Source organism: Billgrantia gudaonensis (assembly GCF_900100195.1).
Taxonomy (GTDB): Bacteria; Pseudomonadota; Gammaproteobacteria; order Pseudomonadales; family Halomonadaceae; genus Halomonas; species Halomonas gudaonensis.
In genome coordinates this window covers 99,209-153,937 of sequence record NZ_FNES01000004.1, presented here as the reverse complement: position 1 = coordinate 153,937, position 54,729 = coordinate 99,209, and the positions used below count along the sequence as shown (strand labels likewise).

The following is a 54,729-nucleotide window of genomic DNA, read 5'->3' as shown; positions in this document are numbered from 1 at the left end:
TAGGCACGGCTTACTTCCAGTAGCGTATAGGTGCCGACGATGTTGGTTTGGATGAAAGCCGATGGGCCATCGATCGAGCGATCCACGTGGCTTTCGGCTGCCAGGTGCATCACTGCGTCTGGCTGATGCTGGTGGAATACCCGTTCAAGCTCGTCGCGGACACAGATGTCGACGCGCTCGAAGGCATAGCGTGGGCTGTCGCTGACTTCTGCCAGGGGTTCCAGGTTGCCGGCATAGGTCAGTTTGTCGACGTTGACGACATGGTCGTCAGTATTGGCGATGAGATGCCGTATGACGGCGGAGCCGATGAACCCGGCCCCACCGGTGATGAGAAGTTTCATTCCCATTTGCCTTGTCGTTTGCGCACGCTACCGCTGGGCTTGAGTGCGTAAGCAGTCATTCCTGAAGGTGATTATGTCAGATGGCGTATGGTTGCAATCCGGTAAGTAGAGGCCTGCTCGGTGTGGTAATGGACGGATTGCAGTTGGATGGACGAAGCGGCACCGCCCGCGGCAGCCAGCGTGCTGGCTTGGTGCGACTCACTGCCGCTTCAACCCTTGATGCCCTTCGATGCCACGGCACAGCTCTCCAACGCCATTCCTCTCGCCTTCGAGGAGTATCTGGAGTTGGTCGAGACCACCGGCCGCTGCCAGCGCCCCGACAAGCGCGGCGCCATGCGCGAGCGGGTACCCAAGCTGCTGGAGCGTCTGAACATCGAGCCTGAGACCTTCATCGCCGCCTCCACCACGCTGCTCAAGCGCTTTGGCAGCGCCGTGGGTACGCCGGCCAGCCTCACCGCTCGCTGCGCTGCCCGCCAGGCGCGGCATTTGAGAGGCATGCGAGCGGCGCGGGAGGTGTTCGAGCGGCGGGTGGCGTGAGCCGGTTGGCCCGAACAGCTTCTTGGTGTCAACGCGGCCGGAACGTGTGACTTCGTGTTGCTTTGTGTGCGTCAATGACGTACCTTTGAGGCATGTACCCCATCGCCGAAACCGAAATATTCACCAAGGACGCCGACGCTCTCTGGGATGAGGACGAACGAGGCGAGTTTTATGAATGGCTGGCGATGAACCCTGAGGCGGGTCCTGTGATTCCTGGCTCTGGTGGTTGCCGCAAGGTGCGTTGGCAGCGGGAGAATAGCGGTAAGCGCGGCGGTGTACGAGTGATTCACTATAACCGCTTGGCGAATGGGAAGATCTGGCTGCTGGTGATCTATGCCAAGTCCGTCCGGGGCGATATCCCGGCCCCTATCCTCAGGCAGATCAAGGAGGCGCTCGACGATGCGTGACGCCGATGTCATGACCGGTGAAGAGCTGGGTAACAAGTTGCTGGAGTCAGTACGCCAGATGAAGCGTGGCGAAGCGGCTCGCGTGACTCAGGTAGAGGTGCCGAAAGCGGCTGAGGTGCGCCATCGAATGGGGCTTTCGCAAAAGGAGTTCGCTGACTTGCTGGATGTAAGCCTTGGTACGCTGCGTGGCTGGGAGCAGGGTCGCCGCGAGCCCACTGGTACCGCACGTACTTTGCTTCGAGTGGCTGAAAAGCACCCTGAAGCACTGCGTGATCTGGCATAAAGCGCACTCTCCACCCTTGGTGAGCACACCCGCCAGTCTCACCGCCCGCTGCGCTGCCCGCCAGGCGCGGCATCTGAGAGGCATGCGAGCGGCGCGGAAGGTGTTCGAGCGGCGGGTGGCTTGATATTGGCTTGCCTTGCGTCTTTGTAGTTTAAAAACTACACTTGGGCCATGCTTGATATCAAACAAACGGATACCTACCGAAAATGGGAGCGCAAGCTGCGTGATCAGCGTGCCAAGGCCCTGATTGCGGCCTGTGTTTTCCGGTTGGCTAACGGATTGCCAGGTGATGTGAAGCCCGTAGGGCAAGGCGTTAGCGAGCTACGCATACATCACGGTCCAGGGTATCGCGTTTACTTCAAGCAGCGCGGCGACGAGATCCTCATCCTCCCCTGTGTGGTGGCGATAAAAGCACCCAGCACAGCGATATCGAGACTGCACAGCGCCTGGCAGCACAGTGGGAGGTATCATGAACGATAAGATTTACGACTACGATCCGGCAGCAGCGCTGGAGAGTGAGCAAGCCATTGCCGTGTTCCTTGCCGATGCGCTGGAAACCGGAGATTCTGCCTACATTGCCAGGGCAATGGGCGTGGTGGCTCGTGCCAAAGGTATGACGGAGTTAGCTCGCGAAACCGGACTCTCCCGTGAGCAGCTTTATCGTTCGTTCAGCGAGCAAGGCAATCCGACGCTAAAAACCATGCTTGCGGTGATGCGTGCGTTGGGCGTGGATTTGACAGCGCGCCCACACGAAGAGCCCGCTGCATGATGACAGGGGGGGGGGTACCATGGCCAGGTCGCCCACGAACCCGTGAAGGGTGCCATGAGCCGCATCCGCGAACTTAGTGCGGACGAGGAAGCCCGTCGACTGGTCTTCGTGCTGCGGGATGAGGTTTCGCTGCCCAAGCGCTTCGGCAGTGCCGTGGGTACGTCCGCCAGCCTTACTTCTATGCTTCACCATCCACGAGGCACGTCACCTGAGAGGCATGCAGGCGGCGCGGGATGTCTTTGAGCGGCGGGTGGCGTAAGGCTAGGCGGCGAGCGGGTGTATGCCTACGTAGCGCCCTTTGCGCTCGCCCGCTTCAGGTCGCAGACACCGGCAGCCGCAGCTGAAGGCGGGCTGCCTCCAGCTGCGCAAGCCATCAGGCGTTAACCACATCGGAAACCGCATCGGAGATACGCTCTTCGATCTCTTCGATAACGATGGGAGCGGTGCCGTCGCCTTTGGTGTAGTAGGTCGCCTCGATGTCGGCCTGGGTGCCGTCTCGGTAGGGGTAGACGTCCACCTTCAGGCGCACGTCGGCGCCTTCCACTTCGGTGAAGTAGACGTTGCGGAAGGTGCGTTCATCGCCGTTGCTGCGGAAGCGACCATAGGCTTCCCGGTCCATCAAGCGCCGGAAATTGGCGTTGATCGCTTCGGCGGGGAAGGGGGATTCTGCCGTGACCTGCAGCGTGCCCTTGATGGTGGAGAGAAACGTTGCGACGTCCTGTGGGCTGAATTCAGGTACCGGGATGGGCAGGACCAGGCCGTCCTGGTGGGTGCGGCTCTCGGTAGGCGTCAGTGTCACCGTTTCACCTTCGATCTGGTAGGCAACCCGATACTCGTTGATCGAACGAGAGAGGCGCATTCCCGCGGACGAGATGTTCTGTTCGTAGGCAGTGACCGTTAGTTGATCGGCTTCAGGAGCGTCTTCGACCTTGATGCCCAGGGCGCGGCGATTGGATTGGGAACCCTGAAGCCGTTCGATGGATTCGAGGCCTAGCCGCTCGATATCCTCAATGGCGTTGGGGAGTTGGTAGGTAACGGTGGGGGCATGATCCAGCGCTGCGAATTCGTTGCGCTCGGGGACTAGATTGGTGCCCATCATGGTGGCTGAACAGCCGCTGAGCAGCAGGCATGAAGCGCTGATACCCGCCAGTTTGGTTCGCGATAGCATGCGATGTCCTTATGAGATGCGTTTCCTGTTACGTCGGCCGCATGACCGTGGGTCGTACACCGTGCCCAAGGTCTACCGCGGCCGGAAATGCTATCGGCAGGGCATGCCGTTTCTTGAGAGCCAGTGGCGGTCTAATGGGGGATAGGGCAGCGCTTCCGGTCCGAGGGGGGAGCGTGACAGACGCCGGCACTCCTTGCGCGCACACCAAAACCGCCGCTCGGCATGACCCGTAAGCGGCGGTTTTTCATGATTTTGGTCGGAGCGACAGGATTCGAACCTGCGACCTTTGCAACCCCATTGCAACGCGCTACCAAGCTGCGCCACGCTCCGACGTCTCCCGCTGATACCTCGCCCAACCTCCGCTGGGCCGCGAGAACGAGGCGTATACTAGCGCCTTCGCAGGCAAATGAAAAGCCCCGGTTGCGTATTGCCTTCAAGAGGTTGCGTTTTCGGCCATGGCGGTGGTCCGGCCTCGAGGCAATCGCGTCGTGAAGGGCGGTGTCGGCTGCTTTATCATGGTTTGGAGCGTGGGGCGAAAGGCCTCCATGGAGTCGAGCGGGGCAGGGAGGGTGCCGTGCCATTGATCATGGGGATGAGCGTGCTGTTGGCCTGTCAGTTCGCCGGCGAGCTGCTGGCACGCGGTTTGGCGATGCCGGTCCCAGGGCCGGTGCTGGGCATGGTCATCCTGCTGGTGGGGTTGATCGTGCGTGGCCAGGTGCCGGCGAGCCTGAGGCAGACCGGAGAGGGGTTGCTGCGCTACCTGACCTTGCTATTCGTGCCGGCTGGCGTTGGGCTGATGGTCCATGCACGCTTGATCGGCATGGACTTGGTGCCCATCGGGGTGACCCTGGTCGGCTCCACGGCACTGACGCTGGCAGTGACGGGCTGGGTGTTGCAGCGTTCGCAGCGTCGCCGCAGCGCGAGAGGTGAACCATGAATGTGGTGCCGCTGGACCAGCTGTGGGTCTATCTCTCCGGTCATCCGCTGCTTTCGCTACTGGTCACGTTACTCGCCTTCCTCGTGGCGGTGCGCATCAATCGCGCCCTGGGCGGCACGCCGCTGGTGCACCCCGTCACGCTGGCCATCGCACTGCTGATCGGCTTCCTGCTACTGGCAGACATTGAGTACGCTACCTACTTCGAAGGGGCGCAGTTCATCCACTTTTTGCTGGGGCCGGCGACCGTGGCATTGGCGATTCCGCTGTATGATCATCGCGAGCGGATTCGGCGTCTACTGTGGCCGCTGCTACTGGCCTGTGGGGTGGGCATCGTGACGGCCGTGGGCTCCACTCTAGGGCTGGCCATGCTGATGGGCGCGCAGCCGGAAACCCTGCTGACGCTGGCGCCGCGCTCGGTCACCTCGCCGATTGCCATGGGCATCGCCGAGCAGATTGGAGGAATTCCATCACTGGCAGCGGGGCTGGTTCTGTTGACGGGATCCATCGGCTGTGCACTGGGGCCAGGCATCTTTCGGCTGCTGGGCATTCGTGACCCCGCCGTTCAGGGCTTCACGCTGGGATTGGCTGCCCATGGCTTCGGCACGGCGCACGCCTTTGCTCGCATCGGTGCCGTAGCCGGTGCGTTTTCGGGATTGGCCATGGGGGTGACGGGCTTGCTCACCGCTTTCCTGCTGCCGCTGATCGTGACGTTGTTCGGGCTATAGAGAGGCGGGCGGCGACGCAGCGAGACACTCGATGCGTCGCCGAAGGGGGTCAGATTTCTTCCCAAATGCGACGCCGGAAGTCGTTGGGCATCTCGGCTACCGTTTTCATGCGCTCCATGTGGTGGTCGCCGATCTCGCTGGCGATGCTGCGGTAGCACTCGCCCATTTTCTCCGGGTCGCCGGCATGGGTGTCGTAGCACTCGGCCAGCCGGCGACTGGCATCGGCCATGGCCATGAGGAAACGGGCTTCTTGTTGCATCACCTCGGATACGCTCTGCATCCAGGCCAGTTGGATGCGTGCCATGGGATTGACGCCCTGGACCCACTGCTGGGTCCACCATTCCATCATCGGGCCGGACAACTCCATGCCCAGCGCATCGCCGGATTCGGACTTGCGGTTGCTCATCTCGGGCTCCTGGGCCTCCTCGTGAGTACGAGCGGCGGTTGAGGGGTCGGCAATCACCCTGAGTATAGGACAGCTAGCGACCTTGGCTGCCGGTGTCGAGCCGTTTTCGGCGCTGGCGTTGACGAGACGCAAGGTTCACGGGTGTCGTGGTTTGGATTTCTCTGTGGCATGCTGTCGCAGTATTACCGTTGAGGGGTAAGCGGCCCATGTGGGATGTGATCAAGTCGGTGCTGGCCGCCTTTTTCGGCGTTCAGAAGGAGAGCCAGCGGCGCCAGGATTTCGAGCAGGGCAGGCCGGGGCTTTTCATCGCCGTGGGATTGGCGATGGCGCTGCTGCTCGTTGGGCTGGTGGCGCTGGTCGCTGCGTTGGTGGCGCGTTGATCCCTCGCATGCCGGGGCTCGATCGTTGATCGGCCCGTTGGTCAGCGTGCCGAGGGTTGACGACTGGTCCGCATTCCCCTTCTATAATCGATAAAGCAGTGGCTAATGTTTCCCCGAGCTTGGGGAAACCCCGTTCCCTGACACGCGGGGCCGCTGACAACGACAATGACATGATCGGGAGGCGTCGATGCGCACTCTGCTCGTCTGGCTGGCAGGGGGAGGACTCTTTGCCGGCTCACTCCAGACGGCTCTGGCCAACGGTTGGAACATGCCGGTGGGTGTCACCGAACTCAGCGGTGACATCTATTCCCTGCACATGATCATCTTCTGGATCTGCGTGGCGATCGGTGTGGTCGTGTTCGGGGTGATGTTCTATTCGCTCTTCCGCTATCGCCACTCCAAGGGCGCCAAGGCGGCCAACTTTCACGAGCATACGCTGGTCGAAGTGGTATGGACGGCAATCCCGTTACTCATCCTCATCGGCATGGCGGTGCCCGCCACGGCGACCCTGAAGAAAATGTACGACGCCTCCGACGCCGATCTCGATGTCATGGTCACCGGTCAGCAGTGGCGCTGGCGCTACGAATACCTCGGCGAAGACGTGGCCATGACCTCCAACCTGGCCACTCCCCGCACGCAGATTCGCGGTGAAGAGCCCATCGATGAGAGCGCCAATTACCTACTGGAGGTCGACGAGCCTCTGGTGCTCCCGGTCGGCCAGAAGGTGCGCTTCCTATTCACCTCCGACGACGTGATCCACTCCTGGTGGGTGCCGGACCTGGCCATCAAACAGGATACCGTACCGGGCTTCATCAACGAGAACTGGGTGCGCATCGAAGAGCCCGGCATTTATCGCGGTCAGTGCGCCGAGTTGTGCGGCGTCGACCATGCCTTCATGCCCATCGTGGTGCATGCCATGGAGGAGGAGGAGTTCGAGACCTGGCTCGCCGATCGCCGCGAGGCGGCCGAGCAGGAAGCCATGGGCATCGACCGCGAATGGGAAATGGACGAGCTGATGACCCGCGGCGAAGAGGTTTACAACGCGGTTTGCGTGTCTTGCCACCAGCAGGATGGCTCCGGCAACGAGCCCGCCTTCCCGGCGCTGGCCGGCAACCAGGAGATGCTGGATGATCGCGACTGGCATATCGATACCGTGGTCAACGGGGTCTCCGGAGCGGCCATGCCGGCGTTCAGCAACACGCTGAACCCCGTGGAGATCGCTGCCGTCATCACTTACGAACGCAACGCCTGGGGCAACGACAGCGGCGACACCGTGCAACCGTCGGAAATCGCCGAGCTGCTGTCCGACTGAGCAGTGCCTTACGTTCCCCTCATGCGATAGAACAATCAGGAGTTTCCCGATGGCGCCCAAGGTACCTCCCCAGCCCACCCTGGAGCAGAGCACGACGGCAGCGGCCGGTCACGGCCATGCCCACGAGGCTCCTCCCAAGGGCCTGATGCGTTGGCTGCTGACCACCAACCACAAGGAGATCGGCACGCTGTACCTGATCTTCTCGCTGACGATGTTCTTCGTCGGTGGCATCTTCGCCATGGTGGTTCGCGCCGAGCTGTTCCAGCCAGGGCTGCAGCTCGTGCAGCCCGAGTTCTTCAATCAGATGACCACCATGCACGGCCTGATCATGGTGTTCGCGGCCGTGATGCCGGCCTTTACCGGGCTGGCCAACTGGATGATTCCGTTGCAGATCGGCGCGCCGGACATGGCGCTGCCGCGGCTCAACAACTTCAGTTTCTGGCTGTTGCCGGTGGCCTTCACGCTGCTGCTGTCGACGCTGTTCATGCCGGGCGGTGCCCCGAACTTCGGCTGGACCTTCTACGCGCCGCTTTCCACCACCTATGGGCCGCCGTCCACTACCTTCTTCATCCTGTCGCTGCACATTGCCGGCATCAGTTCGATCCTGGGCGCGATCAACATCATCGCCACCATCCTCAACATGCGGGCGCCGGGCATGCGCATGATGGACATGCCGCTGTTCGTGTGGACCTGGCTGATCACCGCCTTCCTGCTCATCGCCGTCATGCCGGTGCTGGCGGGGGTGATCACCATGATGCTGATGGACATCAACTTCGGTACCAGCTTCTTCGATGCCGCTGGCGGCGGCGATCCGGTGCTCTTCCAGCATCTGTTCTGGTTCTTCGGGCACCCGGAGGTGTACATCATGATCCTGCCGGCGTTCGGCATCGTGTCGGCGATCATCCCCACCTTCGCCCGCAAGCGCCTGTTCGGTTATGCCTCCATGGTGTATGCCACCGCAGCCATTGCGATCCTCTCCTTCCTGGTATGGGCGCACCACATGTTCGTGGTGGGGTTGCCGTTGGTCGCCGAGCTGTTCTTCATGTACTGCACCATGTTGATCGCCGTGCCGACCGGGGTAAAAGTCTTCAACTGGATCACTACGCTGTTTCGTGGCTCGATCAGCTTCGAGCCACCGATGCTCTTCGCCCTGGCCTTCGTGGTGCTGTTCACCATTGGCGGTTTCTCGGGGCTGATGCTGGCCATCGCACCGGCGGACTTCCAGTATCACGACACCTACTTCGTCGTGGCGCATTTCCACTACGTGCTGGTGCCGGGGGCGGTGTTCGCCATCATGGCTGGCGTCTATTACTGGTTGCCCAAGTGGACCGGCCACTATCCCAACGAGCGGTTGGCGCAGTGGCATTTCTGGTTGTCGGTGATCGGGGTCAACCTGACCTTCTTCCCCATGCACTTCTCGGGGCTGGCCGGCATGCCGCGTCGCATTCCCGACTACGCGCTGCAGTTCGCCGACTTCAATCTGGTCGCGAGCCTGGGGGCCTTCATGTTCGGCGCCTCTCAACTGCTCTTCGTGGCCGTGGTGGTGCTTTGCGTGCGTGGCGGCCGCAAGGCGCCGGGTCGGGCCTGGGAACACGCCGAGGATCTCGAGTGGAGCGTGCCCAGTCCGGCGCCCTTGCACACCTTCGATACGCCACCCAAGTTCGAGCGTTCGTCGCACTGAAGGGGGCGTAGAGGATGAGCCATGACGACTCCGCAATCATCTGACGATCCACGCAAGGGCGTGCGCCGCACGGTATGGCGAAGCGTGGCGGCATTGCTGGGGATGTTCGCCTTCGCCTTCGCTCTGGTGCCGCTCTATGACGTCTTCTGCGAGGTCACCGGCCTGAACGGCAAGACCAATAACTCGGCCCAGGCGGTGATGCACGATGGTGTGGACGAGACCCGCTTGGTCACCGTGCAGTTCATCACGCGCAGTGGCTCGGGGCTGAACTGGGGGCTGGATGTGGAGACGCGCCAGCTGCGAGTGCATCCCGGTCAGCCCACTGAGGTGAGCTTCACCTTCGACAATCATGGTGACGGTGAAAGCTGGGGGCGAGCGGTACCCAGCGTGTCGCCCTCGAAGGCCTCACTGCATCTACGCAAGATCAGCTGCTTCTGCTTCCAGGAGCAGCGGCTAGGGGCCGGTGAGCGGCGGGAGATTCCGCTGGTGTTCCAGCTGTCGCGTGATCTTCCCGATGACGTCAACACCGTCACCCTGGTTTACACCCTCTACCCGGTGGAGGATCGCGACGCGCCGCAGCAGGCGAGTGCACAGAGCCTGGAAGGAGAACAATCATGAGTGGCAGTTACTACGTACCGGCGTCCAGCAAGTGGCCGGCGCTTGGATCGCTGGCAGTGGGCGTGCTGATGGCGGGCACGGGCATGCTGCTGGTGCATGGCTCGGGCAGCCCGGTCATGGTCATCGGTCTGGCCGGTGTTCTGGCCGTCATGGCGCTATGGTTCCGCGATGTGGTGCGCGAGTCCCGCCAAGGGCTCTACGACGCCCAGATGGATCGCTCGTTCCGCTGGGGCATGGGCTGGTTCATCTTCTCTGAGGTGATGTTCTTCGCCGCCTTCTTCGGCGCGCTGTTCTACGTGCGCAACTTCGCCGTGCCGTGGCTGGGAGGCGAAGGCGAGAAGGGCGTGGCGGCACTGCTGTGGCCGGAATTCACCGCACATTGGCCGTTGCTGAATCCGCCGGGCGACGTTGCCGGTCCGCGTGAGGTACTCAGCCCCTGGCAGCTACCGCTGGTCAATACCCTGATACTGGTTTCTTCCAGCATCACCCTCACCGTGGCCCACGAAGCGCTCAAGGAGGGGTATCGCGCGACCTGCCGCAACTGGCTGGCGGGTACGGTCTTGCTGGGGCTGTGCTTCATCGTCATTCAGGGGGTCGAGTACTACGAGGCCTATGCTCACTATGGCATCACCCTGGAAGCGGGTATCTATGGTGCGACCTTCTTCATACTCACCGGCTTCCACGGCCTGCACGTGATCATCGGTACGGTGATTCTGGCGACGATGCTGGCGCGCATCCATCGTCAGCACTTTTCGCCCGATCACCATTTCGGTTTCGAGGCATCCGCCTGGTACTGGCACTTCGTGGATGTGGTGTGGATCGGCTTGTTTCTGTTCGTCTACGTTTTCTAACCCAGCTCGCCGAGCAGAAAGCCATACAGCAGCAGAGCCAGCAGGACGAGGGTCAAGACGATTCTCACCTTGAGCGACACCAGCAGGCGGCGGGAGCGGGTGTCGTCGGTCAGCAGAAAGCCGGCACCGGCGGCGATGCTGGCAACGATGGCGATGAAAGCAGCGGCAATCAGGGCTTTAAGCAGCATGTCAATCTCCATGAGAGGGTCGAGGGAGGGGGAAACGACGCAAAATCGCCGCGGCGGTACGCGTCGGTGGCTGTGGCACGGCTTCTGGTTGCTGGTGATCGTGCTCGGGCTTCTGCTGGGACTATGGCAGTGGGAGCGTGCAGCCGACAAGCGTGCCTACCTCGAGCGCCTGGATGCTGCGCCGCATCTCGAATCGCCTGCGTCGACGCCACCCGATGGTGCTCGGGTCACCCTGCATGGCGAGTACCTCGCCGATCATACTCTGTTTCTCGATAACCGCACTCGAGACGGGGAACTGGGAGTCGCCGTGCTCACTCCTCTGCGCGATGACTCAGGCCGACTGTGGCTGGTGCAACGGGGCTTTCTGGCCACCGGACCGAGTCGCGAAACGCCCGAGGCGGAGACGCCATCGGGACGTGTCAGCGTCGAAGGGCGGTGGCAATCGGCGGGAGAGTCGGCGCCGGTGTATGGGCCCAACCGGGAAGGTCGGCGCGTGCAGCGCATCGACCTTGACGCGTGGCCTGACCGGGAGGGGTTCGCCTACGAGGGATGGCTGCACCTGACTGGGGGGGATGGCGCTTACCCCGAGTGGTGGCAGCCCAGCGTGATGCCCCCCAGCCGTCACCTCGGCTATGCCGTGCAGTGGTGGGGGCTGGCTCTGGCGGCCCTGGTAGTGATGATCGTGGGCGGCCGGCGTAGAGGTCGCGGTCACAGGCGCGATCCGGAGGCGATGGAGCGCGGTTCAGTGAAGGAGGAAGACAACGCATGGCACAGTCGTTGAATCCGCGCCGTCAGCGCCTAAAGTTGCTGGCGTTGATTGCCATCTTCGCGGCACCGATGGTGGTAGCGTGGGGGATGGTGGAGTGGCGCGTGGGCATTCCCGAAGAGCGAACCGCCCACGGGGAGCTGGATCCCGACATGCCTGCACTTGCCCAGTGGCCGCTGACCGAGAGCGTGAGCCATGACGACGACGACTGGTTGTTGGCCTACGACTGCTCGGATGACTGCGAGCGCTTGGCCGATCAGTGGTGGCGCCTGCATCGGGCATTGGGGCGCGAGGCGCCACGGGTGAGCCGCCTGCGGGTCGGCGGTGAGGGCGAGCCGTTGCCGGGCGAAAGTGTCGTGCAGTGGGCTTCGGTGCCCCAGTGGCAGACGCCGGGTCGGCTGTGGGTCGTCGATCCGCAAGGTCGTGCGGTGTTGGGCTACTCGGCACAGGTGGACCCCAATGACGTGCTCGACGATGTCGAGCGTCTGCTGAGCATGAATCCCGAGCCGTGAGCGGTGCTCGTTGCGAGGAGATGACGTTGACAAGGAGCGAGGCACGGTGAGCAACTCGTTGACCCAGGGACTGTCGGAAGGACGAACAGCACCGCCCGATACCGTTCGGCTGCGCTGGCTCAAGGCACTGAGCCTCGTTGGCGTGGCTTTTACGGCCTTGGTGGTTCTGGTGGGCGCCTGGACGCGCTTGGTGGATGCGGGGCTCGGCTGCCCCGATTGGCCGGGCTGCTACGGTGAATTGGTGGTGCCGGATGCTGAACGAGCGCTGCTGCATTCCCCCCATGCGCCACTAGAGACCTTCAAGGCCTGGGTCGAGATGGTGCATCGCTACATCGCATCGCTGCTGGGGCTGCTGGTGATCGCATTGCTGGTTCTCGGCATCGGGTTGCGCCGCCGTCCCGGCTATCCCTGGCGGGTCAACCTGGCGCTGCTGGTCGCCATCCTCGTGCAGGGGGCGTTCGGAGCTTTCACCGTGACGCTCCGGCTGTGGCCGCAGGTGGTCACTCTGCATCTGCTGGGCGGCTTGCTGGTACTCACGCTCTTTCTGTGGCTGCATCTTCGCCTGCGGCAGTTCGATCGACGACCCGACGTCGTTCCCGTGCCGCGCCGCCTAACGCCGTTGTGGGGCGCAGCGATCGGCTTGCTGGTCCTGCAACTGGCGCTGGGCGGCTGGGTATCCAGCAACTACGCGGGCATCGCCTGTCAGGGCTTTCCCACCTGCAACGGCCAGTGGTGGCCGAGCATGGACTGGAGCGAAGGGTTCCATCTCACCCAGACCGTGGGGCCCAACTACCTGCATGGCCAGCTGCATGCCGAGGCCCGGGTGGCCATTCATCACGGGCACCGGCTCGGGGCCATGCTGCTGGGTGGGGTGATCGTGCTGCTGACCGTTCGCCACTGGCGCATGGCTGCCATGCGGCCCTGGCTGGGTGGGTTGCTGGCAGTCTATGGGGGCCAACTGGGCCTGGGCGTAGCCAATGTACTGCTGTGGCTGCCGCTGTGGCTGGCACTGCTGCACACGGCCGGTGCCGTGGCGCTGGTGATCGGTCTGGTGCTGGCCGTGTGGCGATGGCGCTGCGGCGGAGAGCGCCAGGCGATGAACGAACAACGAACGGGCAAGGAGTGGACGCATGGCTAATGCGGCAATCAAGCGCCAAGGCATCCGAGACATCGTGAAGAGCCCGCTCGTCGCCGCGACTCAGACGAACTGGTCGTGGCGCGACCTGATCACCTTGTGCAAGCCGCGCGTGGTGGTCGTGATGCTGGTGTGTGCCCTGGTGGGCATGGCACTGGCGACGCCTACGCTGCCCTCGCCGCATGCGGTGGTGTTCGGGCTCGTGGGGATCGGGCTGTCGGCCGGCGGGGCGGCGGCGTTCAATCACGTGGTCGATCGTCGTCTGGATGCGATGATGTTGCGCACCTCCCGGCGCCCCCTGGCCAGTCAGCGCATGCCCACGCCAGTGGCGCTGGCCTGGGCGGCTCTGCTGTCGGTGGCGGGCATCGGACTGCTCCTGTGGCAGGTGAATGCGCTGACGGCCTGGCTCACCCTGGGCTCGCTGCTCGGCTATGCGTTGATCTATACGGCCTTTCTCAAGCGGGCCACGCCTCAGAACATCGTCATCGGAGGGCTGGCAGGGGCTGCTCCTCCGCTGCTCGGGTGGACGGCGGTGTCCGGGCAACTGGGGCCGGAGCCGCTGTTGCTGGTACTGATCGTTTTCGCCTGGACGCCGCCCCATTTCTGGGCGTTGGCGATCCACAAGCGCGATGAGTACGCCAGGGCGGGCGTGCCCATGCTGCCGGTCACCCATGGCGAAGCGTTCACCCGGTTGCAGGTGTGGCTGTATGGCTGGCTGACCGTAGCGGTGACGCTGTTGCCGTTCGTCATCGGGATGAGCGGCGCGCTCTACTTGCTGGGCGTGATGGCGCTGAACGCCCGTTTCATGGTCTGGAACTGGCGGGTGTGGCGCGGAGAGGATCCACGTGCGCCGTTGGCGGCATTCTGGTTTTCGATTCGCTATATCCTTGGCGTTTTCGGTGTGCTGCTGCTGGATCACTATGCGACCGGATGGGCCTGGGGATAGTGCTTCTTCGGGGGTCTGATGCGGTGGCGTGATGCGATACAATGCGTCGCCCACATCCTTACCGCGTGGATATCCCATGACGACTACCACCGCCCTGATCCTGCTGGCGCTGGGGCTGGCGATCATCGCCGGGCTCGGCGCCTATGCCGTAACGCTATGGCGTGAAGTTCGCCGTCGCCAGGCCTTTCGCGAAGACGAGCAGCGACAGGCGCACCAGAACTGCCTGGAAAACCTGGAAATGGTCGCTTCGGCACTGCTGCAGGAACAGGTCGACATCACCGAAGGTGCCTGGCGTTGCAAGGTGCTGCTGGAAATTCTCGACCCGCAATTGATCGAGCGGGACGATTTCCGGGTGTTCGGCGAACTCTATGCGCGCACTAGCCACCTCCACACTCACTCGGCACGCCAGGCACTCGCTCCGCGCGATCGGATGCGCGAGGACAAGGAGCGCCTGGTGGTCGAGAACGAGCTGCGCGAACCGGTGCTCGAGGCCGCTCAGGCGGTGCTGGTCTTTCGCCGCAATTGGCCGGCGAGCCTTCACTGAAGGGCGGCAATGCGGCAAGAGTGTGAAAGTGCCGAAATATCGTTTGCATCGCTGCTGGCGCTGCTGCACCCTCTCGCCCAAGGCGGCTGGTGAAGTGTCGAGAATGGACGGCTCGGGAGATCGAGTCATTCGCCAAGATACCAATGTTTTGAATCGCCCGTTTTAGCTTCTACACTATTGAACGCCGGGTGATGATAGTATCTACACTGGAGAAGCGCCGGGTCATTATTTTCCCTGGACGTCCGTTGCTCATGACGAGTTGTACGGATAGATGAAGAGAAGGAGTCTTGCATGAAAACATCAACGACAGGATTGCTGCTGGGTTCTGCACTGGTCATCGGCCTTTCGGGCTGTGCGACCACGATCGACGGCGGGGCCTCAAGCGCTTCCAGCGATACCTCCAACAAGCGCGCCTGGTACCAGCAGCCGGTCGTGTGCGGCATTGCTGGTGGTCTGGTGGGTGGCGGTATCGGTCATGCCACGAGCAGCGAGTCCGACGAAGAGGTCGGTACGGGCATGGGGTTTGTCACTGGTGCCGCGATTGGTGGGCTCCTTTGTGCGGATCGTACCCCGGAGCCGGAACCCGAGCCGGAACCCATGCCCGAGCCGGAGCCCGAGCCCGAGCCGGAACCCGAGTTCGAGACGGTCACGCTCTCCAGTGACGTCAACTTCGCCTTCGATTCGGCCGAGCTGCGCCCTGCTGCGGAGGTCACGCTGGATGAGGTGGCGGAGACGCTGCGCGAGAACACCGAGATCAACGTCAACATCGCCGGCCATACCGACTCCATCGGTAGCGCCGAGTACAACCGCGATCTCTCTCAGCGCCGCGCGGACTCCGTCAAGGACTACCTGGTTTCCCAGGGCATCGACGCCAGCCGCATGCGTACCATGGGCTACGGAGAAGAGCGTCCGGTGGCCACCAATGAAACCGACGCGGGCCGCGCCCAGAACCGTCGGGTCGAGATCAGCAACTGACGTCCAGGCACGTTCAGGCGTGCCAAGGTGATGCAAGGACGGGCCATTGGCCCGGCAATCGGGGGTGCCTTCGGGCACCCCCGATGCGTTGCGGCAGCGCTGTCGCGGCGTGGCACGAACGGCTTGGCGTCTGCTAGGATACGCGGCTGGCGCCAGCTTCTTTTTCCTATGCCATCAACCGCGACATGTGATCCCTGGTATGGATCACCACTGCGCAAAGGACGTATGCATGCCCATTGTGACCCTGCCCGACGGTAGCGAGAAAACCTTCGACGAACCCCTGACCGTGATGCAATTGGCCGAGTCGATCGGTCCCGGCCTTGCCAAGGCGTGCGTGGCCGGCAAGATCGACGGAGAGCTCGTCGATGCTGCCGATGTCATTGATCGCGATGCTCAGGTATCGATCATCACCGCCAAGGATGCCGAGGGGCTCGAGATCATTCGCCACTCTTGTGCGCACCTGATCGGCCATGCCGTCAAGCAGCTCTATCCTGATGCCAAGATGGCCATCGGGCCGGTGATCGAAGACGGCTTCTATTACGACATCGATTTCGGACGCTCGGCGACGCCGGACGATCTGGCCGCCATCGAAACGCGCATGAAAGCGCTGATCGACCACGAGTACGACGTGGTGCGCGAGTACGTCGATCGCGACCGGGCGATGCTGACTTTCCTGCATCGCGACGAACCCTACAAGCAGGAGATCGTGCGCGAGATTCCCGAGGGGGAGACCATCCGTCTCTACCACCATGAGGAATACGTCGACATGTGTCGTGGGCCGCACGTGCCCAACACGCGCCACCTCAAGGCCTTCAAGCTGACCAAGCTGGCCGGTGCCTACTGGCGCGGCGATGCCGAGAAGCCGATGCTGACACGCATCTACGGCACGGCCTGGGCCGACAAGAAGCAGCTCAAGGCCTATCTCAAGCGTCTCGAAGAGGCGGAAAAACGCGATCACCGCAAACTCGCCAAGCGCATGAACCTCTTCCATCTCCAGGAAGAGGCGCCGGGCATGGTGTTCTGGCATCCCAACGGCTGGACCCTCTATCAGGCGCTCGAGCAGTACATGCGGCGCGTGCAGATCGAGCACGGCTACCAGGAAATCAAGACGCCCCAGGTGGTGGATCTGTCGCTGTGGAAGAAATCCGGCCACTGGGGGCACTACAGTGAGTTGATGTTCACCACCGAGTCGGAGAAGCGCGAGTACGCCGTCAAACCGATGAACTGCCCCTGTCACGTGCAGGTGTTCAACCAGGGGCTGAAGAGCTATCGTGACCTGCCGCTGCGCCTTGCCGAGTTCGGCAGCTGTCATCGCAACGAACCGTCCGGTTCGCTGCACGGTCTGATGCGGGTGCGCGCCTTCACTCAGGACGACGCTCACATCTTCTGCACCGAAGGCCAGATCCAGGCCGAAGCCGAGGCCTTCATCGCCTTGACCCTGAAGGTCTATCGGGAACTTGGCTTCGAGGACGTGGAGCTCAAGCTGTCCACGCGCCCCGAAGACGACTTTCTCGGCGAGCCCGAGCTTTGGGATCGCGCCGAAGCCGGATTGGAAGCGGCCCTCGATGCGACAGGTCTCGATTGGGAGCTGCAGCCGGGCGAGGGTGCCTTCTACGGGCCCAAAATCGAGTTTTCCCTGCGTGACTGTCTCAATCGCGTCTGGCAGTGTGGTACTCTGCAACTCGATTTCAATCTGCCGGGACGTCTGGGGGCGCAATACGTCGACGAGGACGGCGAGCGCAAGACGCCGGTCATGCTGCATCGCGCCATCCTGGGCTCCTTCGAGCGCTTCATCGGCATTCTGATCGAGCACTACGCTGGCGCCATGCCGCTGTGGCTGGCGCCGGAGCAGGCCGTGGTGATGACCATCACCGACGCACAGCGAGATTATGCCCTGAATCTGGAGCAGCGCTTGCAGAAAATCGGCCTGCGCGTCAAGGCGGACTTGAGGAACGAGAAGATCGGCTTTAAAATCCGCGAGCATACGTTGCAGAAAGTTCCCTATCTCCTGGTGGTAGGAGATAAGGAGGTCGAGGCCGACTCGGTCGCCGTGCGTACGCGCAGCGGCGAGAACCTTGGCACCATGCCCGTCGATGGCCTCATCGATCGGTTGCGTGCCGAAGGGTGGTAAAGACAGAGTAGGCAACGGCATCGTCAATTACCGGAACGGAGACGGAACGATCAAGCGAAGCAACCCTAGAGGGCGTGTACAAGACAAGCGCCCCCCAATGAACGAGCGCATTACCGAGGATCAGGTACGCCTGATCGACAGCGACGGTGAACAGCTGGGCATCGTGCCCACCAGCGACGCGCTGGAGCGTGCCGAAGCCGCCGGTATGGACCTCGTCCAGATTTCCAATGCCGATCCCGTGGTCTGCAAGATCATGGATTACGGCAAGTTCGTCTTCGAACAGAAGAAGCAGAAGGCGGCACAGAAGAAGAAGACCAAGCAGATCCAGGTCAAGGAAGTCAAATTCCGGCCTAACACGGACGAGGGCGACTATCAGGTCAAGCTGAAAAACCTGACGCGTTTCCTCGAAAGTGGTGACAAGGGCAAGGTAACGCTACGTTTTCGCGGTCGCGAAATGGCACACCAGGACATCGGCCGTCGGCTGATGGAGCGGGTTGCTGCCGATCTCGAAGACATCGGTACCGTGGAATCCTTCCCCAAGATGGAAGGGCGCCAGATGGTCATGATCCTTGCCCCCAAGAAGAAGTGATCCGAAGGCCCGTCAAACGGATGTCCGGTGCTCGCACCGGACATCGGCCCCGGATTTTCTGAAAAATTCTCGAGCGGAGTTCATCTCATGCCGAAAATCAAGAGCAACAGCGGCGCTGCCAAGCGCTTCAAGAAGACGGCCAACGGCTTCAAGCACAAGCAGTCGTTCCGGAGCCACATCCTGACCAAGAAGTCCACCAAGCGGAAGCGTCAGCTGCGTGGTATGAAACAGATCCACGACGCCGACAAGCAGCTCGTTCAGCGCATGCTGCCCAACCTTTGAACCTTGGTAGACCCTTTCAACGTCAGGAGTGAATCATGACTCGTGTCAAGCGTGGTGTCGTCGCTCGTCGTCGTCACAAGAAGATTCTCAAGCAGGCCAAGGGCTACTACGGTGCCCGTTCGCGCGTCTTCCGCGTGGCCAAGCAGGCGGTCATCAAGGCCGGCCAGTACGCCTACCGCGACCGCCGCCAGCGCAAGCGCCAGTTCCGCGCCCTGTGGATCCAGCGTATCAATGCCGGCGCCCGCCAGCATGGCCTGTCCTACAGCCGTTTCGTCGGCGGCCTGAAAAAGGCCGGCATCGAGATCGACCGCAAGGTGCTGGCTGACCTGGCCGTTCACGAGAAGGCAGCGTTTGCCGCCATCGTCGAGAAGGCCAAGGCTGCCCAGTAAGTGGTGTCGACCGAGAGTGCCGGGGCGGCGATGGCCGTCCCGAACTGACGCCGATCCGTCACAGGGGAAGAGCAGCCGCTCTTCCCCTGTTTTTTTACCAGATTCGGAGCACAACGGATGGATCATCTTCCCACACTGATTGCCGAGGCCCGCGAGGCGATCCAGACCGCCGGGAGCATTTCGGCACTCGATGAGCTGCGGGTGCACTACCTGGGCAAGAAGGGCGAGATCACCGCGTTGCTCAAGGGGCTCGGGGCCTTGCCCGCGGCCGAGCGTCCGGCGGCAGGGGAGCGTATCAATCAGGCCAAGCAGGCACTGGCCGAGGAACTCGACGTACGCCGCCAGGCCCTGGAAAAGGCCGAACTCGAGACACGCCTGGCTGCCGAGCGCGTCGACGTGACCCTGCCGGGGCGGGGGCAGGTCGGTGGCGGTCTGCATCCGGTGACCAAGACCCTGGAGCGCATCGAGGGGTTGTTCACCCGCATCGGATACGACGTGGCCGTGGGACCTGAGATCGAAGACGACTACCACAACTTCGAAGCGCTCAACATTCCCGCCCATCACCCGGCCCGCGGCATGGCGGATACCTTCTACTTCGATGCCACTCGCCTGTTGCGTACCCATACGTCACCGGTTCAGGTGCGCACCATGAAGGAGCAGGCACCGCCGATCCGCATCGTCTGTCCGGGACGGGTGTATCGCAGCGACTCCGATCTGACCCATACGCCGATGTTCCATCAGGTCGAGGGCTTGCTCGTCGATGAAGACGTCAGCTTCGCCGATCTCAAGGGAACCATCGAGGACTTCCTGCACGCCTTCTTCGAGCGCGACGATCTTTCGGTGCGCTTCCGGCCTTCGTACTTCCCTTTTACCGAGCCCTCGGCCGAGGTCGACATCCAGTGCGTGATGTGTTCGGGCGACGGTTGTCGGGTGTGCGGTCACAGCGGCTGGCTGGAGGTGATGGGCTGCGGCATGGTGCATCCGGAGGTGTTCCGTCACTCGGGCATCGACGCCGAGCGCTACACGGGGTTCGCTTTCGGCATGGGCGCCGAGCGTCTGGCCATGTTGCGCTATGGGGTGAATGATCTGCGCCTGTTCTTCGACAACGATCTGCGCTTCCTGCGTCAGTTCGCCTGAGTCGACTTCGCTACACAGTACACGGGATTCGTCATGAAATTTTCCGAACAGTGGCTGCGGGAGTGGGTGTCGCCGCAGCTGGATGTCCAGGGGCTGGCCGACCAGATCACCATGGCCGGCTTGGAAGTCGACGCCATCGAGCCGGCGGCTGCGCTCTTCTCGGGCGTCGTGGTGGGCGAGGTGGTGAGCAAGGAGCCTCATCCCAACGCCGACAAGCTGTCGCTCTGCCAGGTCGAGGATGGCAGCGGTGAACCGGCTCAGGTGGTGTGCGGGGCGCCCAACGTAGCGGCCGGCCAGAAAGTGCCCTTCGCCCGGGTTGGCGCCGTGCTGCCGGGCGACTTCAAGATCAATAAGGCCAAGCTACGCGGTGTCGAGTCGCGCGGCATGATCTGTTCCGCTTCCGAGCTGGGCATGGCCGAAGAGACGTCGAGCGGCATTCTCGAGTTGCCGGCCAGTGCGCCGGTGGGCGAGGATTTTCGCACCTGGATCGGTCTGGACGACCACTGCATCGAGGTCGACCTCACGCCGAATCGCGGTGACTGTCTGAGCATCAAGGGCCTGGCCCGCGAGGTGGGGGTGCTCAACCGCCTGCCGGTCGAGGGGCCGCGTATCGAGCCGGTGCCCGCGGCTCATGATGACGCCTTCGCGGTGCGCGTCGATGACGCCGAGCGCTGCCCGCGCTACATCGGCCGACTGATCAAGGGAGTCGACGTGACCGCCGAGACGCCGCTGTGGATGGTCGAGCGTCTGCGGCGCAGCGGTGTGCGTTCCATCGATGCAGTGGTCGACGTCACCAATTACGTCATGCTGGAGCTCGGTCAGCCGCTGCACGCCTTCGACCGTGCCAACCTTCAGGGTACCGTCATCGTGCGCCTGGCCCGTGAGGGCGAGCAGTTGGTGCTGCTCGACGGCCAGACCGTCGCTCTGCGCGACGACACTCTGGTGATCGCCGACGAGCGCGGCCCACTGGCGATCGCCGGCGTCATGGGTGGCGAGCATTCCGGCGTGAGCGCGGCCACGCGCGACATCTTCCTCGAGTCGGCGTTCTTCTCACCCCTGGCGGTAGCCGGCCAGGCTCGCACCTACGGCCTGCATACCGATGCCTCGCACCGGTTCGAGCGTGGCGTCGACCCTCGCCTCACCGGCGAGGCGGTGGAGCGTGCCACCCGCCTGCTCGTCGACATCACGGGCGGTGAGCCCGGCCCGCTGGTGGAGTCGTGCAGCGAGGCGCATCTGCCCGACGAACGCGAGGTGCGGCTGCGTGCGGCACGTCTCGAACAGGCTCTGGGCAAAAGGCTGCCGGCGGAGGAAGTCGCCGACATTCTCGAGCGTCTGGGCATGGCGGCCACCTCCGATTCGCAGGGTTGGCACACCCGCGTGCCGAGCTGGCGCTTCGACCTCGCCATCGAGGAGGATCTCGTCGAGGAGGTGGCGCGCATCCATGGCTACAATCGCCTGCCGGTGCGGCGCCCCAGAGCGCGTCTGGGGCTGCGTGCCGACCATGAAGCCCGCGTGCCGCTATCCCGCCTGCGTCGGCAGATGGTGGCTCGCGGCTACCAGGAAGCGGTGACCTACAGTTTCGTGGCCCCCGAGCTGCAAGCGGCGCTGCTCCCCGATGCCGTTTCGCCGCGGCTGGCGAACCCCATCTCCAGCGATCTTTCGGTGATGCGGGCGAGTCTCTTTCCCGGGCTGGTGCGAGCGTTGGAATACAACCTCAATCGCCAGCAGAACCGGATCCGACTCTTCGAAGCCGGGCTGATATTTCGCGGGGAGCTGGACGCCCTGGAGCAAACCCCCATGCTGGGCGCTCTGGCGTGCGGCCCACGCGAGCCGGAAGGCTGGGCAGGTGGTCGGGAGAGGGTCGATTTCTTCGACCTCAAGGGCGATCTGGAGAGCCTCATCGGTCTGGGCGGCGAGCCCGAGACCTGGCGCTTCGAGCCCGCCGAGCATCCCGCTTTGCATCCCGGGCAGAGTGCGCGCATTCTCCATCGCGGTGAGGCGGTGGGCTGGATTGGCGCCCTGCATCCCGGGGTCAGGGCGCAGTTGGGCCTGCGCAGCGATGCGCTGCTCTTCGAGGTGCGTCAGGATGCTCTGACCCATGGGCGAATCGCGACCTTCCGTCCCTTGTCGCGCTATCCGGAGGTACGCCGCGACCTGGCGTTCCTGGTCGATGAGAGCTTGCCCGTTCAGGCCCTGCTGGATACGCTGCGCGCCCAGGCCGGTGAGTGGCTCGCCGAGTGCCGGCTGTTCGACGTCTATCAGGGCAAGGGCGTACCCGAGGGGCGCAAGAGCGTGGCCCTGGGCTTGACCTGGCAGCATCCTTCGCGCACGCTGAATGACGAGGAAATCAATCAGTTGGTCGATGCCATCGTCGCCGAATCGCAGCAGCACCTGGGTGCCGAACTACGCGGTTGACGATTTTCGCCATGGCGGATGAGGCGAGGGCGCGACCGTTTCCGGTGGCGCCCTGTTCGTCGAAGCGGCGGCGGGGTGGACCGCCCATCATGAGGGAGACGACATGGGTGCGTTGACCAAGGCTGAGTTGGCCGAACATCTCCACGCCGAGTTGGGGCTCACCAAACGGGAGTCGAAGGCAATGGTGGAGACCTTCTTCGAGGAGATCCGCGCTTGCCTGCGCGAGAACGAGCAGGTGAAACTGTCGGGATTCGGTAACTTCGACCTGCGCGACAAGCGCGAGCGACCGGGCCGCAATCCCAAGACCGGCGAGGAAATTCCGATCTCGGCGCGGCGGGTGGTGACCTTCCGCCCAGGACAGAAGCTCAAGAGCCAGGTGGAGGGCTACGAAGGGCCACAATGACGGCGCTCGTCATACGCCGCCGCCGCGCTCGATCAGCCAGGTGATGATCACCTTGAGAATGTAGCCCAGCATGCCGGCGCCAAGCACCACGAACAGCATCAGGGTGCCGAAGCGGCCGGCTTGGGACTGTTTTGCCAGATCCCAGATGATGAAGCCCATGAACAGGATCAGTCCACCGATCATGATCGGGGTGATCCAGGCTTCGAAGGTTGCTGTCATGCCGCCTCCCGTGAACAGAGTCCGAGCATTGTACTCGGACTGCGTCGCGAGTGCAGGGTGATTCACGAGCGGCACGCCCCGCGTCATTATCTCATTAAAAGACTCAGGTATCCCCACGACATGACGATGTTGAAGATATTCGTTGGAACCATGTATGGCGGCGCTCTCGATGTGGCCGAACAGGTCAGTCCGCTGTTCGAAGCGGCGGGCTACGAGGTCGCCATTCTCGAGCAGCCGACCCTGGAAGACTTGGTCGACGCTTCGCCCGACCTGGCCCTGTTCTGCGTATCCACCACCGGTAGCGGCGATTTCCCCGGCAACTTCGTACCCTTTGCCCGTGCCCTCGATGAGCGCAGCCCTTCTCTCACCTGGTTGCGCTATGGTTTGATCGCCTTGGGAGACAGCTCCTACGGCGAGACCTTCTGCGGTGCCGGGCGGCGTCTCGACGAAATGCTCGCCGGCCTGGGAGCCAATCGACTGGGCGAGCGCCTGGAGGTCGATGCCATGGAGACTTTCATGGCCGACGACGCTGCCTTGCCCTGGGTCGAGGAATGGATCGAGGATCAGCAGCTCAAGGTGGCTTGATGATCACGCAACCGAGCGCCGAACGGCTCAGCCTCATGCTGGGCCTGCTCGTGCTGATGGGGGCTACCGTGCCGCGCTATCTGGCCGGCGGCCATGATGCCCGGTTGGCGCTGATCCTAGTGGCCTTCGCCGTGGTGGCCGTGGTCACGCTGATGAACTGGCGGCTCTTGGCGACGGAGGAGCGGCGCCGGTTGCCGGCGCTGCTGAAGCGATTGGGGCTGTGCCTGGGAGCTGGTGCGGTCGGCATGGGGCTGTGGCACGCCGTGATGAGCGACTGGCTGAGCTGGCAACTGCTCCTGGCCCACGGCGCGACGCTAGGGCTGTTGCTGCATGCGCTGTGGTCGTGGTGGTCAGTGGAGTCGTCAGGAGCCGATCGAGGCTGATCGCTCGTACGTGAACGTGAAGAGACTCTCGCGAATCGGATGGAACGACCGCGCCATGCACGCGGGCGGTGGTGCCTCGTGTGCTCATGGCGCGGGGGATCCGTGGTGGGTTAGACCAGCTGGTAGCAGGGGACGTACTCCTTGCCGGGCAGCTTCATGCGTCCCTGGGTAACGAAAGAGCCCAGCAACTCGTCGAGGCGGTGCATCAGCTCGGGCTCGGCGTGGAGCCGGAACGGGCCATGGGCTTCGATGGCACGCAGGCCTTGCTCCTTGACGTTGCCGGCCACGATGCCGGAGAAGGCGCGACGCAGGTTCGCCGCCAGCTCGTGGACGGGTTGCTCGCGGTGCAGCGCGAGGCCGGCCATTGCCTGGTGGGTCGGCTCGAACGGGGCCTGGAAGCCGCGGGCGATGGTCAATCGCCAGTTGAAGTGGAAAGCGTCCTGATGGGTGAGGCGAAAGTCGGTGACCTCGTCGACACCCTTGCGCAGCGCACGAGCCACTTCGACGGGATCGTCGACGATGATGCGATACTTGTCGCGCACGGCGTCGCCGAGGGTGTAGCCGAGGAATTCGTCGATGCGGCGGAAGTAATCGGCAGCACTGGCCGGGCCGGTGAACACCACTGGCATTGCCATGTCGGCATTGTCGGGGTGAAGCAGGATCCCCAGCAGGTAGAGGATCTCTTCGGCGGTGCCGACGCCCCCGGGGAAGACCACCATGCCGTGTCCGACGCGGACGAAGGCCTCCAGGCGCTTTTCGATGTCGGGCATCACCACCAGCTCGTTGACCAGCGGGTTGGGCGCTTCGGCGGCAATGATGCCGGGTTCCGAGATGCCCAGATAGCGGCCTTCGCTGCGCCGCTGCTTGGCGTGAGCGACGTTGGCCCCTTTCATCGGCCCCTTCATGGCGCCCGGACCGCAGCCGGTACAGATGTCCAGGTCGCGCAGCCCTAGCTGATAGCCGACGTTCTTGGTGTAGTCGTATTCTTCTCGCGAGATCGAATGGCCGCCCCAGCACACCACCATGCTCGGATCGCGGCCGGGCTGGAGTACGGCAGCCTTGCGCAGAATGTGAAAGACGGCGTTGGTGGTCCCTTCTCCGGTGGAGAGGTCGAAGCGCTGGTGAGTCTGGATCTCGTTGTAGACGTAGACGATGTCGCGCAGCACCGAGGACAGGTGCTCGCGAATGCCGCGGATCATCTTGCCGTCGACGAAGGCCTCGGCCGGGGCGTTGCTGAGCCTGAGCCGAATGCCGCGGTCCTGTTGGAGGACTTCGATGTCGAAGTCGTGGTAGGTTTCCATCAGCGCCAGGCTGTCGTCGGTCATGTTGCCGGAGCTGAGCACGGCCAGTGCGCAGCGTCTCAGCAGATCGTGGAGCCCGCTCTTGGAGGTGTCGCGCAGGCGATTCACCTCGTGCTGGGAGAGCACCTCGAGGCTGCGCAGGGGTGAAACGGTGCTGGAGAGAGTATCGGGCATTGAGCGTCCTTGTCGCGCGTCGATCCGATGCGTCGTCACCGTGCCGGGCGCGGCTTGCGGAGCGGCCATCGGCTTACGGGTTGACGCATCGGGATCGGGAATGGTTCATGTGCCGATGCTACCACGCCGCTCGGGTGGGCGCAGCGCTGCGTGGCCCCTTGGGGCCTGCTAGAATGTGGCTTTCCGGTAGTCGTCGAGGCATCCAGCGAGCCCCATGTTCAATGCCCAGTACTTTCGTACCTTCGTCACCCTGGTCGAGACCGGCAGCTTCACCCGTACGGCCCAGCGTCTGGAGATGACCCAGCCTGGAGTCAGCCAGCACGTGCGCAAGCTGGAGCGCTATCTCGACAAGCCGCTGCTCGATCGCCAGGGCCGTCGCTTCACGCTTACCGAGGCGGGGCGGCGCGCTTACGACTATGGGCTGCGCCTGTTCGCCGAGCACGAGCAGTTTCGCCATTCGCTGGATGACGACGCTCTGGACAGCGGTGAATGCCGCATCGCTTCGCCGGGCAGCGTGGGGTTGATGCTCTACCCCTACATCTTGGGCCAGCAGCAGATGCATGCCGGGCTCACGGTCAACTACAGCTTCGCCTTCAGCCACGAAATCGTCGGTGACGTCCTCGCTGGCCGCTACGACCTGGGAATCGTGACCGAACCGGTGCGTCATCCCGACCTGGACTGCGTGGCCTGGCACCAGGAGGCGCTGTGCCTGGTGGTGCCGGCCGACTTCGCCGGCACTGGTCTCGCCGAGCTGATGGGAATCGGTTTCATCAACTACTCCGACGGCGTCAATCACGCCCGCAGCCTGCTGCGCAGCAACTTCCCCGAGGAGTTTCGCTCCATGGGGCAGTTTCGGCGTCAGGGATTCACCAACGAGGTGGCCATGGTGCTGGATGCCGTGGCCCGCGGGCTGGGCTTCACCGTGGTATCGCGCCTGGTGCTGGAAACGTCGCCCTGGCAGCGCCAGGTCAAGGAGCTGTCGCTGTCGCGACCCGAGTACGAAACGCTGCACCTGGTGACCCGTGCCGGCACGCAGATGCCGCGCCGCTACGTGCGGCTGCTCGAGGGCTTCCGCGAGCAGCGCCTGCAGGAACTCTATGGCCACGGCGAGCAGCCGGTGGATCTGGCCTGACGGGGGACATCAGCAGCCCCCCGCACCCGACACCTCCCTCTAGTCGCGGTATTCGTCGATGCTCGGACAGGAGCAGATCAACTGGCGGTCGCCCAGCACGTTGTCGACGCGATTGACGGCCGGCCACACCTTGGAGACTTTGACGGCCTCGGACGGGAACGCGCCCAACTCGCGGGAGTAGGGTCGGGTCCATTCGGCGTCCATCAGGTCGGCCATGGTGTGCGGCGCGCGGACCAGCGGGTTGTCGTCGGCCGGCCACTCGCCGTTTTCCACCTTCGCGATCTCTTCGCGGATGGCGATCATGGCATCGCAGAAGCGGTCGATCTCGTAGCGCGATTCCGACTCGGTGGGTTCCACCATCAGCGTGCCCGGTACCGGGAAAGACATGGTCGGGGCGTGGAAGCCGTAGTCCATCAGGCGCTTGGCGATGTCCTCCTCGGTGATGCCGGAGGCCGCCTTGAGCGGGCGCACATCGACGATGCATTCGTGGGCCACGGTACCGTCGTTGCCGCGATAGAGTATCGGGAAGTGTGCCTCCAGCCGCTTGGCGATGTAGTTGGCGTTGAGGATGGCGAGTTCGGTGGCCTGGCGCAGGCCTCGCGCGCCCATCATCTTGATGTAGGCCCAGGAAATGGGAAGGATCGAGGCGGAGCCGAAGGCCGCCGCCGAGACCGCGCCGCAATCGCGGCCGACGCCGTCGATGGGCGTCACCACGTGGTTGGGCACAAAGGGTGCCAAGTGTGCCTTGACGCCGATGGGGCCCATGCCGGGACCGCCGCCTCCATGGGGAATGCAGAATGTCTTGTGCAGGTTGAGATGGCTGACGTCGCCACCGAAGTCGCCGGGGCGGGTCAGACCGACCTGGGCATTCATGTTGGCGCCGTCGATGTAGACCTGACCGCCATGATCGTGGACGATGCGGCACGCCTCGCGCACGCCCGCTTCGAAGACGCCATGGGTAGAGGGGTAGGTGAGCATGATCGCCGAGAGGCGCTCGCCGTGCTGCTCGGCCTTGTCGCGAAGGTCGGCGAGATCGATGTTGCCGTCGTCGTCGCATTCGACCACCACCACCTTCATGTGTGCCATGGCGGCGGAGGCAGGGTTGGTGCCGTGGGCGGAACTGGGGATGAGGCAGACGTCGCGCTGGCTCTCGCCGCTGGCGGCCTGGTAGCGGCGAATGGCCACGAGGCCGGCGTATTCGCCTTGGGCGCCGGAATTGGGCTGCATGGAGATGTGGTCGTAGCCGGTCACTTCCACCAGGAAGGCGGCCAGTTCATTGATCATCTGTCGATAGCCGGCGACCTGTTCCTTGGGCGCGAAGGGATGAATCTTCGCGAACTCCGGCCAGGTGATGGGCACCATCTCGCTGGTGGCGTTGAGCTTCATGGTGCACGAGCCCAGCGGGATCATGGCATGAGTCAACGACAGGTCGCGGTTCTCGAGCCGCTTCAGGTAGCGCAGCATCTCGGTTTCGCTACGGTAGCGCCGGAAGGTGGGATGCTCCAGGAAGGCGGACTCGCGTACGCAGGTCGCGGGAATGCCGCTCTTGCCGGCGTTCGCTACCGCTTCGTCGAGTGCCATGACCGACAGGCCATGCTCCTCGCCCAGCAGCACGTCGAATAGCGTGTCCAGATCGTGGGCGGTGGTGGTCTCGTCGAGGGAGACGCCGATGTCGCCGCCTTCGAAATAGCGTAGGTTGATCTCATGAGTCATCGCCCGGCCATGGATCTTGCCGGCGTCCACGCCGGTCAGGCGCAGGGTATCGAACCAGGTATCGTGGGCCAGGCGCACGCCGCTACGGGTGAGTCCCTCGGCGAGGATGGTGGTCAGCCGGTGGATGCGCGTGGCAATGGTGGTCAGTCCCTCGGCGCCGTGGTAGACGGCGTAGAAGCCGGCGATGTTGGCCAGCAGCGCCTGGGCGGTACAGATGTTGGAGGTGGCCTTCTCGCGGCGGATGTGCTGCTCGCGAGTCTGCATCGCCATGCGCAGGGCGGTGTGGCCGCGACTGTCCTGGGAGACCCCGATGATGCGGCCGGGAATCGAGCGCTTGAGCTTGTCCGTGGTGGCGAAATAGGCGGCGTGGGGGCCGCCGAACCCCATGGGCACGCCGAAGCGCTGGGTGTTGCCGACCACGATGTCGGCACCCAGTGCCCCCGGCTCGGCAAGCAGCACCAGGCTCATGATGTCGGCGGCCACGCAGGTCATGATGCCTTTTTCGCGAGCGCTGGCCAGCAACGGGGCGAGGTCGCGGACTTCGCCGCTTTGGCCCGGATACTGGAGCAGGGCACCGAAAACGTCGTGTGCGCCGATCTCATCGGCCGGCGCCACGATCAGCTCGTAGTCGAAGTAATGGGCGCGGGTGCGTACCACGTCCAGCGTCTGCGGCAGCACGTCGTCGGCGACGAAGAAGGCATTGCTCTTGGCCTTCTTGTTGGCCCGCTTGCACAGCGCCATGGCCTCCGCGGCGGCGGTGGCCTCGTCCAGCAGCGACGCATTGGCCAGCTTCATGCCCGTGAGGTCCATGACCATCTGCTGGAAATTGAGCAGTCCCTCTAGCCGCCCCTGGGCGATTTCCGGCTGGTAGGGCGTGTAGGCCGTGTACCAGCCCGGATTCTCCAGCACGTTGCGCTGGATGACCGCCGGTACGTGCGTATCGTGATAGCCCTGACCGATGTAGGTCTTGAAGACCTTGTTCTGACGCGCCAGGCGTTGCAGATAGTCGAGCGCCTCGGGTTCGGTACGTGGCGCATCGAGTGCGAGGTCGCGGTCGAGGCGGATATCCGCCGGCACGCTGCGAGCGATCAATGCATCGAGACTGTCCATGTCCAGTGCAGCCAGCATGGCGGCTACGTCGTCGGAAGAGGGACCGTTGTGACGACGGACGAAGGCATCGTGATCGGCCAGGTCGGCCAGGCGGCGAGTGTCATGAACCATGAGGCTACCTGTGGGCAAGTGGCGGCTGGATGGGGTGGCGTGGGCCGTGACGAACAGCCCCCTCGGTGGGGGCCGCGATGGAATCGACCTCAGGCTTCGGCGTCGACCAGCGCCTGGTAGGCGTCGGCATCGAGCAGTTCGTCGATGTCATTGGCGTCGGCCAGGCGCACCTTCATGACCCAGCCATCGTCATAGGGAGATTCGTTGACGGTTTCCGGCGCATCTTCCAGCGCTTCGTTCACCTCGACGATGTCGCCAGCCACGGGAGCGTAGAGATCCGAGGCTGCCTTCACGGACTCGATCACCCCGAACTCATCGCCCTTGGCTAGCGTTTGTCCGACTTCGGGCAGCTCCACGAACACGACGTCGCCCAAGGCTTCTTGAGCGTGATCGGTGATACCGATGGTGACGGTGCCGTCGCCGTTATCCAGCACCCACTCATGGCTGTCGTTGTAGCGCAGGTTGGCAGGAATCGTGCTCATACTGTTTTCCTATACGAAAAAGGTTTTCTGATGGGGTGAATGCTACCGCCATTGGCGGCATTTGGCGAGCCCGACGTCATGCGGTCGATGGCACCGGACTCGGCCGTCCGACCCCTTCAGGGTGGCCTGCCGGGTCGCCGTCGTCCAGTCCCTGCCGCGGTCGAGTTGCTGGGGCTGGTGTGGTTCGACAGCACAGGACTCGCTCACTACGCTAACCACTGGCGAACGGCATCGGCGGGTAGGGCAGTGCAACGCGGGCGTCGGAGTGTCGGGATCCGTTGTTTCCGATACGAAACTCGAGATACCCTCGACGGTGTCACCGTTGACGCCGAGTCGGCCAGGACAGTTTGTGCCAGGGTGGCATGGCATCGATAGATTCCGCTATCTTACGCCGGTTAGTCGTATCGAATGCGTTCGATGAAGGCGTTTCAGCATGAAGATGGTCCGCCATGACGATTGGTGGACTCGACAATAAATGCAACAACTCCAAGGGAGACGTTTCGTGGAAACCTTAATGTCATTGCTAGGATCGATCGAGGGGATCGTATGGGGCGTTCCCATGCTGATCCTGTTGCTCGGGGTCGGCATCTACCTTCAGGCCGGCCTCAAGCTGATGCCCATCCGCAAGCTGGGCATGGGCTTCAAGCTCATGTGGCAGGGGCGGGATGGCAAGCAGACGCCCGAGGGAAAGCCCAAGGGAGAAGAGGACGGTGAGATCTCGCCGTTCAACGCGTTGATGACCGCGCTTTCCGCCACCATCGGTACCGGCAACATCGCCGGCGTGGCGACCGCCATCTTCCTGGGTGGACCGGGCGCCGTGTTCTGGATGTGGATCACCGCCCTGGTGGGTATGGCCACCAAGTTTTCCGAAGCGGTGCTGGCGGTACGCTACCGCGAGACCGACAGTGACGGCTTCCACGTCGGCGGTCCCATGTTCTACATCAAGAACGGCCTGGGCCGTAAATGGCTGTGGCTGGGCGGTGCCTTCGCGCTGTTCGGCGCCGTGGCGGCATTCGGCATCGGCAATACCGTGCAGTCCAACTCGGTGGCCGAAGGTCTCAGCGAATCGCTGGGCGTGCCCCACTGGCTGACCGGCCTGGTCTTGATGGTGCTGGCCGGGGCCGTGATTCTGGGCGGGATCAAGCGCATCGCCAAGGTGGCCGGCAAGCTGGTGCCGATCATGGGTATCGCCTACATCGCGGCTGGCGTGCTGGTGCTGGTGATCAACGCCGGCCAGCTCGGCGAGGCATTCGGCATGATCTTCTACCATGCCTTCAACCCGATCGCAGCGGCGGGTGGTTTCGCTGGCGCGGGGGTGGCCATGGCCATCCAGTTCGGCGTGGCGCGCGGCGTCTTCTCCAACGAAGCGGGCCTGGGTAGCGCGCCCATCGCGCATGCCGCGGCACAGACCAAGAACCCGGTGCGCCAGGGGCTGATCGCCATGCTGGGCACTTTCATCGACACCATCGTCGTCTGCTCCATCACCGCACTGGTCATCCTGACCAGCGTGGAGTGGAGCGGCGGCGAGACCGGTGCGCGTCTGACCGCGATCTCCTTCGACCTGGCGCTTCCCGGCATCGGCGAGTACGTGGTGACCTTCGCACTGGCCGTCTTCGCCTTCACCACCATCCTGGGCTGGGCCTTCTACGGCGAGAAGTGCTTTCAGTTCCTGTTCGGGACCCGCTCGATCACCCTGTATCGGGTGCTGTTCATCATCGCCATTCCCCTGGGGGCCATGGCCAATCTGAACCTGGTCTGGGTGCTCGCTAGCATCTTCAATGCGTTGATGGCCGTGCCCAACCTGATCGCCCTGGCGCTGCTCTCGCCGGTGGTCTTCAAGCTGGCCAAGGACTACTTCGACGGCAAGACGGTGCTGCCCGGCGAAGAGCTCGATCACGACAAGTCCTGAATCCGGGTGCCCTTGCACTCCGTCAGGCCTGGGAGGTGCCCTTGCGGCACCTCCTTGCGTACCGGGCCCGATCACTCCTGCCGTAGAGGATATCTTCCATGAGCGAACTCAAACGCACGCCGCTGTACGACCTGCATCTGGAACTGGGCGGCAAGATGGTGCCTTTCGCCGGCTATGCCATGCCGGTTCAGTACGCCCTGGGCGTCAAGAAGGAGCACGAGCATACCCGCAATGCCTGCGGACTCTTCGACGTCTCGCACATGGGGCAGCTCCTGCTGCACGGCCCGCGCCCCGCCGAGTCGCTGGAGACGCTGGTGCCGGCCGACATCGTCGGCCTGCCCGAGGGCATGCAACGCTATGCGCTGTTCACGTCCCAGGATGGCGGCATTCTCGATGACCTGATGGTCGTGAATGCCGGCGATCATCTCTATCTGGTCGTCAATGCGGCCTGCAAGGATCAGGACATCGCGCTGCTGCAGACCGGCCTGGACGACGCGCATCGCGTCGAGACACTCGACCGCGGCTTGCTCGCGCTGCAAGGGCCGGAGGCAGGCAAGGTCATGCAGCGGCTATGCCCAGATGCCTGTGAGCTGGTCTTCATGCAGCATGGCCATTTCACGATCGATGGCGTACCGGTATGGATCAGCCGCAGCGGCTACACCGGCGAGGACGGCTTCGAGATCTCGGTGCCGGCCGAGCAGAGCGAGGCCGTGGCGCGTCGGCTGTTGGCCGAGCCGGAGGTCGAAGCGATCGGTCTGGGGGCGCGCGACTCGCTACGTCTGGAAGCGGGCCTGTGCCTCTACGGCCACGACATCGACACCGCGACCACGCCCGTCGAGGCGGGCCTGATCTGGGCCATCGGCAAACCGCGCCGCCGCGGCGGCGAGCGTCCCGGCGGCTTTCCCGGGGCCGACCTGATCCTGCATCAGGTCGAGGCGAAGGACCATCGACGCAAGCGCGTCGGGCTGCTGGGAGAGGGGCGCGCCCCGGTGCGCGAGGGCGCCGACCTCTACGATGCGGACGGTCACCATGTCGGCAGCGTGACTTCCGGCGGCTTCGGGCCCAGCGTCGGCAGACCGGTGGCCATGGGCTATGTCGACATCGATCATGCCGCGCCAGACACCACCGTCTACGCCGAGGTGCGCGGCAAGCGCCTGCCCATGACCGTGACCAAGATGCCGTTCGTCACACCCGGTTACTATCGCGGTTGATTTTATACCGTTATCTACCAGGGCGATCTCGATGACGCCTCGTCCCGGTCGGGACGAGGCGTCGTTGTCTCAGGAGAGAGGGGCGGTATGAATCCAGCGAAAGGTCAGGCTGATGCGCCGCCCGAGGCGTTTACGGGGAAGCAACGCATGCTGGAGCCGACGCTGCACGCCGCTGCCCATCAATAGCAGACTGTCGTGGGGCAACCAGACGTTGAAGGGGGTGTCTTCTCCGTGCCGCCAGCGGAAGCGCAGCGGGCGCTCGGCGCCCAGCGACACCGCGGCGATCAGTGGGTCGCTGCCCAGCTCCGACTCGTCGTCGCTGTGCCAGCCCATGCGTTCCTCGCCGTCGGCGTAGCGGTTGAGCAGTACGCTGTTGAAGGCGGCCGACACGCCAGCCTCGGCGAGACGAGCAGTCACGGACTCGCGAATCTCGGCGACCAGGGGGTGCCATGGCTCCGGGTCGAAATCGCTGCCCGAGTAGCGATAGCGGGCATTGGCGTCTCCCATCCATACCTGCTGGCGAGGTATCGAGTGCAGCTTGCCGTAGAGGCGAAGCTGCGGCCGTTGCCAGGCCAGTTCCCGGTCGAGACGCTCGAGTGCCACGCTTGCCGCGGTCTCTCCCAACAGGCCGTCGTAGCGCACCAGTGGCGGCGACTCGAGAAGTCGTGTCGTATTCCTGACAGTGGCGTGAGGCATGGCGTCAGCGTAACACGCGCTGGGGGTCGATCGGCTTGCCGCCGTGGCGCAGGTCGAACAGTAGGTCGTGGCGCTCGGTGGCATTGCTGTAACCCACTTCGCAAACCGGGGCGCCTTGCGAGACTCGGCTGCCTTCCTCGACGCTCAGGCTATCACACAGGGCATACACGCTCTGCAGGTTGCCCTCGTGATGGACGATGACGACCCGGCCGAGCTGGCGCATGCTGCCCGAGAAGCGGACGTCGCCATCGGCAACTGCCTTGGCCTTGGCGCCTCGCTGCGTGGCAAGCAGCATGGGTTGCAGGGTGCCGCGACTGTCGGTGCCGTAGCGACGGACGATGCGGTAGTCATCGAGTGGCCAGGGCCAGCCGCTGGCTGAGGAGGGCAGCGATCCGCTTGGCTTGGCAGCGGTGCTGGTCGTGCTCTTCTTGCTGCTGGCTCGCTGCGAGGCCGCCTGGTTCGAGGCGGCGGTCTTGGGTGCTGCACCCCCGGCGAGCGGAACCTGGACGATTTGCCCGATTCGCAAGCCACGCGGGTCGGTGCCCGGGTTGGCATTCTGAATGCGCCCGGGCGTGGTCCCGAAGCGCCGGGCGATGCCGGCATAGGTGTCTCCCGGGCGAATCTGATAGCGGTAAGGTCCTCCGAACGGTGCCCTTTCGCGCTGGGTGGGAACCAGCAACCGCTGACCCACGGCCAGGTGCCGGGCATCCACCCCGGGGTTGAATCGGGTCAACCGCTCGAGGGGAACGTCGGCGCGTCGTGCGATGGCGCCCAGCGTGTCGCCGCGCTGAACGGTGACCCAACGTCCGGCGATTCCGGGGTCGCCAGCTCGCTGAACGTCACCGCCTCGCCCGGCACAGGCGCCGAGCAGCAGCATTGCCAACAGCGCTATCGCGAGTCGAGTGCCGCGTCCTTTTCCTGCCACAGGGCATTCAGCCATGAATGGAAGCGTTCCTTGTAATCCGGGTCGTCATGATAGCTGCCCTGAGCCATCCAAGTCGGCACCGCCAATCGTCGGGCGCGGAGCGTTACCGGTCCTTCGCGACCGCACAGAAAGCCCCAGAAGGTGGGGTTAGGGTTGGCGTAGCGGAGCGTCACGTCGAGGATGCCGCCCAGGTGATCGCCGAGAAGGCTGACGACCTGGGCGATGCCACCGGCTCTGGGGCGCAGCAGATGGCGGTACGGCGAGGCCTGGGCGGCCCGCTTGGCAGGGGTGAAACGGGTACCCTCGACGAAGTTGTAGATGGCGATGGGGCGTTCCTGGGCATGGCGGCACATGCGTTCGGTGGCTTCGCGGTCGCGGCGGGCCAGATGAGGGTGTCGCTTGCGCTGCTCGCGGGTCAAGCGCCGCAGCATGGGGAATTCCAGTGCCCAGAAGGCCAGGCCGACGATGGGCACCCAGATCAACTGGCGCTTGACGAAGAAGTGCGGCATCGGCAGCCGACGGTGAAGCGCGAAAAATAGCAGGAAGATGTCCGTCCAGCAGCGATGGTTGGAAATGACCAGCCACCAACGCTCCGGCGACAGTCCGTTGGGGAGCTCCATGCTGAGTTGGGGTTTCAGCCAGCGGCGCATCCACCACAGGTTGCAACCCACCCAGTTGAGCGCGACTCCGCTGAGCCCTCGGACCACCAGACGTCGCAGCGGTCGCCCAGGCGTGATCAGCTTGACGGCCGTGAGGAGGACGAGCGGTATTCCCCAGGCCAGGGTGGTGATGACCAGTAGCAGCACGCTGACCAGCCCCTTGAGGGTCGACATGCCACGCTCCTTGCAGATGAGACGGTAGCTGCACATGCTAATGGATCGGCTATGGGCTGCCCAGTGACGCGACTCACGTTCGTGGAGGAGCGATGGCCAGGGTCTTCTGCAGCACCTCGCAAAGTGCCCGGGCCGCCACCGACAACTCCTGGCCGGCGCTGACCACGATGCCAACGGTGCGTTGGATGGGAGGATCGTGAAGTGGGCGACAGCGGGCCCCGAGTTCCTGCATCTGTTCCTGGCACAAGGCCGGCACCGCACTCACTCCGAGCCCGCTGGCCACCATGCGTCCCACGGTGGCCAGTTGGTGGCTTTCGAAGGCCACCGGCAGTTCGGTGCCCCGGCGAGCCAGCGTGCGCTCGAGCAGGATACGCACCATCGATGGGCGCTGCAGTGTGATGAAGTCGTGGGCCAGCAGCGCATGCCAGTCGATGCGTTCGGCATCGGCCAGCGGCGAGTCGGGTGGGACCACGGCAACGAAGACGTCCTCGAAGAGGGGCAGGAAGTCGGTCCCCTCGTGGGATTGAGGCTCGAAGGCGACGCCAAGCTCGACCTGCCGCTGATGGACCATGTCGATCACCTGCTCGTTGATGACGTCGTGCACGGTGACGTTGACCCGGGGAAAGCGTTCGCGAAAGACCCGCAGTGCCGGTGGCAGGCGGTTGCAGGCGAAGGAGGGCATGGCCGCCACGGCCACCCGACCTAGCTGCAGGGTAAAGCGCTGGCGCAGCAGCTCTTCGGTGTTGTCCCAGTCGGCCAGCAACCGCTTGGCCAGCGGCAACAGCGTCTCGCCCTCCGGGGTGAGGCGCACGCTGCGCGTGCTGCGAATCAACAGTGGGCCGCCAAGGGTTTGCTCTAGCCCTTTGATGGCCAGGCTCAATGCCGGCTGCGAGAGGTGCAGGTGTTCGCAGGCCTGGGTGAAGCTCAGGGTCTGGGCCACCGCCTGGAAGGCACGAAGCTGCTTGACGGTCATGGTCATTTTTATTTGTTATCCAGATTAATCAATAAAAAAAACAAACTTAACAAATATATTGGCCGAGTCAACACTGATCGGGTACCGTCTTTCACTCATCCCACAACAAGACGAGGCTTCGCGATGGCCGGATTCGACAAGCGCGTGTACTCCTTCGAAGAGGCAATGGAAGGTATCGAGAGCGGCATGACCGTGGCGGCCGGGGGCTTCGGCCTGTGCGGTATCCCCGAGAACCTCATCGCCGAGATCAAGCGTCGTGGCGTCAAGGATCTCACCGTGCTCTCCAACAACTGCGGGGTCGATGGTTTCGGCCTCGGATTGCTGCTAGAAGACAAGCAGATCAAGAAGATCTTCGCCTCCTACGTGGGCGAGAACGCCATGTTCGAGCAGCAGATGCTCAACGATGAGATCGAGGTCGTGCTGACGCCCCAGGGCACTCTGGCCGAGAAGATGCGTGCCGGCGGCGCCGGCATTCCGGCCTTCTATACCGCGACCGGCTACGGTACGCCGATCGGCGAGGGCAAGGAGGTGCGCGAGTTCAACGGCCGCCACTACATTCTGGAAGAGGCGTTTCACGCCGATTTCGCCATCGTCAAGGGCTGGAAAGCCGACCGCTACGGCAATGTCATGTATCGCGACACGGCCCAGAACTTCAATCCGCTGGCGGCCACCTGCGGCAAGGTCACCGTGGTGGAGGTCGAGGAGATCGTCGAGCCGGGCGAACTCAAGCCGGATCAGATCCATACGCCGGGAATCTACGTCGACCGCATCATTCAGGGAACCTTCGAGAAGCGCATCGAGAAGCGCACCGTGCGTGAGTCCTGAGCCGGCGACACGTTGCGACTGTAGGAGGTCGGCGCGGCCGGCCGGACGCTTCTCTACCGAACACAAGAGGCAAATACCATGGCACTGACTCGCGAACAGATGGCGCAGCGCGTGGCGCAAGAATTGAAGGACGGTTTCTACGTCAACCTGGGAATCGGCATTCCCACTCTGGTGGCCAACTACGTGCCCGAGGGTATCGACGTGATGCTGCACTCGGAAAATGGGTTGCTCGGGATGGGACGCTTTCCCACCGAGGAAGAGGTCGATCCGGACATGATCAATGCCGGCAAGCAGACCGTGACCGCCCGTCCGGGTGCGGCGATCTTCGACTCGGCGGAATCCTTCGCCATGATCCGCGGCGGGCATGTCGACCTGACCGTTCTCGGGGCCTTCGAAGTCGATCAGGAAGGCAACATCGCTTCCTGGATGATCCCGGGCAAGCTGATCAAGGGCATGGGTGGCGCCATGGATCTAGTGGCCGGGGCCGAGAACATCATCTGCACCATGACTCATGCTTCCAAGCATGGGGAATCCAAGCTGCTCGAGAAGTGCACTCTGCCGTTGACCGGTGCCGGCTGCATCAACCGCGTGTTGACCGACCTGGCCTATCTGGAGATCGAGAATGGCGCCTTCGTACTCAAGGAGCGCGCACCGGGGGTCAGCGTCGAGGAGATCGTCGAGAAGACGGCGGGCAAGTTGATCGTACCGGATCACGTGCCGGAGATGACGTTCGACGCCTGATGCGCGGCGCACCTCCCGCCGAATTGCCGACAAAGGCCCGAGCCAACTGGCTCGGGCCTTTGTCGAAAAACTGAGCATATCGAGCCGAACGCCATGCTCATGCTGATCAGCGATCGCTCGGCGCTGGCCTTGCACAGCGTTATCCACAGATTTTGTGGATAACGCACGGTCAACCGATCTCGCAGCGCGTGTGGTGTGGGAGCAACAGTTCCACGGCACGCTCATGGTCGTTGCTGAGGCACTTCTGCACCAGGGCGAGTCCGCCCAGATCGATGCGGTGCTCGTCGCCATCGGCGAAGGCCAGGCGCCGCGAGCTGGTGGGGTAGAAGCGATACTCCAGCAGCGGCGAAATGGGAAGGATGCCGTGATGTCGGTCGGCGCTGCCGTAGAGGCCGGCCTGTTCCATGGCGGTATCCAACGTGGCCAGATCGCTGTCGAGCCGCTCGCAGTCGTAGCCCGCGTGATGCATGCTCGGCCCCATCGCGGCCAGCCAGCCCGCCAATGGATGGGCGTCGTGCAGCCTTCGATAGGTGTGCCAATCGGGCATTGGCCAGGGCCGCCCGCGGCATAGCAGGTCCTGTCCACGGCCGTCGCGCGGGTGGGTGCGCTCGACGAGGTCGGTCAAGCATTCACGGGGTGCGCGCGACAGGGTGCCCAGCTGCAGTTCAGCGAGAACCAGCCAGGCGCCATCGTCGACGGGAGCCAGCAACGACACCAGCAGGCCGCGATCGGCCATGGCGTAGTGCTGCATGGGTCGATAGCCTAGCCGCCCCAGTGAGGGCGTGAGCTCACGGGCGGCGAACGGGCCGTGGTTGAGCGTCAGCAGGGTCAGATATTCGGCTGGAGCGTCGGTCGGCCATAGGCGCAAGGCACCGACATCCGGGTGTCGGTGGATGTAGTCGAGCCAAAGCTGCTGGACGAATTCTTCCCGTTGCATCGCGCCATTCCCTCTGTCCTGATGCGCCGTCGAACGACGTCAGTATAGGTCTAGGGCAGCGATGAGCTTTCAACGGGGCAAGAACGTTAGGAACGCCGAGATCCTACCTCAGGCGCTCTGGCTGGGAGCCAACAGGCCGCGCTCACGGACGAACTGGTCGAACTCCGTGAAACCGCCGACATGACGCTGATCGACGAAGACCTGCGGTACGGTGTGAACCGGCTTGCCGATGCGCTCGGCGAGGTCGGCCTTGCTGATTCCCTCGGCCCAGATGTCCACGTAGCGCTGTCCACGAAGGATGCCTGCGGCTTCGAGCCGCTCGGCCAGTGCCTGGGCGCGGGTGCAAAAGGGGCAACCGGGACGACCGTAGATGACGACGAACATATTCAACCTCCTCGTTGGACGACGCCATTCTGACGGAGCATCGTGCTCGTCGCCAATAGTGCACCGCTAGCCATGCCATTGCCCGCCACTATCGAGGCTGTCAGGCGAGTCGGTCGTCGTCCGCGGCGCGGAGCAGTTCGGCGAGCTCTCCATGCACCTCGGGGCTCGCCACCAGCAGGTTTTCGCCGTAGAGGTCCGGCGGAATGCCTCCCGGACAAGGATACAAGTGGCCGGTCCGGGCGCCGGCTTCTCGAGCAATCAACTGGCCAGCGGCGAAATCCCAGGGGGAGACGCTCTCGTAATAGGCGTCGAGGCGTCCGCATGCCACGTCACACAGGTCGAGTGCTGCAGAGCCGTTGCGGCGCACGTCGCGACAGTGGGTCAGCACCGCTTCCAGACGGCGCATCAGCGGAGGACGGCTGTCGCGACGATACGGGAAGCCCGTGCCGACCAGACACCGGTCGAGATCGTTGGTGCGGCTGGCGCGAATCGGCTTGTCGTTGCACCAGGCGCCCTGGCCCTTGAGCGCCGTGAAGGTCTCGCCCAGGAAGGGGGCATGCACCACGCCCAGGCACACTTCGCCGTGGCTGGCCCAGGCAATGGAGACGGCCACGTGATACAGGCCGTGAGCGAAGTTCACCGTGCCGTCGATCGGGTCCACCACCCACAGGGCTTCGGCTTGGGCAAGCCGGTCCAATGCCGGTGCCAGTTCCTCGCTGAGGCGTTCGTCGTCGGGCAGCTGGGTGGCCAGGCGTTCGCCGATCAAGGTATCGACGGCGACATCGACGTCGGTGACCAGCTCCTGGCCGTCTTTGTAGTGATGACTGAAACGATGCTCTCGCCGGGCATCGATGATGCGTTCGCCCGCTTCCCGGGCGATGGCGACGGCCAGCTCGAGCCGCTGTTGCGGACGCATGATCATTCCTCGTGGGGAAGTGAACTGCCAGAATAGCAGTCGACGCGTTGCATGCCGAACGCGAACTTGGCCGACAAGGAGATTCCATGCAGAGCCTGAGCCTCGATCAATACGAACGATTGCGTCGCCTGGCGACGACCTGGGAACAGGATCGACGCGAGGAACTGGCCGCGGCGTCCAACGCCAATTCGCGCCTGTCGGTCGACACGCTGTGTTTTCAGACCTTCGATGCGGGGCCGGAGCAGGGGCACGAGCAAGCCTACCTCGCCGGTGCGTTGATCACGCCGGTTTCGCTGTCGCTGGTGTTGGTACCGGCCGAGCCGGGCAATCCCGCGCCGCAGCCGGGACGGCGGCAGGCCTTCGGCTTTCCGTCGGGGCGTTACCCGTTCACTGCCGAGTGCCTCTCCGACGGCACCTGGCTATGGCGCTGCGAGCTGCTCGACGATCTTTCCGACCTGGATGCAGCCGAAGAAGCCAGTCGTCTCGCCCAGCGCTTGATGGAGCGTGTGATGACGCCCGAAACCTGAGGCTGGCGCCAACGCGGCGGGATGCTTATGCTGGGTGTTTTGCACTGCCGCATTTCACGATCATTCGATTCACCGAGAGGAGCTCTTCCCATGACGCAAGCGACGAAGACCCCGCGCGTGGCCCTGGTCACCGGTACTGCCAGCGGTATCGGCGAAGCCGTTGTCGACCATTTCAGAGAGCTCGGGCATCAGGTTCTCGCCGTGGACTTCAATGAACAGGCGGCCGAGAAGGCCGAAGCGGTGGGAGCGGTGTTCTTTCGCGCCGATCTGACCGATGCCGATGCCTGCCGGGCAGCCGTGGACGAAGCCGTCAAGCGCTTCGGGCGTGTCGATATCCTGGTCAACAATGCCGGCATTCAGCACGTCTCTTCCATCGAGGACTTTCCGGAGGCGAAGTGGCGCCAGATCGTCGACTTGATGCTCACCGCGCCGTTCCTGCTCAGCCAGGCCTGCTGGCCATCCATGCGCGACAACGGTTGGGGTAGGATCGTCAACATCGCCTCGGTGCATGCCCAGGTGGCGTCTCCCGGCAAGGCGGCTTACATCAGCGCCAAGCACGGCCTCATCGGACTCACCAAGACAGCGGCCCTCGAGGGTGGTAGCCAGGGCATCACGGCGAATGCCATCTGCCCCGCCTACGTCAAGACGCCGCTGGTGGACAACCAGATCGCCGATCAGGCCAGGCTGCATGGCATGGAAGAGCAGGAAGTCATCGAGCAGGTGATGCTCAAGAACGCCGCCATCAAGCGCTTGATCGAACCCGCCGAGGTAGCGCAGATGGTCGCCTATCTCGCATCCGATGCCGCTGGCGCGGTGACCGGGTCGAGCTGGAACATCGACCTGGGGTGGACGGCGCAGTAGGCGCTATGCGCCAGCTGCGGGTCCCGGGTTTCGAGCTGCGGGCGATGATTGCATCCATCGCTTGGGCAACGGAGCCTTTAGCAGCTCGTAGCCCGTAGCCCGTAGCTTCAGCGCCTCACCGGGCGCTTCTGCAGCTTGCGCTGCAGAGTGCGGCGGTGCATGCCCAGCGCCCGTGCGGTGGCGGAGATGTTGCCGTCGTGCTCCTGTAGCACTTTCTGAATGTGCTCCCAGGCGACCCGGTTGATGGAAGGCGGATTGTCGGCCACCTCGGCATCCGGGTCGCCGGCTTCCCGACCCAGAGCGGTGAGGATCTCGTCGGCATCGGCGGGCTTGCACAGGTAGTTGACCGCGCCGAGTTTGATGGCCTCCACGGCCGTGGCGATGCTGGAATAGCCCGTCAGCACCACGACGCGACAGTCGGGCACGATGTCGAGAAGCTCCGGCAGCAGCTTGAGGCCCGAACTGTGCTCGAGCTTGAGGTCCAGGGTGGCGATCCCTGGCTGGTGCTGCCTTGCCAGGCTCAACGCATGGTCGGCATCGTGCGCGACCAGAACCTCGAAGCCGCGTCGCGTCAGGGCGCGCGACAGCACGTGGCAGAACATCTCGTCGTCGTCGATGATCAGCAGGCGGGAGTCGGCGTCTTGCATGGTGTCCTCGTCGTGTGGATGGCTCAGGCGTGGCTACGAGGCAGGATCACTTCCGTCAGCGTGCCTCCCTCCGGGTGATTGTACAGGCTTACGCCGCCGCCGAAGCGGTTGATGGTGGCGTGGGTCAGAAACAGCCCGATGCCCAGCCCCTTGCTCTTGGTCGAGACGAAGGTTTCGCCGAGCTGGTCGGCGATGTCCATCGCCACGCCGGGCCCCCGGTCGCGTATGTCGATCACTACCTCGTCGGCGGTCCACTCCAGCGAGATGTGAATGTCGTCGGGACTGGCATCGGCGGCATTGTTGAGCAGGTTGGTGAGTGCCTGGTCGAGGGTGGCGTCGACGGTCAGCCAAGGCGTGCCACGCTGGTCGGCGATGGTCAGCTCGTGGCTCACGTCGGGGCGCAGCACCAGCCAGCGCTGTACCACGGCAGTCAGCCAGTCGCGGGCATCGCGACGTTCAGGCACCGCCATGCGGCGGCGGTCGGCACTTTCCACCAGATTGCGCAGGCGCGACTTGCACAGCTCGACCTGCTGGCGCAGCAGGTCGATGTCCTGGCGCAGCGGCCCATCGGCTTCGGCATCCTTGCGCATGTCGCTGAGCAGCACCGCCATGGTCGACAGCGGCGTGCCCAGCTCGTGGGCCGTGCCGGCTGCCTGGGTGGCCACCGCCAGCACCTGTTCGTTGCGCAGTGCCGCTTCACGAGTGTGCGACAGAGCCTGATCACGGTGGCGCAGGGCATGCGCCATCTTGTAGATGAAGAAGGAGACCAGTCCGGCCGACAGGGCGAAGTTCAGCCACATCCCCAGCACGTGCAGGTTGATCCTGTCATCGCCGTAGTGCTGGGTGAGCTGCGGTACTGGGTGATAGGCGAACAGCAGCAGGGTGTAGGCCAACAGGGCCACGGCGGCAATGATCCAGGCGCAGTGCCACGGCAGGGTGGCAGCGGCGATGGTTACCGGGACCAGATAGTAGGTGATGAAAGGATTGGTGGAACCGCCCGTGAAGTAGAACAGCAGCGTCAACCCGACCAGGTCGGCGAGCAAGTGGAGGAGGTTCTCGGGATGGGTGACGGCCCAGTGGCGGCCCAGACGCCACCAGGTGAGGAGATTGATCAATCCCATGGCGACGACCACGCCGATCACTGCTTCGACGTGCAGGTCGAAATGCAGCAGTTCGATGCCGATGACGATGGCGACCAGGAATCCGGTCCAGGTGATGCCACGCACGATGGTCAGGCGCACCAGATTGCGGCTGGGTGTCGACAACGGCAGGGGCAGAGTGGCAGGCATGGCGACTTCCGATCAAATACGACAGACCATGATATCGTTTCACGTGCATGTCGACAGCTATCAGGGGTGGGCGGACGCCAGCTCGGCGATTGTCAAAGGTAATCGAGACTGTCTATCGCCGAAGGAAAAAACGATAGGCTCGCTAAGTGCACATCCGATATTCTGCGCTCGCGCATGCCTGAAAGCGACACGCCTGTCGTCATTGCACGATCGGCGGTCACCGAAGGCAGACAAGAACAATGGCGGCCGCGGCCCACCCTGACGGGCGTGGCCATGTGCATGTGGAGAGAAAGATCATGTCGATGTCATCGCACGCAACCCCGTCCGGCGCCCCGGTATCTCCCAAGAAGGCATTGAGCATAGGCTTTCTGCTGCTGGAGAACTTCACGCTGATCTCGCTGGCGTCGGCCATCGAACCACTGCGCATGGCCAACCAGCTTGCCGGCAGCGAACTCTATCGTTGGTACACGCTCACGCTGGACGGCGAGCCGGTCAGCGCCAGCGACGGCCTGAGAGTGACGCCCGATGTATCGATTCGCACGCCGCTCAGCCTCGACATGGTCATCGTGTGTGGTGGCGTAGCTCCCCACCGTAGCGTGCAGCGCGAGCACGTCACTTGGCTGCAAGGCCAGGCGCGCCTGTCACGTCGCCTCGGCGCCATCTGCACCGGCAGTTGGGCACTCGCCAAGTCGGGCCTACTCGACGACTACGAGGTGAGTACGCACTGGGAGTGCATGGCGGCGATGCGTGAGGCGTTTCCGCGCGTCGGGCTGACCACGCGCCTGTTTTCGATCGACCGTGACAGGGCGACCTGCTCCGGTGGCACGGCGCCGCTCGATATGATGCTCACGCTGATTCGGTGCGATCATGGTCGAGAGCTTGCGGCAGGCATCTCCGAGATGTTCATTTGCGAACGCGTGCGCAGCGACCAGGATCAGCAGCGCATCCCCCTTCGCCATGTACTGGGCACCAACCAGCCCAAGCTGCTGGAGATCGTGGCGCTGATGGAGTCCAATCTCGAGGAGCCCATCGGCCTCGATGAACTGGCCAGCTACGTCGGTGTCTCGCGGCGTCAGCTCGAGCGACTGTTCCAGAAGAATCTGCACTGCTCGCCGTCGCGCTACTACCTCAAGCTGCGCTTGACTCGCGCCCGCCAACTGCTCAAGCAGACGGCGATGTCGATCATCGAGGTCGCCTCGGCTTGCGGCTTCGTCTCCACGCCGCACTTCTCCAAGTGCTATCGGGAGTTTTTCGGTATCCCGCCGCGCGACGAGCGCATCGGCCATCTCAACCCGCCGGTGCGGCTCGAGCAAAGGGAAGCCGAGGCACTGTTCCGTCAGGCTGCCTTCCAGGCCGTGCCCGAGGAGCCGGTTTCCAGCGCCATCGTGGCCCTCGACCAGGCGCGTGGCGAACCCACCTACGCCAGCGTGGCGGTGAGACCCTGAACGCTGCGTCCCATTCCAATCTGACTTCCCTCCGAGGCCGCAATTGCGGCCTCTTCCTTTTCTCACCTGGCTTGCCATGACGCTGGCATGGCCGCGCACTCCGTCGCATCGACGCAGCCGATGACGTTTTTGGAATCCTCGCCGTCGTTTCCAGCGGGCGTCCCTCCGGCGGCCCGGCGCTATGCTGCCGCCAGGCAACGACCATCACGGAGACCCTGCCATGACCTCTAATCAGCTGCATCAGGACGCCATCGTCATCGATGGATTGATCATCGCCAAGTGGAATCGCGAATTGCTCGAGGACATGCGCCGGGGTGGCCTCACGGCGGCCAACTGCACCGTCTCGGTGTGGGAAGGGTTCCAGGCCACCGTCGACAATATCGTCAAGTCCAACCAGTTGATGGCCGAGTGCAGCGACCTGGTTCGGCCGGTGCGCACCACCGCTGACATCACACGGGCCAAGGAAGAGGGCAAGACCGGCATCATCTACGGCTTCCAGAACGCCCACGCCTTCGAGGACCAGATCGGCTACGTGGAGATATTCAAGCAGCTCGGCGTGGGCATCGTGCAGCTGTGCTACAACACCCAGAACCTGGTGGGCACCGGTTGCTACGAGCGCGACGGCGGGCTCTCCGGCTTCGGTCGCGAGATCGTCGCCGAGATGAACCGCGTGGGCATCATGTGCGACCTCTCTCACGTCGGCGCCAAGACCTCCGAGGAGGTGATCCTCGAGTCCCAGAAGCCGGTCTGCTACTCCCACTGCCTGCCGTCCGGCCTCAAGGAGCATCCGCGCAACAAGTCCGACGAGGAGCTCCAGTTCATCGCCGACCACGGTGGCTTCGTCGGCGTGACCATGTTCACCCCCTTCCTGCGCGCCGGCATCGACGCCACCGTCGACGACTACGTCGAGGCCATCGAGTACGTGATGAACATCGTCGGAGAGGATGCCATCGGCATCGGTACCGACTTCACTCAAGGCCACGGCCAGGACTTCTTCGAGTGGCTCACCCACGACAAGGGCTATGCCCGCCGCCTGACCAACTTCGGCAAGATCATCAATCCCGAGGGCATCCGCACCATCGGCGAGTTCCCCAATCTCACCGAAGCGCTGCTGCGCCGCGGCTTCAGCGAGCCTCAGGTGCGCAAGATCATGGGCGAGAACTGGGTGCGGGTTCTGAAGGATGTGTGGGGCGCCTGACGGCCGCGACGAGCTACGAGTTGCGAGCCGAGACTAGAGCCCCCCGGATCAGCCCCGAGCGATGCGGGCAACGACCACTGCTTAGCCACTTCAAAACAATTAGCAAGATTCGAGGAAAGCAACCGTGACCAAACTGGCCCCCGAGCTGCCCATCGAGGTGGATAGCGAGACCGGCGTGTGGACCACCGACGCCCTGCCGATGCTCTACGTGCCGCGGCACTTCTTCATCAACAACCACGTGGCGGTGGAGGAGGCGCTCGGCGCCGAGAAGTACGCCGAGATCCTCTACGACGCCGGTTACAAGAGCGCCTGGCACTGGTGCGAGAAGGAGGCCGAGTGCCACGGCCTCGAGGGCGTGGACGTCTTCGAGCACTACATGAAGCGCCTCTCCCAGCGCGGATGGGGTCACTTCATCATTGATGTCATCGACCTCGATGCCGGCACCGCCCGCGTGCGCCTGGAACACAGCGCCTTCGTCTACCAGATGGGAAAGGTGGGCCGCAAGGTGGAGTACATGTTCACCGGCTGGTTCGCCGGCGCCATGGACCAGATCCTCGCCGAGCGCGGTAGCGACCTGCGCACCGTCGCCGAACAGACCCAGAGCGCCGCCGAGGTCGGCTGCGACGTGGGCATTTTCGAAGTCGAGCCACTGCGCGACGCAGTGCAGGGCTGAGGGGAGAATCACCATGGCATTCGACGCTATCTTTCAGCCGATCGAGATCGGCAAGCTGACCATCCGCAATCGCGTGGTCAGCACCGCCCATGCCGAGGTGCATGCCACCGACGGCGGCATGACCACCGACCGTTACGTCAAGTACTACGAAGAGAAGGCCAAGGGCGGCTGCGGCCTGTGCATCTGCGGCGGCTCCTCGATCGTCTCCATCGACAGCCCCCAGGGCTGGTGGAGCTCGGTGAACCTGTCGACCGACCGCATCATCCCGCACTTCCAGAATCTCGCCGACGCGGTGCACCAGCACGGCGGCAAGATCATGATCCAGATCACCCACATGGGGCGCCGCTCGCGCTGGGATGGCTTCGACTGGCCGACGCTACTGTCGCCGTCGGGCATCCGCGAGCCGGTGCACCGCTCCACCTGCAAGACCATCGAGGAAGAGGAGATCTGGCGGATCATCGGAGACTTTGCCCAGGCGGCGCGCCGGGCCAAGGAGGGCGGCCTCGACGGCGTCGAGCTGTCCGCGGTGCACCAGCACCTGATCGACCAGTTCTGGAGCCCGCGGGTCAACAAGCGCACCGATCAGTGGGGCGGCAGCTTCGAGAACCGCATGCGCTTCGGCATGGAAGTGCTCAAGGCGGTGCGCGCCGAAGTCGGTGACGACTTCGTGGTCGGTATGCGCATCTGCGGCGACGAGTTTCATCCGGATGGGCTCTCCCACGACGACATGAAACAGATTGCCGCCTACTACGACGCTACCGGCAAGGTGGACTTCTTCGGCGTGGTGGGCTCCGGTTGCGACACTCATGACACCCTGGCCAACGTCATTCCCAACATGTCCTATCCGCCGGAGCCGTTCCTGCACCTGGCGGCGGGCATCAAGGAAGTGGTCTCCGCCCCGGTGATCCATGCCCAGAACATCAAGGACCCCAACCAGGCAAGCCGTATCCTGGAAGGCGGCTATGTGGACCTGGTGGGAATGACCCGGGCGCACATCGCCGACCCGCACCTGATCGCCAAGATCAAGATGGGCCAGGTGGACCAGATCAAGCAGTGCGTCGGCGCCAACTACTGCATCGACCGCCAGTACCAGGGCCTGGACGTGCTGTGCATTCAGAACGCCGCCACCTCGCGGGAGTACATGGGGCTGCCGCACATCATCGAGAAGAGCGAAGGGCCCAAGCGCAAGGTGGTGGTGGTGGGCGGTGGCCCTGGCGGCATGGAGGCGGCGCGAGTTGCCGCCGAGCGCGGCCATGACGTCACCCTGTTCGAGGCTGCGGAGGCCTTGGGCGGGCAGATCACCATCGCCGCCCAGGCCCCGCAGCGCGATCAGATCGCCGGCATCACCCGCTGGTATCAGTTGGAGCTGGCGCGCCTGAACGTCGACCTGCGCTTGGGCACTCGTGCCGACGAGGCGGCGCTGCTCGACTTGCGCCCGGACGTCGTGGTGCTGGCCACCGGCGGCCAGCCCTTCCTCAGTCAGTTCCCTGAGTGGGGCTATTCGGAGAATCCCGAGGAGAGCCTGGTGGTCAGCACCTGGGACGTGCTGTCCGGTAAGGTGGCCCCGGGCAAGAACGTGCTGATCTTTGATGCCATCTGCGAGTTCTCCGGCGTCTCGGCGGCGGACTACCTGGCCGACAAGGGCGCCAAGGTGGAGATCGTTACCGACGACATCAAGCCCGGTGCGGCGGTGGGCGGCACCACCTTCCCCACCTACTATCGCAGCCTCTACCAGAAGGAGGTGATCATGACCTCCGACCTGATGCTGCACAAGGTCTACCGCGAGGGAGACGGTCTGGTGGCGGTGCTCGAGAACGAGTACACCGGCACCCAGGAAGAGCGCGTGGTCGACCAGGTAGTGGTGGAGAACGGCGTGCGCCCCGACGAGGCCCTCTACTATGCCCTGAAGGCGCAGTCGCGCAACAACGGCGTGGATCTCGAGGCGCTCTACGCGGCCAAGGCGCAGCCCTGCCTGAGCGAGGAGGGTGAGGGCTTCCTGCTATTCCGTCTGGGCGACTGCACCGCGCCGCGCAATACCCACGCCGCGATTTATGACGCCCTGCGGATCTGCAAGGACTTTTAAACCCAGCTGTAAGCTGTAAGCCGGAAGCTGTAAGTGGGGGAGGGCTAACTTACCGCTTACAGCTTAAGGCTTACGGCTCCTCATCGAGGAAGCCGAGATGCTCGAGATTCTGCTGCCGATACTGATCTTCTCCGCCCTGGCGGTGGCCGTGATCGGCGCCGTTCGGCGCATCCGCCTGTGGCGGCAGGGGCGGCCGTCGAAGGTCGCCATTCTGCGTGGCCTGGTCGCCATGCCGCGCCGTTACCTGGTCGATCTGCACCATGTCGTGGCGCGCGACAAGGCGATGTCCAACACCCATGTGGCCACTGCCGGTGGCTTCGTTGCCGCCGCTGTACTGATGATCCTGGTGCATGGTTTTGGGCTCGGCTCTTCAGAAGGACTTGGGGGCATCCAGGGTTGGCTGCTGCTGGCAGCCAGCGCCTGCATGTTCGTGGGGAGCCTGTTCGTGGCCCGGCGCCGTCGCAACCCGCCTGCCCGGCTCTCCAGGGGCCCCTGGATGCGCCTGCCGAAGAGCTTGATGGCGTTTTCGTTGAGCGTCTTCCTGATCACCCTGCCGACGGTCGGCGTTCTTCCCGAAGGCTTTCTACAAGGGACTGGCAGTTGGATCCTCGCCTTGGTGCTGGCCGCGGTGTTGGTCTGGGGCCTGGGTGAGATGGTCTTCGGCATGACCTGGGGCGGGCCCATGAAGCACGCCTTTGCCGGCGCCCTGCACCTGGCTTTCCATCGTCGTGCGGAACGCTTCGGCGGGGGGCGTTCCACCGGCCTCAAGGCGCTGGACCTGGAGGATCCCGAGGCCCGGCTCGGCGTCGAGACGCCCAGTGACTTCACCTGGAACCAGTTGCTCGGTTTCGACGCCTGCGTGCAGTGCGGGCGCTGCGAGGCGGTCTGCCCTGCCTTCGCCGCCGGCCAACCGCTCAACCCCAAGAAGCTGATTCAGGACATGGTGGTGGGCCTGGCCGGGGGCAGCGACGCCGCCTATGCCGGCTCACCCCACCCTTCACAAGGGCTTGGGGGCAAGCCAGTGGGTGAGCACCGCGGCACCCCCCATGGGCCCATCGTGGCCCGCGAGGGCAAGGCCCTCGTGGACGCCGACACCCTGTGGTCCTGCACCACCTGCCGGGCCTGCGTGGAAGAGTGTCCGATGATGATCGAGCACGTGGACGCCATCGTCGACATGCGTCGCTTCCTGACTCTCGAGCACGGTAATACGCCTGGCAAGGGGGCCGAGGTGCTCGACAACCTGATCGCCACCGATAATCCCGGCGGTTTCGATCCCGGCTCGCGGCTGCACTGGGCGGCGGACCTCGACCTGCCGCTGATGGCCGACGTCAAGCAGACCGAGGTGTTGCTGTGGCTGGGCGATGGCGCCTTCGACATGCGCAATCAGCGCACCCTGCGCGCCCTGGTCAAGGTGCTGCGCGCTGCCGAGGTGGAGTTCGCGGTGCTGGGCAACGAGGAACGCGACAGCGGCGACGTGGCGCGGCGCCTGGGCGACGAGGCGACCTTTCAGTCCCTGGCCAAGCGCAATATCGCCACCCTGGCCCAGTACCGCTTCCAGCGCATCGTCACCTGCGACCCCCACAGCTTCCATGTGCTGGGCAATGAGTACGGCGAGCTGGGCGGTCCCGGAACGCCGGCCCGCTACGAGGTGCGTCACCACAGCACCTTTATCGCCGAGCTGTATGATGCCGGCCGACTGGCCTTCGCCCCCTGGAAGGGCGGCAGCGTCACCTATCACGACCCCTGCTATCTCGGCCGCTACAACGGCGAGTTCGATGCGCCCCGCAACGTGCTCAAGGCGCTGGGCATCGAGGTCAAGGAGATGGAGCGATCCGGCTTCCGTTCGCGCTGCTGCGGCGGCGGCGGCGGGGCGCCGATCACCGACATTCCCGGCGAGCGGCGAATCCCCGACATGCGCATGAACGACGTCGAGGAGACTGGCGCCGAGCTGGTGGCCGTGGGCTGCCCACAGTGCACTGCCATGCTCGAGGGCGTGGTGGATGCCACCGCCGAGGTGCGCGACATCGCCGAGCTGGTGGCCGATGCCCTGGTCGAACGGCCCACTGCCCCAAAAAGCACCGGGGTTCAGCAGCCTGCCGTTGAGGAGGTGACACCATGAGCGAAATCCAGCGTCGCGATCCACGCCGCGAGTGGATCGCCCGTAACCGCCTGCATCCCGAGCACGCTAGCGTGCTCGCCGAGCGGGGGGGCGCCGCCAACGAGTGGCTGGGCCCCAACGGGGTGATTCGCAAGAACCCCCATGCCATCGGTTTCATCGGTCCCAATGGCGTCAAGCGCATCGACCGCAGCGGCGCCCAGCGGGGGGGCCAGGCCACGGGCGGTGCACGCCAGGCGACCCAGGATACCCGTCGCGACGTCACCATCGCAGCCCCGGCCTTCCTGGTCGCGGTGGTGCCGGACCTGAGCGGTGGGCGCCTCTCGAGTCACGATCGCGACCTGCTGGGCCTGGCCCGACGACTGGCCGACGCCGATTCCGAACGGCGGGGTGCGGTGCTGGCCGTGGTCTTCGGCGCCCACAAGGAAGACGGTTTTGCCGACGCCGGCATCGATCGACTGCTGCATCTCGAATCGCCGGAACTGGAGGGCTATGCGCCGGAGGCTCGAGTCGGCGCTCTGGTGGCGGTGGAGGAGGCCTGGGAGCCGCATCACTGGCTGCTGCCCGACTCCAAGCTCGGCGGCGCCGACCTGGGGCGGCGGCTGGCGGTGCGCCTGGGCGAGCGGCCGGCCACCGGCGTTTGGCAGATCGAGGCCGACGCCCGGGGCGAAGGCGGCAGCGGTTGGTGCTGCACGGCGCGGGGCGCGGCGAACACCCTGGACATCCAGCGGCCCCTACCGCGGGTGGTGTTGGCGCTCGCCGAGTGCGCCGAGCCGGTCAGCGAGACGCGCCATGCCGCCCAACCGCTGGTGTTGGCGCAACCGCTGCCGGCGCAGCTCTCGCGCATCGAGGATCTGGGCCCAGTGGCCGTGGATCCCGCGGGCGTGGCGCTGGCCGAGGCCGAATTCATCCTCTCTGCCGGCAATGGCGTACGCGACTGGGACGGTTTTCATCGGGCCGCCAAGGTGCTGGGGGCGACGGAAGGGGCATCCCGGGTGGCGGTCGACGACGGCTTCATGCCGCGGGACCGTCAGGTCGGTGCCACCGGCACCTGGGTCACCGCCCGGGTCTACGTGGCCGTGGGTATCAGTGGCGCCATCCAGCACCTCCAGGGGATCCAGAGCTGCGACAAGGTGGTGGCGATCAACATGGATTCCGGTTGCGACATGATCAAGCGTGCCGACTTGGCGGTGATCGGCGACTCGGCCCAAGTGCTAGAGGCGCTGGTCGCGCTGGTGGAGCAAGAGCGAGAGGAGAAGCGTCATGCGGCCTGAAACCCGAGACACCCCGTCACTGGAGATCACCGTGCTGGTCTCCGTGGGGCGCCATCCGCTGACCGGTCGGGGGCGCCGTGCCGACCAGGACGCCCGGGGCGTCGAGCTGGCCCGGGGGCTGCCGGAGGCCGAGGTCCAATTGCTGCATGCCGGGACCCTGAACGAGGGTAGCGAGACCGCCCTGCGTGGCTATTTGGGCATGGGCTTCGATGCGCTGGCCCTGCTCGAGCAGCCCGAGGGCGCCGACATCCTGCCGGCGCTGGCCGAGACTCTGGATGAGGCATCGCCCCAGCTGGTGATTACCGGTGAATGCGCCGAACGGGGCGAGGGGTCGGGCTTGCTGCCCTACCTGCTGGCCGAGCGGCTGGGCTGGCCGATGGTCAGCGGCGTGGTAGCGGTGGAGGGCGTCGAGGAGGGCATCGCCACCCTGCTGCAGGCCCTACCGCGGGGGCAACGGCGGCGCCTCGAGGTGCGCCTGCCGGCCATCGTCAGCGTCGACGGCGCCGCGCCGGCGCCGCGCCAGAGCGCCTATGGCCCGGCACGACGTGGCCAGCTGGCGTTCGTTCCGGGGGCGGTCAGCCTTGACGACGACTGGGCTGGCTGGCAGGTGCAGCCGGCTCGCAAGCGGCCCAAGCGACTCAAGATCGTCAAGGCCGCCTCGGCCCGGGATCGCTTCAAGGCCGCGGCGGCCAAGGCCGAGGGCGGCGGCGGTCAGGTACTCGAAGGCGTTACCCCGGAGCAGGGCGCCGCGGCGATCTTCAAGCTGCTCAAGGACGAGGGCGTACTGCGCTAGTCGCGTCGCTGCAGATCTGCATCGAAAAGACCCCGGTCACGGATCGGGGCCCGTCACGTGGTCGGACGGAGCTCCGGAGACGATGGATCACGATGAAGGGGATGTCGCGATCAGGCATCGCGATGACTCATGGAGGCACTGTCCCGTGGGGCAGTACCGCTAAGGTCTATGGGTGGCATCTACGCCACCTCCCCACAACAAGACGTAAGGAAGCCAGCCATGAGTGCAGCCAACCGCGGAGTCGTCTACAAGGGACCCGGTCAAGTCGACGTCGAGTCCATCCCCTATCCGGAACTCGCCCTCGGCAAGCGCAAGTGCGACCACGGCGTGATCCTGAAGGTCGTCACCACCAACATCTGTGGCAGCGACCAGCACATGGTGCGTGGCCGCACCACCGCGCCGTCCGGCCTGGTGCTGGGTCACGAGATCACCGGCCTCGTCATCGAAGCCGGGCGCGACGTCGAATTCATCAAGCCGGGCGACCTGGTTTCGGTGCCGTTCAATATCGCTTGCGGCCGTTGCCGCAACTGCAAGGAAGGCAAGACGGGCATCTGCCTCAACGTCAATCCGGCGCGACCGGGCGCGGCCTACGGCTACGTGGACATGGGCGGCTGGGTCGGCGGCCAGACCGAGTACGTCATGGTGCCCTATGCCGACTTCAACCTGCTGAAGTTCCCCGACGCTGACCAGGCCATGGAGAAGATCCGCGACCTGACCCTACTGTCCGACATCTTTCCCACCGGTTTCCACGGCTGTGTCACCGCTGGCGTCGGGCCGGGCAGCACCGTCTATATCGCCGGTGCCGGCCCAGTGGGTCTGGCCGCCGCCGTCTCTGCCCATCTGCTGGGGGCGGCCTGCGTAATCGTCGGTGACATGATCGAGGAGCGTCTGGCCCAAGCCCGCAGCTTCGGTTGCGAAACCCTCGACCTGACCCAGGACGGCGACATGGCCGACAGGATAGAGGCGATCCTCGGCGAGCGAGAAGTCGACGCCTTCGTCGACTGCGTCGGTTTCGAAGCCCATGCCTGCGGTTGCAACCACGGCAAGGAAGCGCCCGCGACCGTGCTGAACTCGGCGATGTCGCTGACCCGCGCCGGCGGTCAGATCGGCATCCCGGGCCTGTACGTGACCGAAGACCCGGGTGCAGCGGATGAGGCGGCCAGGCAGGGGGCGCTGAGCATGCGCTTTGGTCTCGGCTGGGCCAAGTCCCACTCCTTCCACACCGGCCAGTGCCCCGTAATGGCGTACCATCGCCCGCTGATGCAGGCGATCCTGTTCGACAAGGTCAATATCGCCGATGCGGTCAACGTGCAGATGATCACCCTGGATGAAGCCCCGCAGGGCTACGCCGACTTCGACGGCGGCGCGGCCAAGAAATTCGTCATCGACCCCCACGGCAGCGTGGCCGCCTGAAGAGTGCCTGAACGGGCCGACTG

At 64.3% G+C, this 54,729-nt stretch carries 59 protein-coding genes and 1 tRNA gene (1 of these 60 running past the window's edge); 42 read left to right on the top strand and 18 right to left on the bottom strand.

Annotated features, from left to right (window positions below; translation table 11 throughout):
- Positions 1–341, bottom strand: partial view of a dTDP-glucose 4,6-dehydratase gene (rfbB, locus tag BLP96_RS06570; RefSeq protein WP_245682181.1) — the beginning only. The gene continues 679 nt to the left of window position 1, outside the view; the window shows 341 of its 1,020 coding nt (coding positions 1–341); the start codon lies at positions 339–341; its stop codon lies off the left edge, out of view.
- A 147-nt stretch (positions 342–488) separates the two neighbouring features.
- Here rfbB and BLP96_RS06565 point away from each other — a divergent pair, with 147 nt between their 5' ends.
- From BLP96_RS06565 to BLP96_RS06545, 5 genes are all read left to right on the top strand, one after another.
- Complete coding sequence (locus BLP96_RS06565) at positions 489–878, top strand: hypothetical protein (protein ID WP_089684342.1); 390 nt, start codon at positions 489–491, stop codon at positions 876–878.
- Positions 879–970: 92 nt separating this feature from the next.
- Positions 971–1,285 carry a transcriptional regulator gene (locus BLP96_RS06560; RefSeq protein WP_089684340.1) on the top strand — a complete coding sequence of 105 codons (315 nt, stop codon included), beginning with the start codon at positions 971–973 and terminating at the stop codon, positions 1,283–1,285.
- Positions 1,278–1,568, top strand: a complete 291-nt coding sequence (locus tag BLP96_RS06555; protein ID WP_089684338.1) for a helix-turn-helix domain-containing protein — start codon at positions 1,278–1,280, stop codon at positions 1,566–1,568. Before BLP96_RS06560 ends, BLP96_RS06555 begins: the two co-directional genes overlap by 8 nt.
- A gap of 171 nt (positions 1,569–1,739) precedes the next feature.
- Positions 1,740–2,048, top strand: a complete 309-nt coding sequence (locus tag BLP96_RS06550) for a type II toxin-antitoxin system RelE/ParE family toxin (protein WP_245682180.1) — start codon at positions 1,740–1,742, stop codon at positions 2,046–2,048.
- Positions 2,038–2,337: an addiction module antidote protein gene (locus BLP96_RS06545; RefSeq protein WP_089684337.1), complete on the top strand. Its 300-nt coding sequence runs from the start codon at positions 2,038–2,040 to the stop codon at positions 2,335–2,337. Before BLP96_RS06550 ends, BLP96_RS06545 begins: the two co-directional genes overlap by 11 nt.
- A gap of 373 nt (positions 2,338–2,710) precedes the next feature.
- Here the strand turns inward: BLP96_RS06545 and BLP96_RS06535 are convergent, their stop codons facing one another.
- Positions 2,711–3,505 (bottom strand): hypothetical protein, encoded by a 795-nt coding sequence (locus BLP96_RS06535; protein ID WP_089684332.1) that lies wholly within the window; start codon positions 3,503–3,505, stop codon positions 2,711–2,713.
- A gap of 253 nt (positions 3,506–3,758) precedes the next feature.
- A tRNA-Pro gene (locus BLP96_RS06530) sits at positions 3,759–3,835 on the bottom strand.
- Between the two features lie 244 nt (positions 3,836–4,079).
- On the opposite strand from BLP96_RS06530, the gene BLP96_RS06525 reads away from it, so the two are divergent.
- Both BLP96_RS06525 and BLP96_RS06520 read left to right on the top strand, forming a co-directional pair.
- A complete protein-coding gene (locus BLP96_RS06525) occupies positions 4,080–4,442 on the top strand; it encodes a CidA/LrgA family protein (protein WP_089684330.1) in 363 nt (120 codons plus the stop codon).
- Positions 4,439–5,167 (top strand): LrgB family protein, encoded by a 729-nt coding sequence (locus BLP96_RS06520; RefSeq protein ID WP_089684329.1) that lies wholly within the window; start codon positions 4,439–4,441, stop codon positions 5,165–5,167. The genes BLP96_RS06525 and BLP96_RS06520 overlap by 4 nt, the downstream gene beginning before the upstream one ends.
- A 49-nt stretch (positions 5,168–5,216) precedes the next feature.
- On the opposite strand, the gene BLP96_RS06515 is transcribed toward BLP96_RS06520, so the two are convergent.
- Positions 5,217–5,573, bottom strand: coding sequence for a hypothetical protein (locus BLP96_RS06515; RefSeq protein ID WP_089684328.1), 357 nt, complete (start codon positions 5,571–5,573; stop codon positions 5,217–5,219).
- A gap of 206 nt (positions 5,574–5,779) precedes the next feature.
- Between BLP96_RS06515 and BLP96_RS06510 the strand changes: the two genes are divergently transcribed.
- The 5 genes from BLP96_RS06510 (at position 5,780) to BLP96_RS06490 (ending at position 10,415) form a co-directional block, all read left to right on the top strand.
- Entirely contained in the window at positions 5,780–5,953 is a 174-nt protein-coding gene (locus tag BLP96_RS06510) for a DUF2970 domain-containing protein (RefSeq protein WP_089684327.1), read from the top strand.
- A gap of 187 nt (positions 5,954–6,140) precedes the next feature.
- A complete protein-coding gene (gene coxB / locus BLP96_RS06505) occupies positions 6,141–7,265 on the top strand; it encodes a cytochrome c oxidase subunit II (protein WP_089684325.1) in 1,125 nt (374 codons plus the stop codon).
- A 49-nt stretch (positions 7,266–7,314) separates the two neighbouring features.
- Positions 7,315–8,946, top strand: coding sequence for a cytochrome c oxidase subunit I (gene ctaD / locus BLP96_RS06500; protein ID WP_089684323.1), 1,632 nt, complete (start codon positions 7,315–7,317; stop codon positions 8,944–8,946).
- A 21-nt stretch (positions 8,947–8,967) separates the two neighbouring features.
- Positions 8,968–9,564 carry a cytochrome c oxidase assembly protein gene (locus tag BLP96_RS06495; RefSeq protein ID WP_089684320.1) on the top strand — a complete coding sequence of 199 codons (597 nt, stop codon included), beginning with the start codon at positions 8,968–8,970 and terminating at the stop codon, positions 9,562–9,564.
- Positions 9,558–10,415 (top strand): cytochrome c oxidase subunit 3, encoded by an 858-nt coding sequence (locus tag BLP96_RS06490; protein WP_089684318.1) that lies wholly within the window; start codon positions 9,558–9,560, stop codon positions 10,413–10,415. The genes BLP96_RS06495 and BLP96_RS06490 overlap by 7 nt, the downstream gene beginning before the upstream one ends.
- Here the strand turns inward: BLP96_RS06490 and BLP96_RS06485 are convergent.
- On the bottom strand, positions 10,412–10,603 hold the full coding sequence (locus tag BLP96_RS06485; RefSeq protein WP_089684316.1) for a DUF2909 family protein: 192 nt from the start codon (positions 10,601–10,603) through the stop codon (positions 10,412–10,414). The genes BLP96_RS06490 and BLP96_RS06485 overlap by 4 nt on opposite strands.
- Before the next feature lie 10 nt (positions 10,604–10,613).
- Between BLP96_RS06485 and BLP96_RS06480 the strand changes: the two genes are divergently transcribed.
- The 13 genes from BLP96_RS06480 (at position 10,614) to ihfA (ending at position 22,827) form a co-directional block, all read left to right on the top strand.
- Positions 10,614–11,384, top strand: coding sequence for an SURF1 family protein (locus BLP96_RS06480; protein WP_089684684.1), 771 nt, complete (start codon positions 10,614–10,616; stop codon positions 11,382–11,384).
- Entirely contained in the window at positions 11,369–11,881 is a 513-nt protein-coding gene (locus tag BLP96_RS06475; protein ID WP_089684314.1) for a hypothetical protein, read from the top strand. Before BLP96_RS06480 ends, BLP96_RS06475 begins: the two co-directional genes overlap by 16 nt.
- A gap of 46 nt (positions 11,882–11,927) precedes the next feature.
- Positions 11,928–13,019 (top strand): COX15/CtaA family protein, encoded by a 1,092-nt coding sequence (locus tag BLP96_RS06470; RefSeq protein ID WP_245682179.1) that lies wholly within the window; start codon positions 11,928–11,930, stop codon positions 13,017–13,019.
- A complete protein-coding gene (gene cyoE / locus BLP96_RS06465; protein ID WP_089684312.1) occupies positions 13,012–13,962 on the top strand; it encodes a heme o synthase in 951 nt (316 codons plus the stop codon). The genes BLP96_RS06470 and cyoE overlap by 8 nt, the downstream gene beginning before the upstream one ends.
- A gap of 76 nt (positions 13,963–14,038) precedes the next feature.
- The gene (locus tag BLP96_RS06460; RefSeq protein WP_089684310.1) at positions 14,039–14,506 is read left to right on the top strand and encodes a DUF2489 domain-containing protein; all 468 of its coding nucleotides are present in this window, start codon (positions 14,039–14,041) and stop codon (positions 14,504–14,506) included.
- A gap of 291 nt (positions 14,507–14,797) precedes the next feature.
- A complete protein-coding gene (locus BLP96_RS06455) occupies positions 14,798–15,481 on the top strand; it encodes an OmpA family protein (RefSeq protein ID WP_089684308.1) in 684 nt (227 codons plus the stop codon).
- Between the two features lie 229 nt (positions 15,482–15,710).
- A complete protein-coding gene (thrS, locus tag BLP96_RS06450) occupies positions 15,711–17,612 on the top strand; it encodes a threonine--tRNA ligase (RefSeq protein WP_089684306.1) in 1,902 nt (633 codons plus the stop codon).
- On the top strand, positions 17,596–18,201 hold the full coding sequence (infC, locus tag BLP96_RS06445; RefSeq protein WP_479688545.1) for a translation initiation factor IF-3: 606 nt from the start codon (positions 17,596–17,598) through the stop codon (positions 18,199–18,201). The genes thrS and infC overlap by 17 nt, the downstream gene beginning before the upstream one ends.
- An 87-nt stretch (positions 18,202–18,288) precedes the next feature.
- Entirely contained in the window at positions 18,289–18,483 is a 195-nt protein-coding gene (gene rpmI / locus BLP96_RS06440; protein ID WP_016854829.1) for a 50S ribosomal protein L35, read from the top strand.
- A gap of 35 nt (positions 18,484–18,518) precedes the next feature.
- Positions 18,519–18,872, top strand: coding sequence for a 50S ribosomal protein L20 (gene rplT / locus BLP96_RS06435; protein ID WP_021817421.1), 354 nt, complete (start codon positions 18,519–18,521; stop codon positions 18,870–18,872).
- Between the two features lie 117 nt (positions 18,873–18,989).
- On the top strand, positions 18,990–20,009 hold the full coding sequence (gene pheS / locus BLP96_RS06430) for a phenylalanine--tRNA ligase subunit alpha (RefSeq protein WP_089684303.1): 1,020 nt from the start codon (positions 18,990–18,992) through the stop codon (positions 20,007–20,009).
- Between the two features lie 33 nt (positions 20,010–20,042).
- Positions 20,043–22,424, top strand: a complete 2,382-nt coding sequence (gene pheT, locus BLP96_RS06425; RefSeq protein WP_089684301.1) for a phenylalanine--tRNA ligase subunit beta — start codon at positions 20,043–20,045, stop codon at positions 22,422–22,424.
- A 103-nt stretch (positions 22,425–22,527) separates the two neighbouring features.
- The gene (gene ihfA, locus BLP96_RS06420) at positions 22,528–22,827 is read left to right on the top strand and encodes an integration host factor subunit alpha (RefSeq protein WP_089684299.1); all 300 of its coding nucleotides are present in this window, start codon (positions 22,528–22,530) and stop codon (positions 22,825–22,827) included.
- Between the two features lie 9 nt (positions 22,828–22,836).
- Here the strand turns inward: ihfA and BLP96_RS06415 are convergent, their stop codons facing one another.
- Positions 22,837–23,046, bottom strand: coding sequence for a DUF2788 domain-containing protein (locus tag BLP96_RS06415; protein WP_089684680.1), 210 nt, complete (start codon positions 23,044–23,046; stop codon positions 22,837–22,839).
- Between the two features lie 120 nt (positions 23,047–23,166).
- Here BLP96_RS06415 and BLP96_RS06410 point away from each other — a divergent pair, with 120 nt between their 5' ends.
- Together BLP96_RS06410 and BLP96_RS06405 are read left to right on the top strand one after the other, a co-directional pair.
- On the top strand, positions 23,167–23,631 hold the full coding sequence (locus BLP96_RS06410; protein ID WP_089684297.1) for a flavodoxin domain-containing protein: 465 nt from the start codon (positions 23,167–23,169) through the stop codon (positions 23,629–23,631).
- Positions 23,631–24,014: a hypothetical protein gene (locus BLP96_RS06405; RefSeq protein WP_089684295.1), complete on the top strand. Its 384-nt coding sequence runs from the start codon at positions 23,631–23,633 to the stop codon at positions 24,012–24,014. The genes BLP96_RS06410 and BLP96_RS06405 overlap by 1 nt, the downstream gene beginning before the upstream one ends.
- A 110-nt stretch (positions 24,015–24,124) precedes the next feature.
- On the opposite strand, the gene ppnN is transcribed toward BLP96_RS06405, so the two are convergent.
- Complete coding sequence (gene ppnN / locus BLP96_RS06400; RefSeq protein WP_089684293.1) at positions 24,125–25,489, bottom strand: nucleotide 5'-monophosphate nucleosidase PpnN; 1,365 nt, start codon at positions 25,487–25,489, stop codon at positions 24,125–24,127.
- 214 nt (positions 25,490–25,703) lie between these two features.
- Between ppnN and BLP96_RS06395 the strand changes: the two genes are divergently transcribed.
- Positions 25,704–26,621 (top strand): LysR family transcriptional regulator, encoded by a 918-nt coding sequence (locus BLP96_RS06395; RefSeq protein ID WP_089684291.1) that lies wholly within the window; start codon positions 25,704–25,706, stop codon positions 26,619–26,621.
- Between the two features lie 39 nt (positions 26,622–26,660).
- Here BLP96_RS06395 and gcvP read toward each other — a convergent pair whose 3' ends face one another.
- Complete coding sequence (gcvP, locus tag BLP96_RS06390; RefSeq protein ID WP_089684289.1) at positions 26,661–29,555, bottom strand: aminomethyl-transferring glycine dehydrogenase; 2,895 nt, start codon at positions 29,553–29,555, stop codon at positions 26,661–26,663.
- Positions 29,556–29,644: 89 nt separating this feature from the next.
- The gene (gcvH, locus tag BLP96_RS06385; RefSeq protein ID WP_089684287.1) at positions 29,645–30,037 is read right to left on the bottom strand and encodes a glycine cleavage system protein GcvH; all 393 of its coding nucleotides are present in this window, start codon (positions 30,035–30,037) and stop codon (positions 29,645–29,647) included.
- A gap of 502 nt (positions 30,038–30,539) precedes the next feature.
- On the opposite strand from gcvH, the gene BLP96_RS06380 reads away from it, so the two are divergent.
- Together BLP96_RS06380 and gcvT are read left to right on the top strand one after the other, a co-directional pair.
- Entirely contained in the window at positions 30,540–31,946 is a 1,407-nt protein-coding gene (locus BLP96_RS06380) for an alanine/glycine:cation symporter family protein (RefSeq protein WP_089684286.1), read from the top strand.
- A gap of 98 nt (positions 31,947–32,044) precedes the next feature.
- On the top strand, positions 32,045–33,157 hold the full coding sequence (gene gcvT / locus BLP96_RS06375; protein ID WP_089684284.1) for a glycine cleavage system aminomethyltransferase GcvT: 1,113 nt from the start codon (positions 32,045–32,047) through the stop codon (positions 33,155–33,157).
- A gap of 69 nt (positions 33,158–33,226) precedes the next feature.
- Here the strand turns inward: gcvT and BLP96_RS06370 are convergent, their stop codons facing one another.
- The 4 genes from BLP96_RS06370 to BLP96_RS06355 form a co-directional block, all read right to left on the bottom strand.
- Complete coding sequence (locus tag BLP96_RS06370) at positions 33,227–33,853, bottom strand: alpha-ketoglutarate-dependent dioxygenase AlkB family protein (RefSeq protein WP_089684282.1); 627 nt, start codon at positions 33,851–33,853, stop codon at positions 33,227–33,229.
- A gap of 4 nt (positions 33,854–33,857) precedes the next feature.
- Complete coding sequence (locus tag BLP96_RS06365) at positions 33,858–34,727, bottom strand: LysM peptidoglycan-binding domain-containing protein (RefSeq protein ID WP_422666809.1); 870 nt, start codon at positions 34,725–34,727, stop codon at positions 33,858–33,860.
- Positions 34,728–34,741: 14 nt separating this feature from the next.
- A complete protein-coding gene (locus BLP96_RS06360) occupies positions 34,742–35,611 on the bottom strand; it encodes an acyltransferase (RefSeq protein WP_089684278.1) in 870 nt (289 codons plus the stop codon).
- 73 nt (positions 35,612–35,684) lie between these two features.
- A complete protein-coding gene (locus BLP96_RS06355; protein ID WP_089684679.1) occupies positions 35,685–36,584 on the bottom strand; it encodes a LysR family transcriptional regulator in 900 nt (299 codons plus the stop codon).
- A 123-nt stretch (positions 36,585–36,707) separates the two neighbouring features.
- Between BLP96_RS06355 and BLP96_RS06350 the strand changes: the two genes are divergently transcribed.
- Together BLP96_RS06350 and BLP96_RS06345 are read left to right on the top strand one after the other, a co-directional pair.
- A complete protein-coding gene (locus BLP96_RS06350; protein ID WP_089684276.1) occupies positions 36,708–37,409 on the top strand; it encodes a CoA transferase subunit A in 702 nt (233 codons plus the stop codon).
- 78 nt (positions 37,410–37,487) lie between these two features.
- Complete coding sequence (locus tag BLP96_RS06345) at positions 37,488–38,150, top strand: CoA transferase subunit B (protein WP_089684274.1); 663 nt, start codon at positions 37,488–37,490, stop codon at positions 38,148–38,150.
- Positions 38,151–38,319: 169 nt separating this feature from the next.
- Here the strand turns inward: BLP96_RS06345 and BLP96_RS06340 are convergent, their stop codons facing one another.
- The 3 genes from BLP96_RS06340 to BLP96_RS06330 all read right to left on the bottom strand — a co-directional run bounded on the left by BLP96_RS06340 (position 38,320) and on the right by BLP96_RS06330 (position 40,387).
- Positions 38,320–39,087 carry a VOC family protein gene (locus BLP96_RS06340; RefSeq protein ID WP_089684273.1) on the bottom strand — a complete coding sequence of 256 codons (768 nt, stop codon included), beginning with the start codon at positions 39,085–39,087 and terminating at the stop codon, positions 38,320–38,322.
- A gap of 108 nt (positions 39,088–39,195) precedes the next feature.
- Positions 39,196–39,471 carry a GrxA family glutaredoxin gene (locus BLP96_RS06335; RefSeq protein ID WP_089684271.1) on the bottom strand — a complete coding sequence of 92 codons (276 nt, stop codon included), beginning with the start codon at positions 39,469–39,471 and terminating at the stop codon, positions 39,196–39,198.
- A gap of 100 nt (positions 39,472–39,571) precedes the next feature.
- The gene (locus BLP96_RS06330; protein WP_089684677.1) at positions 39,572–40,387 is read right to left on the bottom strand and encodes an inositol monophosphatase family protein; all 816 of its coding nucleotides are present in this window, start codon (positions 40,385–40,387) and stop codon (positions 39,572–39,574) included.
- Positions 40,388–40,473: 86 nt separating this feature from the next.
- Between BLP96_RS06330 and hybE the strand changes: the two genes are divergently transcribed.
- Together hybE and BLP96_RS06320 are read left to right on the top strand one after the other, a co-directional pair.
- On the top strand, positions 40,474–40,914 hold the full coding sequence (gene hybE, locus BLP96_RS06325; protein WP_089684269.1) for a [NiFe]-hydrogenase assembly chaperone HybE: 441 nt from the start codon (positions 40,474–40,476) through the stop codon (positions 40,912–40,914).
- A gap of 90 nt (positions 40,915–41,004) precedes the next feature.
- Positions 41,005–41,775 carry a 3-hydroxybutyrate dehydrogenase gene (locus tag BLP96_RS06320; protein WP_089684267.1) on the top strand — a complete coding sequence of 257 codons (771 nt, stop codon included), beginning with the start codon at positions 41,005–41,007 and terminating at the stop codon, positions 41,773–41,775.
- 107 nt (positions 41,776–41,882) lie between these two features.
- Here the strand turns inward: BLP96_RS06320 and BLP96_RS06315 are convergent, their stop codons facing one another.
- Both BLP96_RS06315 and BLP96_RS06310 read right to left on the bottom strand, forming a co-directional pair.
- The gene (locus BLP96_RS06315) at positions 41,883–42,422 is read right to left on the bottom strand and encodes a response regulator transcription factor (protein WP_089684265.1); all 540 of its coding nucleotides are present in this window, start codon (positions 42,420–42,422) and stop codon (positions 41,883–41,885) included.
- Positions 42,423–42,445: 23 nt separating this feature from the next.
- A complete protein-coding gene (locus BLP96_RS06310; RefSeq protein ID WP_089684264.1) occupies positions 42,446–43,711 on the bottom strand; it encodes an ATP-binding protein in 1,266 nt (421 codons plus the stop codon).
- Positions 43,712–44,013: 302 nt separating this feature from the next.
- Between BLP96_RS06310 and gbdR the strand changes: the two genes are divergently transcribed.
- From gbdR to fdhA, 8 genes are all read left to right on the top strand, one after another.
- Positions 44,014–45,156 (top strand): choline metabolism transcriptional regulator GbdR, encoded by a 1,143-nt coding sequence (gene gbdR, locus BLP96_RS06305; RefSeq protein ID WP_089684675.1) that lies wholly within the window; start codon positions 44,014–44,016, stop codon positions 45,154–45,156.
- A 220-nt stretch (positions 45,157–45,376) separates the two neighbouring features.
- On the top strand, positions 45,377–46,354 hold the full coding sequence (locus tag BLP96_RS06300) for a dipeptidase (RefSeq protein ID WP_089684262.1): 978 nt from the start codon (positions 45,377–45,379) through the stop codon (positions 46,352–46,354).
- A gap of 124 nt (positions 46,355–46,478) precedes the next feature.
- On the top strand, positions 46,479–47,027 hold the full coding sequence (locus tag BLP96_RS06295; protein ID WP_089684260.1) for a 4-vinyl reductase: 549 nt from the start codon (positions 46,479–46,481) through the stop codon (positions 47,025–47,027).
- A gap of 13 nt (positions 47,028–47,040) precedes the next feature.
- Entirely contained in the window at positions 47,041–49,110 is a 2,070-nt protein-coding gene (gene dgcA, locus BLP96_RS06290) for a dimethylglycine demethylation protein DgcA (protein ID WP_089684258.1), read from the top strand.
- A gap of 97 nt (positions 49,111–49,207) precedes the next feature.
- Positions 49,208–51,229 (top strand): (Fe-S)-binding protein, encoded by a 2,022-nt coding sequence (locus tag BLP96_RS06285; protein ID WP_089684256.1) that lies wholly within the window; start codon positions 49,208–49,210, stop codon positions 51,227–51,229.
- Complete coding sequence (gene etfA, locus BLP96_RS06280) at positions 51,226–52,500, top strand: electron transfer flavoprotein subunit alpha (RefSeq protein WP_089684254.1); 1,275 nt, start codon at positions 51,226–51,228, stop codon at positions 52,498–52,500. The genes BLP96_RS06285 and etfA overlap by 4 nt, the downstream gene beginning before the upstream one ends.
- Positions 52,490–53,293 carry an electron transfer flavoprotein subunit beta gene (gene etfB, locus BLP96_RS06275; RefSeq protein ID WP_089684252.1) on the top strand — a complete coding sequence of 268 codons (804 nt, stop codon included), beginning with the start codon at positions 52,490–52,492 and terminating at the stop codon, positions 53,291–53,293. The genes etfA and etfB overlap by 11 nt, the downstream gene beginning before the upstream one ends.
- Positions 53,294–53,512: 219 nt before the next feature.
- On the top strand, positions 53,513–54,706 hold the full coding sequence (gene fdhA, locus BLP96_RS06270; RefSeq protein WP_089684249.1) for a formaldehyde dehydrogenase, glutathione-independent: 1,194 nt from the start codon (positions 53,513–53,515) through the stop codon (positions 54,704–54,706).
- Positions 54,707–54,729 lie beyond the last annotated feature (23 nt).

Bases quoted from the DNA above. Each gene is read 5' to 3' on its own strand.
- pheS (WP_089684303.1), top strand. From the start codon at position 18,990: ATGGATCATCTTCCCACACTGATTGCCGAGGCCCGCGAGGCGATCCAG.
- etfB (WP_089684252.1), top strand. From the start codon at position 52,490: ATGCGGCCTGAAACCCGAGACACCCCGTCACTGGAGATCACCGTGCTG.
- gcvP (WP_089684289.1), bottom strand. From the start codon at position 29,555: ATGGTTCATGACACTCGCCGCCTGGCCGACCTGGCCGATCACGATGCC.
- etfA (WP_089684254.1), top strand. From the start codon at position 51,226: ATGAGCGAAATCCAGCGTCGCGATCCACGCCGCGAGTGGATCGCCCGT.
- rplT (WP_021817421.1), top strand. From the start codon at position 18,519: ATGACTCGTGTCAAGCGTGGTGTCGTCGCTCGTCGTCGTCACAAGAAG.
- BLP96_RS06480 (WP_089684684.1), top strand. From the start codon at position 10,614: ATGAGAGGGTCGAGGGAGGGGGAAACGACGCAAAATCGCCGCGGCGGT.
- BLP96_RS06370 (WP_089684282.1), bottom strand. From the start codon at position 33,853: ATGCCTCACGCCACTGTCAGGAATACGACACGACTTCTCGAGTCGCCG.
- BLP96_RS06555 (WP_089684338.1), top strand. From the start codon at position 1,278: ATGCGTGACGCCGATGTCATGACCGGTGAAGAGCTGGGTAACAAGTTG.
- BLP96_RS06415 (WP_089684680.1), bottom strand. From the start codon at position 23,046: ATGACAGCAACCTTCGAAGCCTGGATCACCCCGATCATGATCGGTGGA.
- BLP96_RS06460 (WP_089684310.1), top strand. From the start codon at position 14,039: ATGACGACTACCACCGCCCTGATCCTGCTGGCGCTGGGGCTGGCGATC.
- thrS (WP_089684306.1), top strand. From the start codon at position 15,711: ATGCCCATTGTGACCCTGCCCGACGGTAGCGAGAAAACCTTCGACGAA.
- gcvH (WP_089684287.1), bottom strand. From the start codon at position 30,037: ATGAGCACGATTCCTGCCAACCTGCGCTACAACGACAGCCATGAGTGG.
- BLP96_RS06340 (WP_089684273.1), bottom strand. From the start codon at position 39,087: ATGCAACGGGAAGAATTCGTCCAGCAGCTTTGGCTCGACTACATCCAC.
- BLP96_RS06515 (WP_089684328.1), bottom strand. From the start codon at position 5,573: ATGAGCAACCGCAAGTCCGAATCCGGCGATGCGCTGGGCATGGAGTTG.
- BLP96_RS06545 (WP_089684337.1), top strand. From the start codon at position 2,038: ATGAACGATAAGATTTACGACTACGATCCGGCAGCAGCGCTGGAGAGT.
- BLP96_RS06560 (WP_089684340.1), top strand. From the start codon at position 971: ATGTACCCCATCGCCGAAACCGAAATATTCACCAAGGACGCCGACGCT.
- BLP96_RS06320 (WP_089684267.1), top strand. From the start codon at position 41,005: ATGACGCAAGCGACGAAGACCCCGCGCGTGGCCCTGGTCACCGGTACT.
- BLP96_RS06455 (WP_089684308.1), top strand. From the start codon at position 14,798: ATGAAAACATCAACGACAGGATTGCTGCTGGGTTCTGCACTGGTCATC.
- BLP96_RS06310 (WP_089684264.1), bottom strand. From the start codon at position 43,711: ATGCCTGCCACTCTGCCCCTGCCGTTGTCGACACCCAGCCGCAATCTG.
- gbdR (WP_089684675.1), top strand. From the start codon at position 44,014: ATGTCATCGCACGCAACCCCGTCCGGCGCCCCGGTATCTCCCAAGAAG.
- BLP96_RS06520 (WP_089684329.1), top strand. From the start codon at position 4,439: ATGAATGTGGTGCCGCTGGACCAGCTGTGGGTCTATCTCTCCGGTCAT.
- BLP96_RS06395 (WP_089684291.1), top strand. From the start codon at position 25,704: ATGTTCAATGCCCAGTACTTTCGTACCTTCGTCACCCTGGTCGAGACC.
- ctaD (WP_089684323.1), top strand. From the start codon at position 7,315: ATGGCGCCCAAGGTACCTCCCCAGCCCACCCTGGAGCAGAGCACGACG.
- BLP96_RS06485 (WP_089684316.1), bottom strand. From the start codon at position 10,603: ATGCTGCTTAAAGCCCTGATTGCCGCTGCTTTCATCGCCATCGTTGCC.
- BLP96_RS06550 (WP_245682180.1), top strand. From the start codon at position 1,740: ATGCTTGATATCAAACAAACGGATACCTACCGAAAATGGGAGCGCAAG.
- coxB (WP_089684325.1), top strand. From the start codon at position 6,141: ATGCGCACTCTGCTCGTCTGGCTGGCAGGGGGAGGACTCTTTGCCGGC.
- BLP96_RS06475 (WP_089684314.1), top strand. From the start codon at position 11,369: ATGGCACAGTCGTTGAATCCGCGCCGTCAGCGCCTAAAGTTGCTGGCG.
- BLP96_RS06565 (WP_089684342.1), top strand. From the start codon at position 489: ATGGACGAAGCGGCACCGCCCGCGGCAGCCAGCGTGCTGGCTTGGTGC.
- BLP96_RS06510 (WP_089684327.1), top strand. From the start codon at position 5,780: ATGTGGGATGTGATCAAGTCGGTGCTGGCCGCCTTTTTCGGCGTTCAG.
- BLP96_RS06405 (WP_089684295.1), top strand. From the start codon at position 23,631: ATGATCACGCAACCGAGCGCCGAACGGCTCAGCCTCATGCTGGGCCTG.
- BLP96_RS06330 (WP_089684677.1), bottom strand. From the start codon at position 40,387: ATGCGTCCGCAACAGCGGCTCGAGCTGGCCGTCGCCATCGCCCGGGAA.
- BLP96_RS06335 (WP_089684271.1), bottom strand. From the start codon at position 39,471: ATGTTCGTCGTCATCTACGGTCGTCCCGGTTGCCCCTTTTGCACCCGC.
- BLP96_RS06315 (WP_089684265.1), bottom strand. From the start codon at position 42,422: ATGCAAGACGCCGACTCCCGCCTGCTGATCATCGACGACGACGAGATG.
- rpmI (WP_016854829.1), top strand. From the start codon at position 18,289: ATGCCGAAAATCAAGAGCAACAGCGGCGCTGCCAAGCGCTTCAAGAAG.
- gcvT (WP_089684284.1), top strand. From the start codon at position 32,045: ATGAGCGAACTCAAACGCACGCCGCTGTACGACCTGCATCTGGAACTG.
- BLP96_RS06360 (WP_089684278.1), bottom strand. From the start codon at position 35,611: ATGTCGACCCTCAAGGGGCTGGTCAGCGTGCTGCTACTGGTCATCACC.
- ihfA (WP_089684299.1), top strand. From the start codon at position 22,528: ATGGGTGCGTTGACCAAGGCTGAGTTGGCCGAACATCTCCACGCCGAG.
- BLP96_RS06495 (WP_089684320.1), top strand. From the start codon at position 8,968: ATGACGACTCCGCAATCATCTGACGATCCACGCAAGGGCGTGCGCCGC.
- hybE (WP_089684269.1), top strand. From the start codon at position 40,474: ATGCAGAGCCTGAGCCTCGATCAATACGAACGATTGCGTCGCCTGGCG.
- dgcA (WP_089684258.1), top strand. From the start codon at position 47,041: ATGGCATTCGACGCTATCTTTCAGCCGATCGAGATCGGCAAGCTGACC.
- BLP96_RS06350 (WP_089684276.1), top strand. From the start codon at position 36,708: ATGGCCGGATTCGACAAGCGCGTGTACTCCTTCGAAGAGGCAATGGAA.
- ppnN (WP_089684293.1), bottom strand. From the start codon at position 25,489: ATGCCCGATACTCTCTCCAGCACCGTTTCACCCCTGCGCAGCCTCGAG.
- pheT (WP_089684301.1), top strand. From the start codon at position 20,043: ATGAAATTTTCCGAACAGTGGCTGCGGGAGTGGGTGTCGCCGCAGCTG.
- BLP96_RS06535 (WP_089684332.1), bottom strand. From the start codon at position 3,505: ATGCTATCGCGAACCAAACTGGCGGGTATCAGCGCTTCATGCCTGCTG.
- BLP96_RS06355 (WP_089684679.1), bottom strand. From the start codon at position 36,584: ATGACCGTCAAGCAGCTTCGTGCCTTCCAGGCGGTGGCCCAGACCCTG.
- fdhA (WP_089684249.1), top strand. From the start codon at position 53,513: ATGAGTGCAGCCAACCGCGGAGTCGTCTACAAGGGACCCGGTCAAGTC.
- cyoE (WP_089684312.1), top strand. From the start codon at position 13,012: ATGGCTAATGCGGCAATCAAGCGCCAAGGCATCCGAGACATCGTGAAG.
- BLP96_RS06285 (WP_089684256.1), top strand. From the start codon at position 49,208: ATGCTCGAGATTCTGCTGCCGATACTGATCTTCTCCGCCCTGGCGGTG.
- BLP96_RS06410 (WP_089684297.1), top strand. From the start codon at position 23,167: ATGACGATGTTGAAGATATTCGTTGGAACCATGTATGGCGGCGCTCTC.
- BLP96_RS06345 (WP_089684274.1), top strand. From the start codon at position 37,488: ATGGCACTGACTCGCGAACAGATGGCGCAGCGCGTGGCGCAAGAATTG.
- BLP96_RS06300 (WP_089684262.1), top strand. From the start codon at position 45,377: ATGACCTCTAATCAGCTGCATCAGGACGCCATCGTCATCGATGGATTG.